The sequence below is a fragment of the Allobacillus sp. SKP2-8 genome (assembly GCF_007559355.1).
Lineage (GTDB): Bacteria > Bacillota > Bacilli > Bacillales > Alkalibacillaceae > Allobacillus > Allobacillus halotolerans.
Genome location: NZ_VMHF01000006.1, coordinates 13,954 through 70,076, shown reverse-complemented (window position 1 = coordinate 70,076; position 56,123 = coordinate 13,954). Strand labels below are relative to the sequence as shown.

Below are 56,123 nucleotides of genomic sequence, written 5' to 3'. Positions count from 1 at the left end.
TTATGATTACATCGAAAAGATCAGTCACTTTGACCGTGAACGGGTTCCCGAGCGTGTCGTACATGGCAGAGGTGCCGGTGCGCATGGCTATTTCGAAGCATATGGAAAAATTGGTGATGAACCTGCATCCAAGTACACGAGAGCGAAACTTTTCCAAGAAAAAGGTAAACGAACCCCTGTGTTTGTCCGTTTTTCAACCGTCATCCATGGTACACATTCACCGGAAACATTACGGGACCCACGCGGCTTTGCAGTGAAATTTTACACAGAAGACGGAAATTGGGACTTAGTTGGAAATAACATAAAAATCTTTTTCGTCCGTGACGCAATGAAATTTCCAGATATGATTCATGCATTCAAGCCGGACCCTGTGACAAATATTCAAGACCCTGAACGGTTCTTTGATTTCTGCGCGAGTTCACCGGAAACTTTTCACATGGTCACATTCATTCACTCTCCATGGGGGATTCCAGCAAATTACCGTCAAATGCAAGGTTCTGGTGTGAATACTTACAAATTGGTGAATGATGATGGCAAAGCTGTTTTGGTGAAATTTCATTGGGAGCCAAATCAAGGAATTAAGAATCTGACACAAAAAGAAGCAGAAGAAATTCAAGGACAAAACTTCAACCATGCGACGCAAGATCTGTACGAAGCCATTGAAGAAGGAAACTATCCAGAATGGGAGCTATATGTTCAAATTATGGAGGACGGAGAGCATCCGGAACTTGATTTTGATCCGCTAGACGATACAAAACTTTGGCCAGAGGACCAATTTCCATGGCTTCCTGTCGGAAAGTTGGTGCTCGACAAGAATCCTGATGATTATTTTGCGGAAGTTGAGCAATCTGCATTCGGTACGGGTGTATTGGTTGATGGCATTGATTTCTCTGATGATAAAATGCTGCAAGGGCGTACCTTCTCTTATTCCGATACACAACGACACCGTGTTGGAGCAAATTATTTACAATTGCCAATTAACCGTGCAAGGACAGAAGTGAATACCAACCAAGAAGGCGGCAACATGCGTTATGAGGTCGATCGTGAGCCGAGTAAGAATCCTGCCATAAACTATGAACCATCCATTTTGGGTGGCTATGAAGAAGCTGAACCATATGGCAAGGATCATGAACCATATGTCGAAGGAAACTTAACACGCGAGTCCATTGATCGGACAAGTAACACCAAACAAGCTGGTGAGACGTTCAGACAGTTTGAAGAATGGGAAAAAGCAGAGTTGATTTCCAATCTTGTCAATGATTTATCTGTATGCGATCAACGAATCCAAGATCGTTGGATGGAGCTCGCAGAAGAAGCCGACGAAGAATATGGACTCCGATTACGTGAAGGTCTTGAAAAAGCGAAGAATGGGATGGATGATTCAAGTAGAGGCCCTATAGGAAACACATCGGCATCTGAAGCTACTGAAAAAGCAGAGCGAGAAGGACATGAAGCAGATCCTTATTAAAATAGCAAGATCTCCAGTTTTTTATTGAACTGGAGATCTTTTTTATTAATCATCCCGAATTTAACATGGTGAAATGCGCGATATACTTGAGCTAGCGACTTCCCCTGCTTTGAACCAACGGACGATATTTATGTATTTAAAGCATTGTCAAACAGCCACCAGCTTCCTGCACTGCCAAACTATTCTATTAAAGTCTGCCGGAGAGAACTTGGCAGGCCTATTGCATGCTTTGAGAGAGCTTATGACTGTCCAAGGCGCCAAGCTGACTGTTCAATAGAGTGATCGTTCAAACTACACGCGTGAATGTTCAAAGCAGGGAGCTGACTGTTCAAAATACGTGCCTGATCGTTCAAACCAATCGACTAACCGTTCAAATGACGTGCCTGATCGTTCAAAGCAGGGAGCTGACCGTTCAAAATACGCGCGTGACCGTTCAAAGCAGGGGGCTAACCGTTCAAACCACGCGCGTGACCGTTCAAATCAATAAGCCAACCGTTCAAACTATGTACGTAATCATTCAAATCAAGACGCTGTCTCTGAAAAACGGTGAATAAAAGTACAAATAAATAAAAAAGATGCACGCCCGTAAGCGTACATCTTGTATAGTCATTATTGAGCAACAACGTTAGCTGCTTGTGGTCCGCGATCGCCTTCAACGATTTCGAACTCTACTGTTTGACCTTCTTCTAAAGTTTTGAAACCTTCAGCTTGGATTGCTGAGAAGTGTACGAATACATCGTCGCCATCTTCGCGCTCGATGAAGCCAAAACCTTTTTCTGAGTTAAACCATTTTACTGTACCTGTCATATGAATGACCTCCTTTAAAATACTACAAAACAATTGGATCTTGTTACTTTGACTTCCTAAAGAGAGGCCACCCAAGTAAACAATGAATCGAATCATTTCGTACATTTACTACTATAACTCGCCTCCAGTAAAAAAGCAAGTGAAAAGAAATATATTACATTTTAATTTCAATTCCTGTTAAAGCTTGTATATTGTTGGAACCGTGTGCTAAAATTCAGGTCGTACCTAATTTAATTCACTCAAAGGAAGGGTTATTTTATATGAAAAAATTATTTCTCATCAGCGTATTGTTACTTTTATCCATTGTAGCGGTTGCATGCGGTGGTGACGATGGGGATAACGAGAATGGTGAAAACGCCAACGAATCCGAAAATGAGAATACTGAACAAACAGAAAATGCTGAAGGCGAAAACAATGAAGGTCAGCAAGAAGTCGAAGAAGTAAAAGCAGATGAATTTCCTGACGTTGTTGCAAAAGTAAACGGAGAAGAAATCACAAATGAACAACTTGCACTAAACGTAAATGCTATTCAGCAACAGTATCAAATGTATGGCATGAACATTGACGAAAATAAAGAAGGCATTCAACAGACTGCTTTAGATCAGTTAATCAATACAGAAGTCATCGAGCAATCTGCAAAAGAAAACGGTATTGAAGCATCTGAAGATGAAGTTAAATCAAATTATGATGAGCTAGTGACTCAACTGAAAGAACAGTATGAAACAGATGATGTTCAAGAAGTTTTTGAAGAAAATGACGTTACAGAAGAAGAGATCAAAAATGACATTAAAAGAAACATTGTGATCAATAAATTCATGGAAGAAAATATTGAAGATGCCGATGTCACAGAAGAAGAACTACAAGAAGCGTATGAAAATTACGAATCACAAGCTAAAGAAATGGAACAAGAAGTACAAGACTTTGAAACAATGAAACCTCAATTAGAACAACAACTACAGTCACAGAAAGCTCAAGAGCAGCAACAAAAGTACATTGACGAGCTACGTGAAAAACAAGAGATTGAAATATTGATCTAACGTAATCAAAAGCATGGAGTGCCTCGCACTTCATGCTTTTATCGTTTACATATAAAAAATCTGCACGCTATTTTGATTAGCAGTGCAGATTTTTTTATGGATTATAATTCATTTTCAGCCAACACAAGTTCCATCGGTTCAACAAACCATTCATTCCTTTCCTGGATCATCGGGATATATAAACCTCCCTCGTTGACTAACCGGTCAATTCCTTCGTTGTAAATATATTCGTGCTCCACTAAGTGGGCTTGATCATTAAGCTCATTCAACACATCCGGATGGAATACGCCACCTTCATTCATCATCCGATCAATTCCTTCATCATACTGATATTGTCTATCCAAAAACATATGAACCCCCTCCTATTATTTTGAAGAGTAAAATGTCTTTACAAAGTTTGTCGGATATAGAGCGGAATACCTTCCCTCTCTAGTTCTATTATATCATGGAACTCCTTAATATTTATCAGCGTTTATTAATATTATGTGAATATTTGCACTTGGAAAACAGTTCCATTTTACGTTTCTTGATTTACATCAAGGAAATGAGCGTCAAACGTTGATACGATCATATTGAGGGTAGAAATGAGGAGGGTATCCGATGATATGGACAATGTATCAAACAGTGCTTTGGTTGCATATTGTCATAGCAATCTTATGGGTCGGAGGGGTTATGTTTGTCGGGTGGGCAGTCTATCCCGCTTCCAATAAATTAGATCGGGCCCAACAACGTACGTTTTTAACTGCTTTGATGAAACATACGCATTGGTTATTTGTCATTGAAGGGATCGGTGTCATTTTCACAGGTATTCTACTCGGTACCATCCTCGGGCCAAATTGACCAATGGAGTGATTTATATACAACAATGTATGGGCGTAAGTTCATTGCTGCCTTCTTTTTAGCTGTTTTCGTATTACTTTGGGGTTCTTTGATTGGGTTCCGAAAAACAATGAATGTATTAGAAGATAATACGATATGGAATTTAGCCAAAAAAGATATGTGCACTCCATTGAACCGCGCTTTTCGATTTACTGCACTAGTCGCAGGTGTTGAAGTCATCGGCTTTCTAGGAATCATCGCATTGATGCTTCAAATCTAGTAATGTGGGTTATATAAACGATAAGGCATGTTAGAGAGGATGATGCAGATGAGTTTAGCGATTAAGCATCCGGCCGAGCTATACCATTACCGACATTCTTGGTTTCATCTTTTTCGGCCACTAACGTTTACCGGAACGATTGCTCCTGCATCTGCAGGAGCTGTTTTGTCGATACAACATCATACTTTTCAAATAGAAATTTTCATACTGTTTCTTTTTGCCATATTACTCGTTCAAGGTTCGATTAACATGCTGAATGACTATTATGATTTCAAGCGAGGGCAGGATCAGGAGAAATGGATTCAGCCTATTGAAGACTCCGGAATCGTCCACGGACCGAGTCATGCTTCTTTACCGAAAGTCGCAGCATTGATGCTGGCAATCGCCTCATTGATTGGACTGTGGCTTGCAATACTGACAACTTTTTGGATCGTTTTAGTAGGAGTTGCAGGAATGATTGCTGGGTGGCTATATTCTGGTGGTCCCCGCCCATTGTCTTCAATGGCACTTGGTGAAGTGACGGCATTTATTTTTATGGGCCCAGCCCCTCTGTTCGTCTCTTTATGGATTCAAGGCGAGCACCCTGGTTTTCACGCTTTTTTAATCGCTCTGCCTTTCGCCTGGATGATTTCCACGATGATCCTGACAAATAATATTCGTGATATTCAAAAAGACACCAATCACCGTATGACAATCCCAATTTTACTTGGAAAAAGAAATGCGGTTAAGTTACTTACGGTTATCCTCATGTTTGGCTATCTAACCATGTTTTTATTAGTCTTGGGGGATTACCTACCATGGACGGTTGTTCTCTCCATTTTAGCGATACCATTAGCAATCAGACTTGTGACATCTTACCGAAAGGATGCCACAAGAGCTGAAGAGTTAGCTGGTATGAAACATGCCGCCGTCCATCATTGGGCATTTAGTCTATTGTTTATCACTGGATTCTTAATTGGAATTACATTGCTATAACATTCTTCCTCTTTGACTCATCGACATGACGTTGATGAGTTTTATTTTTGATAAATATTTATATCAACAACAACCCATCCATATCGATGATTTCAATATTCGTTCTTGAAAGTTGCTTAATCAATCCACGGTCCTCTAAATCTGCCAGGCGTCGACTAATTGTTTCCGGTGAGGTTCCTAAGTAAGATGCTAGGTCATGACGGCTCATTGGCAGTTTGATGGTTTCACTTCCACTTTTATTCGCTAAATCGGCTAGGTATAATGCGATTCTGGTTTCGACTCTTTCGGTTGCGAAGTTTGTTGTTTGCGATCCTGATTCTTCCAGTCGTTTAGAGAACTCTGTCAACATTTTTAGCGATATGGTTGGATACTTCATTAAAAAATTTTGTAGATCTTCCTTTTTGATCATACAGATATTCGTTTTTTCCATCGCCTCAGCATAGTCATGGTGCGTCGATTCGTTGAATAATGCATATTCCCCTGTAAAGTCACCTGGGTATAGCACTGTTAAAATTTGTTCTTTCCCAGACTCTGCCAACCGATAGATCTTTACCTTCCCTTGGTGAATGATATACAACGTATCCGACCAGTCCCCAGCCCCGAAGATTGTCTCTCCTTTCTTGAAAGAAACGTGTCGAACTACATTCATTATTTCATTCATCTGCTCATGTCCAAGATGGTTGAAGATCGGCACTTGAGAAACACAGGCTTTTCGCGACCCGCCCGGATGGCACGTATGTCCTGTGCCTTGTTCTTGTGTATGTTCCTCTGTCATTTTCATCCCCCATTCTTTAGTGGATCTGTTGCTTCTATCATCGGTGATAATCTCAATAGCGTCAATCCATTTACTCTGTTGTGACGGCTTACTGGATTCTGGTACGACCCAGGAGCGATTCGAACGCCCAATCTACAGCTTAGAAGGCTATTGGTCTACTCTATTGAATTACTGATATGCGTCCAATTCGGTAAAATATGAACCCCTTGTATATCGATATGAACCCTACTTGAAATTATTTGATACCACTCACTGAATATATGTGCCCATGAATGACTTTTTTGAGCCAAACTCAGAAAAATATGTGCCAAAGAATTTACGATAAAGAAAAAAACCAATGCTACGGCATTGGTTTCCGAATAAAAGGGAGTGTTTAGATGATTAAGCATGTGCAGGTAATGGTTTAATCTTTTTCTCTGATGGTTCACGGTTGAATCGAATCAACCGCATACCATTCAAGATGACGACCAGGATGCTTGCCTCGTGGACGAACATGCCTGATGCTAAGTGAATGCTTCCAACTAGCACACCGAGTAGTAATACGAATACTGTTCCGACAGCAAACCCCATGTTTTGTTTCATGTTCCGAACCGTCACTTTTGCTAATGCGTAAGCGTGAGAGAATTGCTTCAATTTATCCGCCATCAAGACGACATCAGCTGTTTCCATGGAGACGTCTGTTCCACCTTCGCCCATCGCCAATCCAATATCCGCTTTCGCAATAGATGGCGCATCATTGATTCCATCACCGATCATCGCGACTTTATGCCCTTCGTTCTGTAGCTTTTCTACGAATTTCACTTTATCTACTGGCAATTGTTCCGCATGATACCCATCCAAGCCAAGTTGATCTGCCACTCGCTTCGCTGTGTGCGCATTATCACCTGTAAGCATGATCATTTGCTTGATTCCGTGTTCACGAAGTTCTTTCAAAGCGTCAACGGCATCTTCACGGATTTGGTCAGCAATCGAAATGATGGCTACTAATTGGCCGTTTTTTGCTGCAAAAATGGCTGTGTTGCCTTTCTTTTCTTGTTCGATTGCATAGTTATTGACTTCATCTGTTAGTTTGATGTCGTCCATCTCCATTAACGCTCGGTTTCCAATGCTGAATTGATGGCCAGCAACGCGGTTTCTAAGTCCGTTTCCTTTTACGACATCAACATATTCATAATCATTTTGTAATGATAACCCTTTTTCTTTTGCATGCTTGACAATCGTTTTTCCTAAATGATGCTCTGAAGCCATTTCTGCTTGCGCAATCATTTGTAGCAAGTCGTCAGGATTTTCATCGCCGATCACATGAAAATCAGTCACTTCTGGTTTTCCTCTTGTTAGCGTTCCTGTTTTATCAAAGACAATGGTGTCGATTTTCGATAATCGGTCCATGACATCGCCGCCTTTGATCAAGACGCCACGCTTTGCTCCATTTCCGATGCCGGCCACGTTTGACACGGGCGCACCAATGACTAACGCACCTGGACAAGCAATGACCAAGAAGATGATCGCAAGGTGAAGATCTTTGGTGATCAAATAAACGAGAACCGATAAGACAACGACTGATGGTGTATAAATATTTGCGAATTTATCTAAAAACCGTTGTGTTTTTGATTTGGATTCTTGTGCTTCTTCCACTAGCTCAATAATTTTTGCGAACGTAGTGTCTTCTCCAACTTTTTCAGCCACCATTTCGATATAGCCTGAATCAATGATTGATCCGCTGAAAACGTCATCATCATTTGTTTTTCCTACTGGAACAGACTCACCTGTAATGGCCGCTTCATTAATCGTTGCTTCACCGGTTAAAATTTTTCCATCGACTGGAATTTTTCCGCCCGAGCGAACGACGACTCTCTCTCCTTCTTCAACTTCATCTACCGATACGGATACCCAATCTCCATTTCGAAAAACAGAAGCTTCATCCGGTGCCAATTCCGTCAATTCTCTTAATGATGCTCTTGTTTTGTTGAGTGTACGCGCTTCAAGATATGCTCCAAATAAGAATAGAAATGTGACCGCTGCCGATTCAACATATTCTCCTATAAATAACGCAGCTGTTACTGCAATGGTCACCAATAACTCGATGCTAAAAGCTTTCATTCGCAATGCTTGGAACGCTTTAATGGCAATCGGAACACCCGCAACAATTGTCGCGACGATCAATGCCCCTTGTTTGATTGCTACAATCTCCATCCAATGAGCGATGAAAGCAATAATCAATAATGCTCCTGCCGTAAACGTCAGTTGATTTGTCTGCCTTTGTATCCAACGAATCATTCTGAACACTCCCTCTCTTTTTTACCTGACTTTTGTATCAATTTGTTGTATCCAATGTTCTACCGTGTCCGAATCAATCTTTTCTTCATCATACCGGCATAAAACCTTGCCAAGTTGATGAAATACCTTTCCAAATTCAATACCTTCTTTTTCAAGAATCATTGATTCCATCTCACTTGCACATCCTGGGCAAGTGAGTGGATCAATGGTGAGGAGTATCTTTTTCAATGTGTTCCCCTCCAATCAAGAAGCTGACAATACTGGGTAACCAAGCTTCGTGACCGTATCTTCAAGTTGATCCTTATTCACTTTTGCTTCATCGTATTGGACCTTGACTTTACTTGAGTTAAAGAGAACCTTCACTTCATCCACACCATCCATTTTTCCTAAGTTACTTTCAATCTTTTTGATGCAAGATGGACATGTTAACGTTTCTAATTGAAATTTAGTTGTTTTCATCTTCATCTCTCCTTTGTTTTTTGGTTCATCTTAAGTATAGAAGGGATTGTGGTTCTATTCCTTGACCTATATCAAGATATACAGATTTTTGTGGAAATCTTTCTGCATAGTGGTCAGTCGTTTCATAAAACCTGCACAAAAGACTATTAGACGGCTGGTGATATGCTCCCTTTTTCCGTAAATATGTGCCTGAAGATGAGATTATGAGCCCAAAAGACTCCGTTATGCGACCAACTGGCTAACTTATAAGCCCAAACATCGTAAATATGCACCCAGATTCAAAATATATGGTCCCTAATGGTTAAAATGAACACAAAAAAACACCCAATCACGTCGATCAGGTGTTTAACCGATTATGTAGGTTATTCTTCCGTGTCCTCGATTGACATGGACACACAGCCATCTTCATCATAACTCATCGTCTCTAAAACGAGTTCATTCCCTTTTGGCAGCACAACTTCCTTTTCGCAGTATTGGACGATGTCACCAAAGTACTTTTCTTTTCCGTATATGTAATAGACATCGGGATCATCGACGAAGCTGACAAAAACATGCGCTTTATAATAATCTTGGTGTGTATCGTAAGGCGGTCGAACTATTTTTGCATCTGAAATTTCTTCTTCTGAAAGACCAACCGATTCTAAATGATCGATTGTAGCCGCTTCCAGTCGTTCATCGAAAATAGGCATACCATTATTGACATAATAAATATAGAAAAAAGGCGATACAACCAGCAACAAAAGCGCCGTATAAATAAACGTAAACACGACATATTTCCAGCGAATTTTATGTATGTACTTTTTCATCACCGTTCCCCTCCCCCCTTTTATTTTACAGAAAATTAATAAGAATACAATAAGAAAAAGGGGGATTTAGTCCTATAAGAACGAAAAATGTTTATGAAGAATTCCTTCTTTTTTCAAAAGCCCTACTCATTCTCGGCGAGCCATTTGATTCGTCTTTCAATTTCATCTCGAACACTGCGGAATTCATGCAGAATCTCTTCTTCTGTCCCTTCCGCTTTTGCTGGGTCTGGCAAGTCCCAATGTGTTGTTTGAACTCCTGCTGGGATTGTCGGACAACGATCTTTCGCGTCACCGCAGAGTGTAATGACAAGGTCTGAACGGTTTAAAATTTCTGTGTCGATTAGTGAAGAAGATTGATTGGAGATATCGATGCCTTTTTCTTGCATCATCTCAATCGCTCGTGGATTCAAGCCATGTACTTCAACCCCTGCACTATAAACATCCCAGGTTTCTCCAAGCATTTCTTTTCCAAATCCTTCAGCCATTTGACTGCGACAAGAATTTCCTGTGCAAAGAAAATAAACTACTTTTTTATTCATTTTAAGACTCACTCCTTAAAATAAGATCAATGTGAAATACAAGCCGAATAACGTAATCACCAACACAGGAACTGTTAAGATGATTCCGACTTTAAAATAATATCCCCATGAAATACGAATTCCTTTTTTCGATAGCACGTGTAACCAAAGTAAGGTGGCAAGCGACCCAATCGGCGTAATCTTTGGTCCTAAGTCACTGCCGATTACGTTCGCATAAATCAAAGCCTCCTTCGTAATGCCGGTTGCACTTGTATCGGCAATCGCCAATGCATCGATCATCACAGTCGGCATATTATTCATCACAGATGACAAAATAGCAGCGATGAAGCCCATGGACATCGTCGCAGCAAGCAATCCGCCTTCTACCGTATAATTAATGATTTCTGCCAATAAGTCGGTCAACCCGACATTTCGTAAGCCGAAGACGACGACATACATGCCGATCGAGAAAAACACAATATCCCATGGTGCGCCCTTGATGACTTCTTTTGCGGAAACGGCTGGACTTCTTCTACCAATGACGAAAAAGATAATCGCTGTGACTCCAGCTACGACAGACACCGGTACCGCGATGAATTCACTGGCAAAATATCCGATCAATAAGACACCTAAAACAATCCATGATAGCCTGAACATCGTATGGTCCTTAATGGCTTCACTCGGTTTTCGTAACGCAGTCACATCATAGTTGTCCGGAATCGATTTACGGAAAAATAAAAACAGCACAACCATGCTTGCGACAAGCGAAAATAGGTTTGGTAAAATCATTCGAGCCATGTATTCAATAAAGCCAATCGAAAAGAAATCGGCTGAAACGATATTGACAAGGTTACTGACGACAAATGGCAAGGAGGTCGTGTCAGCGATAAACCCACTTGCCATGATGAACGGCAGAATCATCGCTTCTTTAAAGTTCAAGGCACGGACCATCGACAGGACAATCGGTGTCAGAATCAAAGCAGCACCATCATTGGCGAATAACGCAGCTACACCCGCTCCAAGTAATGTTACGTAAAAAAACATTTTTACGCCATTTCCTTTAGCCAACCGCGCCATATGTAAAGCAGCCCATTCAAAAAATCCTATTTCATCCAAAATCAATGAAATGAGAATGATGGCGACGAAAGCAAGTGTCGCATTCCAGACAAGCTCCGTTACGGTAATGACGTCATTGAACGTAACGACGCCAAACAATAAGGCAATGATCGCGCCCACACAAGCAGACCAACCAATACCTAGATTTTTTGGCTGCCAAATAACAAAAAGTAATGTAAGTAGAAAAATTGCAATGGCGATTGTTGTTTCCACGATGTCATACTCCTTTTATTAGCTAGATTTCTTCCCAAGTAAACGTTACTTCGCCTTCTATATTGACTCCATTAAAAAAGAACAACAATTCACCTGTTTCAGTTGCCTCATATGAAATGGTTTCATTTTCTTCAATGGTTAAATCTCCCATTTCATGAACGTCAGGTGAGAGACGGAGTCCGTGTTGAGCATCATTCTCTAAATTCCAATCAATCTCAATTTCATATTCCTGTTCTGCCTCAACTGGAATCCATACAGGCTCTTCCCCATTGAAATTATCGAATTCAGCGTGATATGAATTTGCCTCATACGCACTTGAAAACCCTGATTTGATTGCTGGGTTTGTGAAGACAATAAACAAGATCGCGATCAATGATGGAATGCCAATCATCAAGATTTTTTTCACATTCATGCGAAACACTTTTAAAAACAGATAAAATACGATAAATCCTATCACAGTATAAATACTTGAATAAATCACCACAAAGAAATACCATGAAAAGGAATCAAACAACACCGTAACAAATAATACAGCCCAAATGATGATTCCAGCTAATGTATAGGCTGAAACATAAGACCAAGTCGATGTTTCATTGATTTTTTTGAAAATCCAGTCAATCAAAAAAGAGATACCTATTAAATAAAACGTGAAAATCATCCAATGCAATGGGTTGGACACATAATCATTCGCAGCTTGTAAACTCATATCAGAAAACAATAAATTCGCGATATATGTAAATAGGAAAGCTGCTAAAGCAATCGAGAGCCTAGATAAGATCTTAAATATCATTTTCTTTCCTCCAATCTTCTCTATCTTACAATAAGAGAAGGTGTAAGAAAATATTCAAAGCATACTTCTTACTTTTTGATGTTTTTCGTACTATAATTTTGATGTAACTATAGGAGATTTATTATGACAAAACGAGCTGAAAACTTTGCGATCACCGGATGGGTCATCGCTTTGGTCGCGACACTAGGATCGCTTTATTTTTCGGAAGTTCAGCAGTATCCACCTTGTGAGCTATGCTGGGTTCAACGTATCTTTATGTATCCCCTCGTCCTTATTTTATTGGTTGGAACTTTACTGAAGGACACGAAAGTATTCATTTATTCAATCGTTTTTTCTAGTATCGGTCTAATCATTTCGATTTATCACTATGGGATACAAAAGTTGGAGTTCTTACAGTCTACTGCTCCGAGCTGTGGACAAGTTTCTTGTACTGGAACCTACATTGATTGGTTAGGCTTTATTTCCATACCATTTCTCGCCGGCACTGCATTTTTACTGATTTTAGTAATCAGCATCTTAGGATTCAAACAATCAAAAGGAGTGTAACTATGAAAAAAATTCTTATATTTGGCGGTCTAGTAATCGTTTTATTCATAGGCATCGTTTTACTAACCAATATGGCAACATCTGAAAAAGTCGAAGGGAATCCTTATGGAAAAGATTCCTTACATCCAGAAACGGTTAAATTATTGGATAATGAACATTATCAAAACGTTATTACTCCAGACGAATTAGAAGAAGACTTATCTTCTGGCGAAACGATGACTGTCTATTTCTTCAGTCCGACTTGTGAACATTGTCGAGAAGCGACACCAAGATTATCCCCATTAGCAAAAGACAAAGGCGTTGATTTAAAGAAATTCAACCTTTTAGAATTTGAAGATGGTTGGAGTGAGTACAACATCGAGGCAACACCAACATTAGTTTACTACGAAAATGGTGAAGAAGTGCACCGAATCATGGGTGCAGCACCAACAGATAAATACGAAGAATTTTTAGAGGAATATTCGTTGAGTAATGACTAAAATCTCATTTCAATTTTGATTGAGTAAACATTTGCACTGACTTCGGTCGGTGCTTTTTTTGTGTTGTTGAAGTAGTTCGAGTTAATTTTGAAGCTGTACGGTTTATCGTTAAAAACTTGAGGGTTTGCGGGTTAACACTGAAGGTTGGCAGATTAACACTGAAGAAGCTTCAATCAACACTGAAGGTTGGCGAATTAATGCTGAAGAACGGCAGATTAACATTGAAGAACGACAAATCAACACTGAAGCACGCTGGATTAACACTGAAGGTTAGCGGATTAACGCTGAAGAAGCTTCAATCAACACTGAAGGTTGGAGCATTAACACTGAAGAAGTGCTGAATATATACAAAACGCCAAATAAAAAAGCTGTTCGATATCAGTAATTCATAACCGACATCGAACAGCTTTCCTTCATTCAGCTTCTTTCATTTCTGTTTGTGTCTCTGGAAGTGGATCTACCTCGTGTTTATAATTATATCCCTTTGAAATAGCCATCAATGTTACCGCCAACACAACAATAAAGATTACCAATCCGATCGCCATTGTGTAGATTAGTGTCAATGGTTACCCCCCTTACTGATCCAATCGCTTCAACACGGTTTTGTTCGCCAATGAGTGATGCTACTTTTTGATTCATATACTTTTCCGATTCTAGCTTTATACCAATTGTTCAATTCGCTTAAATTCCAGCTCGTTGAATTTTTCCATAACCCGCTCCCGGTTAGGTTGAAACACTGCATTTGACAAGTCACAAAACGCTTCCGTTTCACAGTTGATTTCAGCCAGTTGACGAGATAAATGTACCATTTCCATATCGGTTTCGAATTTCGTTCGTTGTGCTTTTGTCAATGAATCTAAGTTTTCCAAAATAGCTTCCAACGATCCGTGTTTTTGCAACAATTTAAGGGCTGTCTTTTCGCCAATCCCTCGAACACCAGGATAATTGTCACTGGAATCTCCCATCATTGCTTTCAATTCAATCATCTGTAGTGGTTGTATCCCGTGTTCTTCTACGAAACGTTCTGCATGATAAATATCGTAGTTTCCGACTCCTTTTTTCATTAGAACCACTTTCACTTGTTCATCCAGCAATTGCAGGATATCTCTGTCTCCGGTCAAAATCAAGACCTCTGAATCTTCTTGATATGCTCTTGCCAATGTTCCAATACAATCATCCGCTTCATACCCTTTGATCCCTACGTTTGGAATATCCATTGCTTCCGTCACTTCCTTGACGAGATCAAACTGGGGAACCAACTCTTCCGGCGGTGCTGAACGGTTTGCTTTATAGCCGTCAAATAAATCATTCCGGAAAGTGTGTGAACCCATATCCCAACAGCAAACGACGTGTGTCGGCTGAAAGTGATTCGTTGCGGTGAGTAAATGCCTTGTAAATCCGTGGACAGCATTCGTCGGGATGCCTTTTGAATTCACCATGAAATAGCCTGACATGGCTGTCGCATAAAACGCACGGAATAAAAGTGCCATGCCGTCAACGAGTAATACTTTTTTCTCCATTATTAAGTCCTTCCCCTTCTATTTTTGCTCTACTTCTCGGAACTTTTTAATAAATTCTATCGGTTCATCCTTTACATTCAACGTCATGACGCCTTTCGATGTATGCAAGTAAAAAAATCCATATTCTTCCGATAACATGCGATACGATAGATCAAATACTTGATGGATTTTATATTCTTGTTCCTCGGTCACAATTTTATCCTCATATAAAGAGACGTAACAAACGTCTTCGATATGCTTTTGTTCGAGATTAATGGGATCCATCTCTCTTCTGAATTTTACATATTGATGCCTTTCTAATTCCATACCGTCTCTCCTTCAATCGTTCGGTGTGTCGCCATTATATCATGCGCGGAAGGAAAAATCGCTGTTACCGTTTTCCATTAAACCATTACCAATGATGACAAAGATGGTTCATTATAGTAATATAACGCAAAGTGAATATGTTAGAATAATCACAATGGTTAAAAATTATGAACAGCTTACCTAGATGGAGTTGAGCATCTTGAAGAAAATCTTATCACATCTGAAACCTTATCGTTTACATATGATTGTCGCTTGGTCCCTCATGTTGATTGAATTGGCAGTCGAATTGATGCTCCCATTTTTTCTCGGAAAAATGATTGATGAAGGTATTGTGACTCAAAATATGGATACGGTCATTAAATGGGGCGTTTTAATGCTCGTGCTTGCAGCGTTTTCATTTATTGCCGGAATGCTGAATTCTTTCTATTCAGCTTATGTCACTTTTCATTACGGTTACGATATCCGGCAACGGCTTTTTGAAAAAGTTCAATCGTTTTCCTTCAAAAATCTACACCATTTTCCGACATCCGGTTTGATTACACGCTTCACCAATGATGTCAGGATGGTACAAAACGGGATTTTCATGGGACTTCGGATTATGCTACGGGCACCCCTTTTAGTCATTGGCGGTGTTCTCATGGCGTTTCTCGTCAATTGGCAAATCTCTTTAGTTTTTTTGGTTTCCGTTCCTATACTTGTTTTATTAATTTTGTGGGTCATCAAAAAAGCGAGTCCTCTTTTCACAAAAGTGCAAGTTCGGTTGGACCGTGTCAATCGGGTCATGCAAGAGAATTTGTCTGGCATCCGCTTGATCAAAGCATTTTTACGGAAGAACTTTGAGGAGACTCGATTTAAAGAAGTGAATACAGAGCTTATGAATCGAACAAAATCAGCTTTGCGTCTCATTGAATCGTCCATGCCTGTTCTTTTATTTGGCATGAATATGAGTTTGCTAGTCATTTTGTGGTATGGGTCAACTGAAGTTCAGGCAGGACAAGCGCAAGTCGGTGAAGTCGTCGCCATCATCAATTATGCACTACGGGTATCGATGGCCATTACGATGTTCGGGTTTTTGACAATGGCTTTATCACGGATGAAAGCATCTGCCGAACGGCTTCAAGTCGTCATGGATGAAGAAGTCGATTTACTCGAAAAATCCAATGCAGAAAAGGATCTGAAAGTAACTGCTGGGAAGGTTGAATTTTCACAAGTTGATTTTTATTATCCAGAAACAACGAATAAAGTACTGGACCATGTATCGTTTACCACCCAACCGGAGGAGCGTATCGCGATTATCGGTGCAACAGGTTCAGGTAAATCGACGCTATTTCAGTTAATTCCTAGGCTTTATGATACAACGGGTGGTCAAGTGAAGATTGATGATGTCGATGTTCAGGATTATCCTTTAGACACACTACGAATGGCGATTGGCTTCGTTCCGCAGGCGCCTTTATTGTTCACCGGTAGTATTGAAGAAAATATTCGCTGGGGAAAAAATGATGCAACGAAAGAAGAAATCATCCAAGCCGCTAAAGACGCTCAAATCCATGAGACAATTATGGAACAACCTTTAGGTTACGAGACCAAAATCGGCCAAAAAGGTGTCAATCTGTCCGGAGGTCAAAAGCAACGTGTCTCTATTGCCCGAGCTTTGATTCGCAGTCCAAAAGTTCTTTTGCTAGATGATAGTACAAGCTCGTTAGATTTAAAAACAGAATCTAAACTTCTTCAGGCGATCCAAACTTATGGGTGTACAACATTCATTGTGACGCAAAAAATCGACACGGCAAAAAGCTGTGATCGCATCATTTTAATGGATGAGGGACGTATTTTAGCAGAAGGTTCACATGATGAACTCGTTGATACATCTGAACTTTACCAAAACATTGTCGCATCACAAGTTGGAGATGAGGATTTATATGCTTAAACAGCTACTGGAACCATTTCGACAGCAAAAAATAGATTTATCAGAAGCAGAACGCGTCACCGATGAACGAGCAAAGCCAAAAGTACGCAATTGGAAAAAGACGGTGCGTCAAATCTTCTCTTACTTATTGGCGGAAAAATGGATGCTTCTGCTTGTTACCGTCATGGTTGCTCTAAGTTCCGGCTTTGCCATTCTCGGTCCGTATATGATTGGGACGACAGTCGATGAGTACATTGCTGTCCAAGAGATGTCAGGGATTAACCGTATGCTTTTTTGGTTATTTCTCGTCTATCTAGGCTACTCTATCGCGATGTTTTGCCAGCATTTTTTCATGATTGGCATCGCCCAAAACACGGTATACACCATCCGCTCGGAGTTGTTTGAGAAGCTACACACATTGCCGATTCCTTTCTTTGACAGAAGGCAGCAAGGCGAAATCATGAGCCGGTTAACCAATGATATCGATAATGTCAGTAACACATTAAACACGTCCATTATTCAAATTTTATCCAGTGTCCTCACGCTGGTCGGAACAGTCAGTGTCATGGTCTATCTCAGTCCATTACTGGCACTGATCACCATGTCCATCATTCCAATTATGGTATTTGGCATGAAGTGGATCACAAGTAGGACTGGCCCGTTGTATAAAATCCAACAGCAACGGCTTGGACATTTGAACGGCTATGTGGAAGAAACGATATCGGGCCAACGGATTATTAAAACATTCTCCCAAGAGGAACGAGTGACTGACGAATTTGAACAAAAAAATGATGACGTGCGGAACTCAGGCTATTGGGCAGGTACGATCTCTGGATTCATTCCGAAGCTAATGAACATGTTAAATGTGCTTAGTTTCGCTTTGATTGCTTTTATCGGTGGTGTGTTTGTATTGAACGACATGATTACCGTCGGAACCATCGTGATATTTACTGAATTGGCACGTCAGTTCACACGACCGTTAAACGAGCTGTCCAATCAGTTCAACCAACTATTGGCTGCCGTAGCTGGAGCCGAACGAGTTTTTAATATTATGGATGAAGACGGCGAAGAACTTGATGAAGTAGACGCTGATTCAATCGACGTACCTAAGGGTGAGATTGAATTTAAAAACGTTACTTTTTCTTATAACCCTGATGAACCAATTCTAAAAGGAATCAGTTTTACTGCAGACCCTGGCAGCACAACTGCTTTTGTCGGACATACAGGGGCCGGCAAAACAACAATCATTAACCTCATTGCTCGATTTTACAATTATGACGATGGGGAAATATTGCTAGATGGAAAAGATATAAAAAGTATTAAACGAAATAGCTTACGGAAACATATGGCGTTCGTTTTACAAGATGCTTTTTTATTTGAAGGCTCCATTCGCGAAAATATTCGTTATGGAAAGTTGAATGCAACCGATGATGAAGTTGTCGAGGCAGCTAAAAATGCCAATGCGCATGACTTTATCTCGAAACTTCCGGAGCAATACGATACGCCAATTGATGCGGATGGCATGAGTATCAGTCAAGGACAGAAGCAACTAATTACCATTGCTCGCGCGCTTTTGGCAGATCCGAAAATACTTGTACTGGATGAAGCAACAAGCAGTATTGATACGGTAACAGAAATTAAAATTCAAGAAGCGTTAAAACGTTTGATGGAAGGTCGGACCAGTTTTGTTATTGCTCATCGCTTGAACACCATTAAATCAGCCGATCAAATCATTATGCTCGAACACGGAGAAATTATCGAGAAAGGAAGTCATGACGAACTAATATCACAAGGCGGCCGGTATGCTGACCTTTATGAAACTCGGCTAGAGGAACCAGGATAATAATTTTCAAATCAAATAAACATACTAAAATTAGTGGGTAAGATCATCGACGGATGACCTTACCCACTATTTCTGTTTATACGATATAGTGAGGCCGGAACAATTTTCATAGCGCTGGTTAAAGCACTTTGTTCCACCCTCGTTTTTATCATAAGTAATACTCATCCGTCGTTTCATCAATGGACTCGATGCGCTCTAGCCATTCTTCATTCATAAACTCTTTCATCTCATCTATTGGAACTTCAACCTCTGGCATGCCTGCCACACCTGCTGTAACTTCGTATTTATCAAATTTAACGACCAAGTTATGATCGCGAATAAAAACATTCGAGAAGTCATATTGATCTTGATTTAACCATTCCTGTAACTGGTCTTCCATAATATAATTCGAATAATAGTCAGATGCTCTCAAATTCTTTTCAACTAACTCAAAAAACTTGTCTTGTGCTTCAAATGGCTGATCAAATAAATCAATCGGATCCACAAAATCCTCGGTTAACAGGTCGACCAAATAAACGGAAGATTTTTGATCGAAATTGGCTCCGCCTGTATAGGTTTCTTCAGCCATAACGACAGAAAAGAATTCTTTCCCACTTTTATAAAGATCGGTCGTTACAAAATAGGCTCCTTGGTGTGATGGAGATACATTACCACTGTGTTCAAGTAATGCAATAAAATGTTCTATACGCTGTTCGGCTTCCTCTTCAAAGAACTGATCGATTGCTTTTACTCCAAACAAAGGTATTTCCACCTGTAGTTCATACGTTTTAGCTTTTTCGTTCAATTGTTTGATCTTTATTCCTTCAAAATCTGTATCGACAATTTCATCTTCAATGTTGTTTTTACTCATCACTGGTACTGCCTCTTCATACTCGGTCGATTCCGTTTTGTCCCAACCAAATAAATAGCCGATAGACATACTAATGATTAACGCGATCACAAAATAAGGTATTGTTTTATCTTTCATGGTGTCTTCATCCTCATCTGTTCATTTATCCTTAGTTAGCCCAACAGATACGAGGATTATACACTTTTAAAAACGGGTGAATTTACGAACTATGTACCCAAATAATGAAAGGCAGTGGCTCGTGTGCCACTGCCTTGGTTTTTTATTTATTAGCCATCATTTTTAACGTCAGAATCTAAGTCATCACCATCTGCGTCTCCTGATCCTGTGTCAGGTTCAGCACCTTCAGACTCCATGTCGGATTCTGTGCCAGCACCTGTGTCGGAATCGGTACCTTCAGATCCCATATCGGAATCTCCTTCAGTTCCTGTTGAACCAGTGTCTGTGGAACCTGTATCTGTTTCACTAGAACCTGAATCTTCTTCTGTTGGTGTTCCAGTGTCTTCATTCGTTGCTGGGTCCTCTTCACCAGAGTCTCCACCGCAAGCTGCTAAAGTAAGAATTAGCGCAAAAAATGAAGTCATAAATAGTTTCTTCATGAAGTAACACTCCTTAAAATGATTTTTTCTTGGTGTTGCGTCGTGCTAATACATTAATAACCGTTCTGAACAATACATAAACGCATGTTAATGAATTGTAATGTATTCCTTGTTTAACTCGAACGAAAGTCCTTTTGAACGATTGTATATTAAATATTTTCCCCTTAAATCTAGGTAGATATTCACCGTTTGTTTTACGATGATTTTTCAACCATGAGAAACATCTTAAACATCCAACGATTATGTAATATATTTTTTTAAAAAAAGTCGTTTGAAATGGTTGTTCTTGGACTGTTAGCGAAAAATATTGGTATGATAAAAAGACAAACATTAAAAGAGGTTTTTCTATGTCGGATCGTTTTCAGAAAGCTCAATTTGCATCGATTATCGGGATGGTCGCCAATGTAATCCTAGCCATCATCAAAGGGATCGGTGGAGTTCTTGGCGATAGTCGTGCATTAATCGCCGATGCTCTCCACTCTGCTTCTGATGTCATCAGTTCAATCGCCGTATTGGTCGGTGTCCGTGCCGCACAAAAACCACCTGATTCAGAACATCCCTATGGACATGGTAAGGCTGAAAACATTGCTACCTTGATCGTATCGATGTTGTTGATTGTTGTTGGGTTTGAAATTTTAATGGATGCCGTCTCTGCCATTTGGTCTAATGCTAAACAATCAACACACCCACTGGCATTATATATTGTTGTCTTTTCCATCATCGTTAAAGAAGCTTTATTTCAATATAAAAACCGTTTAGGGAAAAAAATCAAAAGCCAAGCAATCATCGCAGATGCTTGGCATCATCGGTCAGATGCGATTTCTTCAGTCGTTGCTCTCGTTGGTATTGGATTAGCAATGATTGGTGACCGCTATCAAATTTCTTATTTAACTTATTTCGATCCAATAGCCGGAGCAATCATTGCTGGAATTATTATGTGGATGGGTTTTAGTTTAGGAAAAGAGGCCGTTAGAATTTCACTCGAAATTGTTCTAGACGAAGAAGAAACGGAAAAATTTAATCAAACAGTGAAACAAGTCAATGGCGTTAAGAGAATTGATTCTTTGCATGCGAGGTCACACGGTTCTTATGTTATAATTGATACTAAAATCAGCGTTGATCCCACAATCACAGTCGATGAAGGTCATGCGATTTCGGCAAGAGTGAAAGAAATATTAATGAATCATTTTGAAGAAGTGCATGATGTCCATGTTCACGTCAATCCGTATTATGATTGAACAACAAATTGAATAATAACTTTTTAGGAGAGGAGAATGAACGATGAAGAAAGCATACTCCACCAAAGAAGCACCAGAAGCAATTGGACCTTATTCTCAAGCAGTTGAAGTAGGTGATCTCGTCTTTATCTCAGGACAAATACCACTTGATCCAAAATCGATGGAGATTGTCAGTGAAGATGTTGCAGATCAGACACACCAAGTCATGAAAAACTTAGAAGCTATCCTGAAAGAGGCTAACTTACAGTTTAAAGATGTCGCGAAAATGACTATTTTATTAAATTCCATGGATGATTTTGCGACAGTGAATGAAATTTATGCGAGTTATTTAGAAGAGCCTTATCCAGCTCGTGCTGCCTTTGAAGTCAGCCGCCTTCCGAAAGATGTAAAAGTAGAAATTGAGGCAATCGCAAGTAAATAAGCACAAAAAGACACCATAGATTTCTTTTCTATGGTGTCTTTTTTCTCAAACACCCTCAAACAATTGATAATATCCAACAAAAACAAACCACTCTCGATAGCTTACGACAAACGCCACAACACCTAACACATCAATTCTAAACAGTTATCTATACATAATTAGTTAAGTGAAACCCAATGAATAAATATTATTTATTTATAATCATTATTATTTACAAACCAATTTAAATATATTATGATAAGTATACAATTCAATGAAGGAGGATTTTAATCAATGGATCAGAATAAAAAACGACTGACAACTTCTAGTGGTGCTCCTGTAGGGGACAACCAAAACTCTGTCACTGCTGGTAATCGTGGACCCGTACTATTGCAAGACGTGCATTTACTGGAAAAACTTGCACACTTTGACCGCGAGCGTATTCCGGAGCGTGTCGTTCACGCAAAAGGTGCAGGAGCTTACGGCTATTTTGAAGTGACAAACGATGAAATATCAAAATACACAAAAGCTGACTTTTTAAATGAGAAAGGGAAACGTACACCGATGTTTATCCGCTTCTCAACCGTTGCCGGTGAACTAGGATCGGCTGATACTGTCCGTGACCCTCGTGGTTTTGCGGTGAAATTTTACACACAAGAAGGGAACTATGACTTGGTCGGTAACAATACACCGATTTTCTTTGTTCGTGATGCCATCAAATTCCCTGATTTCATTCATACACAAAAACGAAATCCACAAACGAACTTGAAGGATAAAAATGCGGTTTGGGATTTTTGGTCTCAATCACCAGAATCCATGCACCAGATCACTTATCTTCACGGGGACCGCGGTATTCCGGCAACATACCGTCATATGAATGGTTATGGAAGCCATACGTACAAATGGGTGAACGAAGAAGGAGAAGCGTTCTGGGTTAAATATCACTTTATCAGTGACCAAGGCGTGAAAGGCTTAGACGTGGATTTGGCAGACGAACTTGCAGGTACAAATCCTGATTATCATACAGAAGATTTATTCAATGCCATCGAAGCTGGTGACTACCCTTCTTGGACTTTATATGTGCAGATCATTCCGTTTGAAGACTATAAAACGTACAAGTGGGATCTTTTCGATGTGACAAAAACAGTTAGTCAAAAAGATTATCCGAGAATCGAAGTAGGAAAAATGGTATTGAACCGCAATCCGCAAAACTACTTTGCAGAAGTTGAACAAGCTGCTCTATCTCCAGCACATTTCGTACCTGGAATTGAAGCATCCCCTGATAAAATGCTTCAAGGACGTTTGTTCTCCTATTCCGATACACAGCGTTACCGTTTAGGCGTCAATCATGAACAGCTCACTGTTAACCGCCCAATTGTTGAAACACACAATTACCAGCGCGGCGGAACCATGCAATATGGTCATCAGGTAAGTTCTGTCAATTATGAACCAAATAGCTATGACTATGAGCCAAAAGAAGATTCATCTGTAGTCATGGATCCATTCGAAGTTGAAGGCCATGCGGACAGTGTTGCGTATGATTCCGATGATCATTACACGCAAGCAGGTGATCTTTACCGTCTAATGAGCCAAGATGAGCAAGATCGTCTAGTTAAAAACTTCGTCGATCATATGAAACCTGTAACAAGGGATGACATTAAACTCCGTCAAATTGGTCACTTCTACAAAGCAGATCCAGATCTAGGTACACGTGTTGCTGAAGGTTTAGGATTGGAAGTACCAGCTGAAGTTAAAAGTGAAGTAACCGAATAACGCTTAATTTTTTACGATCCACTCTCTCATTTCCAGCTGCACCGTTGCAGCTGGAATTTTTTATTGATTGATTTATTTCTCGCCCAATAAAAAACCAGACTGGGAAGAATTCCAGTCTGGTCATTTTTCATATAAACGATGTTGCATACTTAGTAACCACTATAAGAGTCATTATGAAACTTTCCGCTTGCTTGATATAAATACTTTTCTGGAACGGCTTCTTCAATCACAGGGAATAATTCACGTTCTTCCAAACGAATGTGTTCATCCAATAAGTGACCCAATAAGTTCAGTTGTTCATGATCAGCCTGTTGATTGTTTCGGATTGCTGTAATCAAGCCTCGAATTTCCGCATGTTGATAGAGAACTTTTTTGACCAAATCGACATTGGGTTCACTCTCAAAACGTAAGTACAACGGAATGAGTACTTCCTCTTCATCTCGGAAATGTTCATTCCCGTCCTTTTCCCAAAATTCAACAAGCTCACGTAAGACAATCTTATACGTCTTCTCACCTTTACTTGTTCCTATGTCCTTTAAATCTTTTGAAATTACTAATGCATGATGATGATGATGTGATAATGGAAAGAGTCCTTCGTGTCGTTTCACGTAACATACCTCCTCATTGTTCTATACCCGGAATCCGAATTGTTTATGTTATACTTTTAAATAAGAAGTCAGACAATAACTAGAAATCATCTATTCTCAACTTAGCAAACAACGGAGCAGAAAGGAAGGATTTTCATGAATCAAGCAAAGACTCTACAAGATATCATGTTTGAAGAGATCGAGCTTTGTGTCCGGACGACTCAGAATTTATTGTTGCACATTAAGGATACCGATTGGGATTATCGCCCAGCTGAGAACATGCGGACACTAAGAGAACTTGCAATCCACCTTGTTTCTATTCCAGCCACAGATCTTTATATCTTAAAAGAAGAACCATTAGAGAAGGTTCGAGAGCTTGAAAACAAATATAGTCAATTACAAACTCCAACGGATATGGGTGTGGTGTTTGAAGAAGGTTACCATGCACTTTATGAATATATGACCTCTTTGTCTGAAGAAGAATTTTTCACGAAAAAAACGAAAGCATTTTATATGGAAGATGGCCATACACAAATACAATGGTTAGCTGAGATCCAGTCTCATGTCTTTCACCATCGTGGCCAATTCTACAATTATTTAAAACAATTACAGTATGATGTGACAATGGCTGATCTATACGCCTAATGTTTTTAACAAAAGCAGACACCGATATCGGTATCTGCTTTTTTGTTTTTACCAGTATTTGAACCCGCTAGATCCTGGTGGTGAGTTATTGATAATGTCGATAATCGGTAAGGTGTACGCAATGAAAATCAATGCAAACACGATTCCAATCCAAAGTTTCCAATTTTCAAGCCAGTTTGGCGTCTGTTGTGTCGGATTCAATTCTTCGGCAATTGGGAATTCCTCGTTGCCTTTCGGTGCGAAGAAAGCTAGATTGATCAAAACGATGACAAAGAGTACTAACGAGATGACCAACAATGTTCCACCGACTGCGTGAGCCATTTCATACGCTCCCCATGAAGAGGCGACTTCATGACCATTGTAACTAGTCATTTGCGTACGTCTTGGGTTTCCGAGTAGCCCTGAAATATGCATGGCAGAAGACATGATTCCCATGCCGACAGCCCAAAGAACTGTTTGATAGATTCCAATCTTATTCATCTTCTTCGTTAAGATACGGCCTTTCAAATGTGGAATGATCCAATAACTGATTCCGAAAAATGTTACTGCAACCGTTCCACCGACTGTGATATGAAAGTGCCCTGTGACCCAGATCGTATTATGGACGATTTGGTTTAATTGGTGGGAAGCGTTAATGATTCCACCTGCACCTGCTGGAATGAAAATTAACATCCCCATGAAAGGTGCCAAGAATCGCACATCGCCCCACGGCAACTTTTTAAACCAACCGAACAGCCCTTTTCCACCTTTTTGACGTCCTGCAATCTCGAATGTTGAAAACAATGCGAATGCAGTCATTAATGATGGTAGAATAACAGCAAATGTTAAAATGACTTGGAAAAATTTCCATCCTTCTCCAATTCCTGATTCAAGCAATTGGTGGTGAAATCCTACCGGAATGGAGAACAAAATGAATAATACAAATGAAAACCTTGCCAATTGATCACTGAATACTTTTCCGCCAATAATTTTTGGTACCATAACGTACCAAGCCATATAAGCTGGCAGCAACCAAAAATAGACGAGCGGATGACCAAAATACCAAAATAATGTTCTTGTTAACGCGACGTTAATTGTATCCGTCCAACCGAAAGCCCAAGGTAGGAACTGGAATAGAACAGCTGCGACTACACCGATCGTAGCGATTAACCATAGAACTAATGTTGCTACTGCCATATAGGCAAGTAATGGCGTTTTCTCGCCAGGGTGTTCTTTTTTCCATAAACGATATCTACTGATCACCGCGAATGCGCCAAAATAAGTTCCGATAATAATCAATGCTAAAGCAATATAGAAAAACGGTGAAGCTTGTAATGGTGCATAAAACGTATATAGTACAGTGGCTTTATTTAAAGCAATCATTAATGCAGCCAATACCAATCCACCAGTTAACAACCAGAAACCAATCCAACCGGCTTTCCGTTGTTTGTTGGTGAATTCTCCAGTCGACTTCGCAACACTTGCGTAGAAAAATCCAAAGATAAAATACGTTGTAAACACTAAAGCCATGACCACTCCATGGCCGGTTAATATTTGATAATAGTTGATCCATGATGGCAATGTAATTAATTCACTTCTTACTAAGGTTTGCAGGAGTCCAAGCAACCCGGCAAATAATATCGATCCAAAAGCAACATAAAAATGAGCTAAACTTAATCGTGCGTCCAATCGATTGATTTTCATTTATATCACCTCCAAGTTTGTGCTCATGAAGTGATGACCTGTTCCACAATATTCATTACATAAGATTAGATAAGAGCCTTTTTCATTAAATGTGTAGGTCATTGAGTTTACGTGCCCCGGTGTTACCATCATATTTGCAGTCGTTCCAGCAATTTCAAAGCCATGAACAACATCAAGGGAAGTAGCTTTAATATGAACTGTTGCCCCTTGAGGAATTTCAATATCTCCAGGTGTAAAGCCGTATGATTGCAAAACCATAATCAATTCGTATTCATTTTCGCCAATCTGTTTCAATCCCGGTTCGTTAAATGGAGCAGATTCTGTAACCGTTTCAGGATCGACTAGCGTCATATCACTTGGTGCTCCTTGGTGTTCTCCCCCTTCTGCTTTTGAAAAGGCTTGAACGCCAACAATCGTTAAAAAAGAAATCAAAGTAATAATCCCAACAATCATCCAAATTTTTTCGAACTTATGCATATGCAGCATCGTTCGGTTCCCCCCATTCATCTGTTAGCTTGCTTGGTAAAGTACATAAACAGCTACCCACATAATGACAATGATGGCTCCAACAATTAATGAAGAAATAAAAGCCCCATTCAATTTAGGTTCTTCATCTTGGAACTCATTTTCAATTGCCTGGGTAGATTGAACATCCAAATCCTCGATTACAATGTAATCCTCATTTTTCTTGTACGTCTCATTTTTCACCGAATCTACCTTGCTTTTTGATTTGGCACCCATCATTTCTCTCCTCCCTTTTGTGTGGTTACTTTTATTGTAGAATTTTAAAAAACTCAAATTGTGATTTAAATCACAGTTTTGAGCGATTCCATGGAGGTTTTGTGAAGATAAGATGTCGATTGTGTGAAAACGGTTACATGAAGGTTTTTTTGATGGTTTGAAGCAATCGAGATGGTTAATCAAAGAGGATGTCGATGGATAAACGGTTTCATGGTTTAACAGTGTTGGTCATAAAAAAAGAAACCCAGCAACTGCTGGATTTCTTTCCTTATTTTTTAGATCGAATTAATTCTAACCAATTCAACCGACTAGGTAACTCCCATTTTCGGATGATGGATAAAATACGCATCGTGACAATTGCCGAAAGCAGGATATATATTTCTGTTTGTGTATCTATTACACCAAGCCCTACGATAAATGCACCGAGAACAGCCCACATGGCGTAGATTTCTTGATGCAACACCATTGGTTTCCTGCCAGCCAACAGATCGCGAATAATTCCTCCACCACAACCGGTTAACACACCTGCAACGATAACTGCACTGAGCGGATATCCAGCCGCCAAAGCCAATAATCCTCCTTGCACTGCGAAAGAAGCCAACCCGATCGCATCAAAGAAGGCTCCCCATCGATTCCAGGTCATTAACCAATGAAAAGGAATAAAAAACATAATTGTCATCGTCACGAATGCTACAGTAAACAAAGTCCCCTGTGCCCATATATCTGAAATTGGCAACCCTACGAGTAAGTTACGAAATGCACCGCCACCAAATGCTGTCACATAGCCAAGCAAATAAACACCAAAAATATCATATCGCTCTTCCATGGCAACGATTGCTCCACTGATCGCAAAAGCCATCGTCCCAATAATATTCAAAACTTCCCATGTCATGCTGATCACCTATTTATCTACTATTCATATCAATTTTAAACCAGACGGCAAGCAAAAGAAATGATAATGGTTATTATTAATAGTAATGCGAGCTATTTGTGACTGGATTTCTTAGTATATTGTTATTAGAGAATTGATTGTACCGTTCTTGACTTGTTGTAAGAATTTTGAGAGGAAAATAGGTTGGTTGCTGGCTATTTAGGTAAAAAGACGAGATCAATTTAACCAGAATTTGCTGTTTATTTATAATTTAGGCGATTGGTGACTCTATTCGACCGAATCTCTCTCCCCTCTTATGATTCGGGCGTTTTGGAGCCTCCTATTCGACCGAATCCCTCTCTCCTCTTATGATTCGGGTGATTTGGAGGCTCCTATTCGACCGGTTCTCTTTCTCCTCTTATGATTCGGGCGTTTTGATGCCCCCTATTCGACCGAATCTCTTTCTCCCTTATGATTCGGGCGTTTTGATGCCCCCTATTCGACCGAATCTCTTTCTCCTCTTATGATTCGGGCGTTTTGGAGCCTCCTATTCGACCGAATCTCTTTCTCCCTTGTGATTCGGGTGATTTGGAGGCTCCTATTCGACCGGTTCTCTTTTTCCTCTTATGATTCGGGCGTTTTGATGCCCCCTATTCGACCGAATCTCTTTCTCCCTTATGATTCGGGCGTTTTGGAGCCTCCTATTCGACCGGATCTCTTTCTCCTCTTGTGATTCGGGCTATTTTCCCAACTACGTGAACTAATAGTAATATGTCCAACGTTTTTTTCCACCTCTCTTGAAATTTTTTTGAAGTGCAGAAGAAATTCCTTTTTTCGAGATTAAGCTGTTACACCATTCATGCGTTTGAGAAACTGTGATTTTCATTTCAGGAAACAGCAACACAAAATCATGCACTGTCCGAACAACTGAATCAGCAAATGGTTCGTTCCACCCACAGTCATCACAGTAAACTGTTCTTCCTTCCAACTTAACGATGGATGAGCTGCATTTTCCGCAAAGTATCCCTTTTTTTACTTGTTCATAAGAGTACGCTGGCTTTTTTTGAAATGGTGATTGATCTAAATGTTGTTCTATAAGTTTTTCCGCCAATCGCTTATGTACATGATTAAGCCGTGATGGGATTGTTTGAAGATATTCTAAATGAGAATCAATTTGAGTGGGTAGGATCATTGAGGTATTTGGTGGCGCATTGAAAAGTGTGAAGTTCTTGTTTATAAAAATGACATGTGACTGAATCGGCCAGTTAAATCCTAGTTTTCGGATGAGCTGAGTTAATAGAGAAGTCGACCTTGCGATTTGATGCAGAGGGTTTTGAATTTCTTGTTGGGGAAATTTAAAGAATTTTTCTTGCTCGTAAATGAATTCACCGTGAAAGTTCTTCACCTCATAAACGAAAATTTTTTCTTGAGTAATCAGTAACGTATCGATTTGAAACACAGTCCCATTAAACGTCAATAATAAATCGTTCACCTGTAGATGTTTATTACTCAAACTTTCAAGCATGGAATCAAATAATCTTTCTCCTTCAAAACCTTTTTTAAGTTTAACTAAATCACTTTGCTTTTTCGGTGATAATGCTGTACGGTGAGCTAAAACTTCAAGCTGCAGAAGTTCCAAAGGTTTTGATCTTTCTTTATAGATCATTACTTATACACCCGTTTCTTTTTTTAAAATCATTATAGCTAAACGGAAGCCAGTTATGAAATTAGCGTAACTTCATCTTCTTTTAAAAAATAGTAAATTCAGCATCAGACCATGCTAAATTCCATTAAATAAGTAAAAGTAATTAAAAATCATAAAAAAAGCGAGCGTATCTCGCCCGCTTTTTAATCCAATATTCGATTGTTTTCATCTACATTTGCGACTTCATTTGTTTTCCGTTGGTTCGTGGATGATTCAAAACCTGTACCGTTACAGACCGTACACGTGTATTGCCATTTTTCATCATCCATTAACAAGCCGTCTCCGTCGCAAGCTCTGCATCTAAATTCATGTGCACTCATTCCTTGCCCTTCCTTCTACTGAGTATATCGGAAGTCACTTAGGCCATTTTACTTTGACGTTTCTTGACCCAGTTGATGACTCCTCCTTCTAGTAGAATGTCCATATGGCGTTCGGTTAATGCATGAGACACAGGAATCGTTAAGTCTTTTCCTTTCACTTTCACATCGAAATCTTTCTGTTTACGAATGGTTTCGCGAACATTTTCAAATTGAAGGATGTCTCCTTCTTCAAGTTTTTCGTAGTCTTCTTCATTTTTGAAGGTGATTGGTAAGATACCAAAGTTAATCAAGTTCTGTAAATGAATGCGTGCAAAGTCTTTCACCAATGCAACTTGAAGTCCTAAGAACCTTGGAGCCAGTGCAGCGTGTTCACGGCTGGAACCTTGACCATAGTTAAATCCGCCAACAACCGCATGGCCACCTTGATCTTTAATTTCCATCGCGCGGTCATAATACGATTCATCAACAATCTCGAATGAGAACGTTGCGATTTGTTGTAGGTTACTGCGATATGGCAACACTCTTGAGCCACCCGCTAAAATTTCATCCGTTGAGATATTGTCACCCATTTTCAACAAAATCGGCACTTCGAATTCGTCTTTGATTGGTTCGATCTCTGGGATTGAGCTGATATTCGGTCCTTTTTCAAGCTCTGCATGATCTTCTTTACTCTCAACAGGTGCTTCAAGTAGACTTTGTTCTTGTTTCAAGTTTTTATTTTCTGGTTCCTCGATATGCGGATAATCCATATCCAATGTTCTTGGATCGGTTATCTTGCCCGTTAATGCTGAGGCTGCTGCCGTTTCTGGACTCACAAGAAAAACACTGTCCTCTTTTGTACCTGAACGTCCAGGGAAGTTACGCGGTGTCGTGCGTAAGCTGTTTCTTCCTGTCGCTGGTGCCTGCCCCATTCCAATACAACCGTTACAACCGGCTTGGTGCAGACGTCCACCAGCTGAAAGTAGGCTTGCAATATGTCCGTTATCGACAAGGTTTGTCAGCATTTGTCTGGAAGATGGGTTGATGTCAAAAGAAAGTCCTTCGGCGACTGACTTTCCTTTTACAATCTCTGCAGCCATCGCAAAATCACGATAGCCTGGGTTTGCAGAAGAACCGATATAAGATTGATAAATTGGTTCGCCCTCTACTTCGGTTACCGGAACAACATTACCTGGACTTGATGGTAAAGCAATGAGTGGCTCAAGTTCTGATAAATTAATTTCTTCATCAATGTCATAAGTAGCATCTTCATCGGCCACTAGTTCTTGCCATTCATCTTCCCGGCCTTGCGTTTTCATAAAACGTTTTACCTCTTTATCGGAAGGAAATACAGTGGTCGTCGCACCGAGTTCAGCACCCATATTCGCGATGACGTGACGATCCATGGCAGAAAGGTTTTCTACGCCTGGACCATAATACTCAATCACCTTGCCGACGCCCCCTTTTACATCATGGCGACGAAGCATCTCTAAAATGACGTCCTTAGCACTGACCCAGTCCGGCAGTTCTCCTGTTAAGCGAACACCCCACACTTGAGGCATATTGATGTAATACGGTTCACCGGCGATGGCCATTGCCACATCAATTCCACCGGCGCCCATCGCTAACATTCCCATACAACCATTCGCACACGTGTGGCTGTCAGACCCAAGCATTGTTCTACCTGGACGACTTAATCGCTGCATGTGTACCGGGTGACTCACCCCGTTACCTGGACGACTGTAATATAGACCGAATCGGTTTGCCGCACTTCTTAAAAATAAATGGTCGTCAGGATTTCGGTAGTCATCTTGGATTAAGTTATGATCGACGTACTGCGCAGAGGCTTCCGTTTTTGCTTTATCAAGACCCATCGCCTCCAATTCAAGCATTACCATCGTTCCCGTTGCGTCCTGTGTTAACGTTTGGTCAATCTTTAGACCAATTTCTTTTCCGGGAACCATCTCACCTGAAGTCAAATGGTCTTGAATCAACTTTTGTGTAACATTTAGTCCCAATGCCATACTCCTTTCCATTCAATAGGTTATTATTCCTACCCATACTATGTCTATGTGTAAGTTTACCCTTTTTGCCTGTTGAATAAACAAGTGAACAATCAACCGTATCCACCTTACTGCTAGAAATTGCTTATTTTTCAGAAATCCATTTACGAACACACGTTCTTATACTATACTGTGAATTAACACGGAGGTGGATTCGATGGAATACGGTATCTTTCTAGTCATTATTGCTTTTAGTTCATTCATCGTCGCTTTATTATCCCTCATTGTGCAAATAATAATTGCGATTACAAAGAAAAAATAAGACCCAGACGAAAAAATTATCAATTCGTCTGGGTAGCTTATTATTGAATTGCCCATTCTACTGCCTTTTTAGCATGTATAGCTGTCGTGTCGATCAACGGCAATTGGAAATCATCCTCTTTGATGAGTAATCCAATTTCCGTACAACCAAGCACGATTGCTTCGGCACCATTACGTTTTAACTCCTGCATTACTTTTATAAAGTAATCCTTAGAGGAATCATGCAGTTCGCCTAGAACCAATTCCTCGAAAATGATACGATTCATTTCGTCAATCTGGGGATCCGACGGTAAAACTGGATCAATATTTCGTTCCTTCAGTCGATCTTTGAAGAAATCAAGCTTTAACGTGTACTTTGTGCCCAATAACCCTACTCGAGAAATTTGCATATTGTCAGACTCAACAGCAACCGCGTCAACAATATGAAGAAATGGCACTGATATTTTCTCTTCAATCTGTTCAGCAACTTTATGCATTGTATTGGTAGCCAGCAACACACCATCCGCGCCAGCTCTTTCTAAATTCAACGCCTCATTTCCCAGGATCTCGCCAGCTTTTTCCCAATCACCCTGTGCTTGTAACTGTTCAATTTCGTGAAAGTCCACACTCGATATCAAACAATTTGCTGAATGCAAACCACCAAAACGTTGATTTACCATCCGATTGATCATCTGGTAATACGTAACGGTCGACTCCCAGCTCATCCCTCCAAGAATGCCGATTTTTTTCATGAAGGACCTCCCTTCTTAATGGATAAATTTCATTTTCAATTGAAATCAAAATCATGTCATAAACAATCATTTCCCAGGAAATACTGTCGTTTAAAGCTTGAGATCTGTCGAATCAACCAACTGAATTCCTGTTTTTCGTAATTCTGACCAACCTTGCTCAGATACCTCTTCGAATCCAGGGATACAGCTCATTCCATCCGTCAACACGTATATTTGTTTCAAAAATTCATTATCCTCACGGTAATGATCAACGATTTGTTTCACTGACTCATAAACACAATGCGACTCAGCTTGTCCCGCAACGATAATTTTATCGAATTCACGTAAATAACTTAATAATGATTCATCTTTTTCACGACCAACTTCTGGTTGGACAATTCCATACATTTCACTGAACCCTTTTCCTTTAACGACTTTTTTAATCGGGTTGCCATGAACGAATGAATGGAAGTGAATAAACTTAGCGAACTGGCTCTCCAACATCACACCCGTTGTTCCCTCGATACAATGGTACGGCCATATGCATAACTGTTTTTGTCCATTTTCCTCTAATGCCTTCACATAAGCTAAACTATCTTCTTTATGTTTAACAGGCTGCCATTTGCCGGATTCTACATCTTCCACGGAAATAATCGTCATAGGCTCTGGATGATTGCCGTCCTCATCGATCCACCATGCCGCATGGAAAATTTGTTGGATGAAATGCGTATCCAGCGAAACTGCAATGTGTGAAATTTTATTAAAATGCTCATACAAAAAACGAAGTGTTCTTTCTAGATCTTTGAACGAATCTGGTACACCAAGTGCCCCACCTTCCAGAAAGTCATTTTGAAGATCGACACCCAAAAAAAGTATTTTTTCATCTGATTTTGATACCTGTTCGATTTCCGCCAGTTTCGCCAATTCATTTAGATCAACTGGATCATTTTCACCAAAACGGTTGATATCAATGATCTCCTCAAAAGTCGTTTTCATTGTTCCATCCCCCTATATAATGATCTCTCTCCATTATACACAAGAAAGATTTTGTTTTAATTTAAATCCTAAAATAAATAACTTTTAAAATATTCAGTATATTGCGTTGACTTATTTACTGATATCCAATATATTGGATATATGAAAACGCATACAAACTTTAAATCCATTAATAAAATTAGTTTATCCCAACACGTCTATCATGCGATTAAAGATGCCATTATCACCTTGGAGCTAGAACCAGGCCAGAAAATTCGGGATGTGGAACTAGCAGATAGCTTTGAGGTTAGCCGAACCCCCATACGGGAGGCACTCAAGCAATTAGAGTTGGAAGGTTTAGTCGAAACCAGACCAGCTTCTCACACTCGAATCAGCGAAATCGACGAGCAGGAGGTGAAAGAGTCATTCGTCGTTGTAGCCAATTTACATGCGCTCGCCACTAAACTAGCTATTCCTAATATGCTTCCAGAAGATTTATTAAAGTTGAAAGAATTGAACCAACAATTGGCCATAAAGATAAAGCAAAAAAACTCCCTGGAAGCGATTCAAGCAGATGATCAATTTCACAACTTATTCATTCGGTTAGCACGTAACAAAAAGATTGATGAATGCATCCAAAGCTTGCTCCCCCAAATTCGACGATTGGAATATCTCAAATTCGATTCTACACAAGCACAATACTCCATCCAAGATCACGAAAAAATCATTTATTATGTTGAAAATGGCAAAACAGAACAAGCTGCTTTAGCAGTTGAAGAGAATTGGTTAAGTTTGTCAAAACAATTGATCTAAGGAGGAATTTTCATGGAAACAATTCAGCGACTGGAAGTACATGATGAGAAAGTTTTAAATTGGGCAAGAGAGTTAATCGAGCAAAGCCCTTCTGCACGAATGGCTGGTCAGGAAGTCGTCAATGCTGTACGAAGAAATGAAATCTGGCGAGGAGATGAATGCCTGAACTTGCTTGCGCCTGAAGCACCGACAAGTCCAATTGTTCGTAAATTGCTGTCTGCAGAAGTCGGTACAAGGGCTGCTGAAGGTCACATTGGCTCTCTACAACGTTGGTTTGCCGGTACTCAATACATTGATGAAATCGAAGCTTTATGTATGGAATTATTGAAAAAAGCGTTTAACTTAACTATGCAGATCATCGATTAATCGCCAGCATGATTGGAAACTTGACGGTTTATGGAACATTAACAGAGCCCGGAGATACGGTAATGACGATGTCACAGCCTGTTGGTGGCCATTCCAGTAACCGCTCGGATGGTCCGGCAGGAATTCGAGGTTTAAAGATTGAAGATATTCCGTTTGACTCCCATGAGTTAACAGTCGACCTTGATGCATTTGCTGAGAAAGCCAAAGCAATTCAACCTAAATTAGTCACACTAGGTGCTTCCATGACTCTCTTTCCATTTCCGATTCGTGAGATGGCTGACATCGTGTCTGAATGGGGCGGAAAAATTTACTTTGATGGTGCTCACCAACTCGGATTGATTGGCGCAGGATACTTCCAAGACCCTTTGAAAGAAGGAGCCGCCGTAATCACAGGTTCTGCTGGTAAAACCTTTTCAGGTCCTCAAAGTGGAATCATCCTATGGGACGATCCTGATTTGACTCAAGGAATTACCGATACAATATTCCCGGCACTTGCTGCTACCCACCAAGTCAATAGAGTTGCTGCTTTAGCTGTTTCTGCTGCGGAATTTATTGAATTTGGCAAGGAATACATGGGGCAAATCATCAAAAACGCTAAAGCCCTCGCTAAAGGACTTAATGATCGAGGGATTAGTGTATTGGGTGAACACAAAGGATACACAGAAACACACCAGGTAATTGCAAAAGTCGGCGAATTCGGTGGTGGATACGAAGTAGCTAACCGATTAGCTGAAGCCAATATCATCGTCAATAAAAACCTCATTCCAACAGATCGACCTGAAGATTGGGATAAACCAAGCGGGCTTCGCATCGGAACAATTGAAGCAACACGACTTGGTATGAAAGAAAAAGATATGGATTATATCGCTGAATTGATCTCCAAGATTGTAAAAAATGAAGACCAACCAACAAATGTTAAGAAAAAAGTGTTGGATTTGAGAAGGGATTTTAATACTTTTCATTACTGTTTTGAGGAATAATTTGAAAACAAGCGGCGTGTTGGCCGCTTGTTTTTTTGGTTTCTAATATAATGCATCAAAAATCCGTCCAGCTGAGTTTATCCCAGCTAAACGGATTCAGACCCAATCTATTATTGATTTCTCTCTGCTTCATTAGAAAATAACAGGTGCATGAATAAAGCTAAACCTACTATGAAGAACAAGGCAAAGCTCACTATTCCTGCCAACCAATTGGATGTATAATACCCAACTGTGATGGTAACGAAGATGGCAAACAGCATTGCTCCTACGGCACAGGCATATAAAGCTGCTCTTTGGTGCGTCATGTTTTTGTCTACTCTTATTTTTCTAGCGAGTAAAGAGTAAGTGAATAGCATTCCTCCGAGTACAGCATAGAAAAACATCGCCGGTGCTGCTGTCGTGTAAATGCCGAATAATGAAATATTCATAGACATCACTATGCCGAGTAGTAAAAAGCCAATTCCTGCTACCATTCCTGCAATCGATAGCTTATTGGTCATGGATGGATGTACGTGTTGCTCTGTTGACGTTCCATCCAATATATTTTTATTTTCGCAGCGATCTGTAAATCCTTGGAGGTTCTTCGTATTGACGATTGCTTCTTCAAAGGCATCTTGGTCGCTCACTCCGGATTGTTCAAATTCACGCATGCTTTCAGAAAGCTTCATGCTTATTTCTTCTTTTTTCTCTTTTACACGTTCGGTTTCATGTGCTTCGGCGTACAATTCGTCTACATAATCGTCTATTTCTCTTCGATGAGTCATTAACAATACCTCCCATGTTGCAAAACACTCACTTATATTTTGTTCTTGGGTTCGGCTTACTGTTTATTTTCCCGATACAGAGATGTTTAAACACGTTAGCGAGCAAGGAGTGAGCTTATAACGACCTTTTACACGAGTAAAATAAGCTTTACGGAAGGTTGTTGTCCGACAGTCACTACCCCATCTTGAGTGGCCAAATATGTCAGAGATTTTACCCATACTAAAAAAGTGGACCGCATCCTTTAGCGACCCACTCCAAAATTCTATATTTTCGTGCTTTCTAAATACAAAATAGCCTGTTCGGTTGATTCGACAAGTTCTTGATTCCCTTTGCTGCTTCTGATGGTAAGGGCATCTTGAAAGGCTTCCATTGCTTCTTCAGACTGGCCCATTTCCATCAAGCATTTGCCTTTGTGCTGAAAGGCAAAATCAATATACGCTGCGTCATTTTCGTATGCGGTGTGGAGCGCTTGCTCGAATAATGTTAAAGCCTTTGCGTGCTTGTTGGCATATTTTAATGACTCACCAAGACGTATGGTCGCAATGATTTCCTTCGTAAGATCTTTGTTTTCTTTCGCAATTTCCAAGCTCACATTTAAGTATCCGATCGAGCGGTTTAATTTTCCGATCACTCGATAAAGATTCCCCATCGTTCCAGCTAAGAAAAAACGTTCATTGGAATCATCTTCATTGATGAATAAATGTTCCGCTTCATCGATTAATGCTTGGATCTTTTTCTTATCTCGTGCTTTTTCTCGTAAATAGTCATTTTCATCAAAATAGACTAAGCGTGGCACCCATTTTAATTTTTCTCTAAAACGAGCATTTTTCATATGTATCTAGGTTCCCCTTTTCTTTCTAATACGATGATACTAGTATAACGAAAAAAATGTAAACGTCCATAGATTCACAATCTATAGACGTTAGGCTAATTCTATTTCGTTGTTTTCACTAATAGATCGTTTAATTTAAACAAATCCACATTACCTCCGGATAAGACATTCACGACTGTTTTGCCTTTGATGTCTACATCACTGTTTAATGCTGCGGTCAGGGAAACAGCTGCGGACGGCTCAATCACTTGTTTCATTCGTTCATAAACGAAGCTCATTGCAAATCGAACATCGTCCTCTTTTACAACGATGAGATCGTCAATATATTTTTGTAAAATCGGAAACGTTAAATCGCCAGGTTGATCCGTTCGTAGACCATCGGCAATCGTGTTCGCTGGGTTTCCGGCTGTCATAATCTTACCTTCTTGCAATGAGACAGCTGTGTCATTCGCGAGTTCTGGTTCGACGCCATAAACCTTAATGTTTGGGTTGATTTCTTTAATTGCCGTCAAGATTCCTGCAACTAAACCGCCACCGCCGACTGGAACAAAAACGATATCTACATCTTGTACCTGCTCAGTAATTTCTAAGCCGACTGTTCCTTGGCCCGCGATAATATCTGGATGATCGTAAGGTGGAATAAATACACCATCATTTTCTTTTGCGACTTCCTTTGCTTTCGGAATTCGATCTGCTGATGTTGTTCCAGCAAATTCAACCTTCCCATTATAATTTCGAATGGCATTCACTTTGCTCTCTGTAGCGTCTGTTGGAACGACAATGGTGGCAGGAATGCCTAACTGATTCGAAATATAGGCAACGGCCTGCCCGTGGTTACCAGAAGAGGCAGCGGTAATGTATTTTGCGCCTTCTTTCTCAGCATTGATCACCCGGTTCGTTGCTCCACGAATTTTAAATGAGCCTGTTTTTTGCAAATGCTCCGATTTGAAAAGCATATTCGCTCCTGTCATTTCTGATAACTGAGAGGATCGAAGAATACGCGTTTTGTGAATCGTCTCAGCGATTTGTTCCCTCGCTCTTAAAACATCCTCTAATGAGACCATAAAATTTCCTCCTTTTGATTTAATGTACTCATGACCGTTCTTTGAATATCTTGTTCGTCATTTTCCCGATAAACAAGTCGGTTAACCGATTTTTCTATCAACTATAGATAAAAGTCTTCTATAATTCACCCTGAATTAGTCTTTGTCATTCCATATTTGCAATCGGAATATCCGTTTCGAGTTTTCCTGTAAGTGTTGATTGTTGAAAATCATTTCCCTTCAACCATTGTTGAAAATCAAAAACTTCAGGTTGCTGGTTTCCGCCGAGTGATATCCATGCTTTCAACGCTCGCGGTTGATATAGTGACGTATGAATCGTTCCCGACCAGCTTTTATAATTGTCCGAGAAAATCCCTTTGCCCTTCGCATTAAATGTTTCAAATGCTTTCTCAGGTGAAAGCATTGATGGTTTAAGCTCTTTGATTTTTTCGAGCCGTGTTTGGGACTCTTTGATATGATGTCGATTCTCTTTTTCTTGCGTGAGAAAGTGATTGGTACATTCACTTGCTTGCCGTACGGTTACATCTCTTGGACTGGCTTCAATAATATAATGCTCACCAGTTTGATCGAGTAAAATATAACTAAAGGCATTTCGATGCGGCAATTCTTTGATGAGCTGAACGGCTTGATCGACATTTTCACACAGCTCCAAAATCATTCGCGAGATCATATAGCATACGAAACCATCCTTTGTTTTTTTACGATGCGTAAAGTTGTATCCGATCGCTAGGCCGTACTCATTCATGCCATCCATTCGTCCCGTCACTCTTGAGCTTGGTCCAATCACCGCCAGACCTCCATCGGTCGGTTGATAAACCATATACCGTCCATCGTAAGTTACCGGTTGAAAATCATAATTTCTGACTAAAAATTCATCTTGGACAAATACTGAACAGCCGCTTCTTTCTGGTTCCATCCGATATCCACCAAAGTCTCGCAAAATATTCTCAAGTGGTTGTTTAGATCCGTCAGAAATGCCCTCAAATTCATCCCAAATTTTTGGAGCAAATTGCAGAAAAGCTGATTTCGCTTCCTGAACGTCTATGTTGAATCGTGGTCGTTTTAATTTCCAATATTTATGGCGCGTCTTTAAGATAGGCGAGTCGCTTAATTCTTCGCCTTGTCGATAACCCAGTTCATAATGAGTCCCTCGAAATTGTCGTAGATCGCTTTGAATCGTTATCATAAATAATCACCTACCGAAAGTATATCATGAATGCCTGAAGTAATTCTTTATAAATTAAATTTTCTGAAACTGTTTAAATACAAAAAGGTTGGGGATAACTCACTATGTAAGCAATAAAATCCATGGAGGTCATAAACGTGTCTCATCAAGAAAATCAACAATTAATTCAAACACTTCATGAATGTGTTGCAGCATGTAATCACTGCTTTGATGCATGTCTTCAGGAAGATAATGTGAAGATGATGGCTGAATGTATCAAGCTCGACCGCGAATGTGCGGAGATCTGTGCATTTTTCGAACAAGCCCTTTCTCAAAACACAAAGTATAAAAAAGAACTCGCGCAACTTTGCGCACAGGTTTGTGAAGATTGTGCAACAGAATGTGAAAAACACGAGCATGATCACTGTAAAGAATGTGCAGAGGCTTGCCGCAAGTGTGCGGAAGCTTGTAAACAAGTTGCATAATAGAGTTACATTGAGCCTTAAACGTAATTATTATTTCATATCCCTAGTCGCAAAAGTGGCTAGGGATATTTTGATGAGATCCTTTAAATATGTTTGCGAAGACTGATTTTATCGTTGCCGTCTGGTCTTAAGTAGCGATATGGATTCTCTAGGACCGAATTCATTTGCTCGGCGTTCGATCAGGCGTCGAGACGAGTTCTCTTCGACCAAACTCTTTCCTCTTACATGTAATCGGTCGTGGAGTTCTTCATTCAGTAACTACTTGATTTAAATTCAGATGATGAAAAAATTATTGATGTTACACTTTTCTCCTCTCTCATTTCACAAAAAATGTTATATTAATGAGAATAATTTTCATTTACCTCTTGATTTCTTAAAACTTTCATTATAATATTTACCTTAGCGACAATGATAATCATTATCAATTGCATGTACCAGTTTTAAAGAGGACGGCGCATTTTCTTTATTGGCAAACCCTAGGGGAATTACGAAATGAAAGTATGATTAGCAATGAAAATTAGATATTTAGTTATCGCTTTAGTTGTATTCTCAGTAAGCTCTATTTTTATCGGAGTTTCAAGCATTAGCTTAACTGATATTTTCCATTTAAATGAATTTCAGCAACAGATTTTGTTGCACAGCCGACTTCCTCGTTTAATCAGTATCATCATCGCGGGAGCAAGCATGGCCATTTGTGGATTGATTATGCAGCAGTTAAGCCGAAACAAATTTGTTTCTCCAACGACGGCTGGAACGATGGATTCAGCAAGATTAGGTATTCTCGTATCCATGCTTGCATTCTCAGCGGCAAACCCACTCTTCCGGGTAGGAAGCGCTTTTTTCTTCGCTTTGCTCGGTACGTTTTTGTTTATGAAATTACTCGATAAGATCAAATTCAAAGACGCGATATTCATTCCATTGATTGGAATCATGTTCGGAAATATCATCGGTTCAATCACGATGTTTTTTGCTTATAAAAACGATATGATTCAAACGATTACTGCCTGGTTGCAAGGTGACTTTTCGATAATCTTATCTGGAAGCTATGAGCTGTTATACATAAGTATTCCAGCACTATTCATCGCTTACTTTTTTGCGAATAAGTTCACGATTGCCGGGATGGGTGAAGATTTTTCCATTAACCTTGGAATGAATCATAAACGAGTGGTTAATGTCGGGTTAATCATTGTTGCCGTATCGACTTCTGTCGTTGTGTTGACAGTTGGGGTCATTCCATTTTTAGGATTGATCATTCCGAATATCGTCTCCATTTATCAGGGAGATAACTTACGTAGCAATCTACCACATACCGCTTTACTCGGCGCTGTGTTCGTATTGTTTTGTGACATTTTAGGGAGAGTGTTGATTTATCCTTACGAGATTCCAATCGGATTAACGGTCGGTGTGATTGGAAGCGGCATGTTCATTTATCTTTTATTACGGAGAAAAAATTATGCGTAATTCAACCAAACTAATCATTTTATCCATTTTGGCAGTCGTGCTCATTTTAGCCTTCCTTTTCACCGACCTGGGAAGTAACTGGGATTATATTTTGCCAAAACGTACGATGAAAATTATTTCGATAATCTTGACAGGCAGTGCCATTGCCTTTTCGACCGTTATCTTTCAAACAATTACGAACAACCGGATTCTGACACCAAGCATTATTGGGTTGGACTCACTTTATTTATTGATTCAAACATTTATCATCTTTTTATTTGGTTCAACGAGCATGACCTTAATGAATCAACATGTGAATTTCTTTATTTCTATTGTGTTAATGATTTTATTCTCTTTGGCTCTCTATCACTTTTTATTTAAACGAGAAGGAAATATTTACTTCCTTTTATTAATCGGATTGATTTTCGGGACATTTTTCTCAAGTTTATCTGACTTCATGCAAGTGTTGATTGATCCGAATGAATTTCAAATTGTTCAAGATGCAATGTTTGCGAGCTTTAATAACGTCAATACCGAACTATTTTATGTAGCTCTTTTGATCATGGGACTAGCGACATTATACTTTTTGAAATTCGAAAAATACTTAGATGTTCTTTCGCTTGGAAAAGATACAGCCATTAACTTAGGTGTCGACTATGACAGGGTCGTTCAACGACTTTTTATCATCATTGCAATCTTGATCTCCGTTGCTACTGTTCTCGTTGGCCCAATTACTTTTTTAGGCTTATTAGTCGCAAACGTAGCATATGAGTTCTTGAAAACGTATCGACATCGCATACTGATTCTTGGTGCCATTCTGATCAGCATCATCGCTTTAGTGGCTGGCCAGCTGATCGTTGAACGAATTTTCACCTTCTCAACGACGATTAGCGTCATTATTAACTTCATCGGTGGAGTGTACTTCATCTACCTTCTATTAAAGGAGAGTCGAGCATGATTAAAGTAAAAAACTTATCCAAAAAATATAATGATAAAACCGTTGTGAACAATGTTTCCGTCAATATTAAAAAAGGAAAAATTACATCTTTCATTGGTCCGAATGGTGCAGGGAAAAGTACGTTACTCTCAGCCGTAAGCCGACTGATCAAACATGATGTCGGTGAAGTCATGATCGATAAGAAAGAGATCAACAGCTGGAAAAGTAACGAGCTATCCAAAAAGGTTGCGATTCTAAAGCAAGCCAACAACTTGAATGTTCGCCTGACGATTCGAGAACTCGTATCTTTTGGTCGCTTTCCCTACTCCCAAGGTAATTTGACTCAAGAGGACTGGGATAAAGTCGATGAAGCGTTGTCGTTTATGGAGCTTCACGAAATCGAAAATCAATTTTTGGATGAGCTCAGTGGTGGTCAACGCCAACGTGCATTCATCGCCATGGTCATCGCTCAGGACACCGAATATATTTTGCTCGATGAACCATTAAACAACTTGGATATGAAGCATTCTGTACAAATCATGAAAGTATTAAGACGACTTGTTGATGAATTAGGGAAAACAGTTATTCTCGTTATTCATGATATCAACTTTGCATCATTTTATTCAGACTATGTAGTTGCTTTGAAAAATGGTGAGATCATCCGCCAAGGACCAACGAATGAAATCATTGAACAAGGAACATTAAAAGAAATATATGATATGGACATTCCGATTAAACAAATCGATAAATGTAGAGTTTGTGTTTATTTTGCTTAATTAAATTAACAAAAATCAAAGGATGGTTACAGATGAAAAAGTTTCTGTTTATTGTATTGATTGGATTAATGACTTTCGCCTTAGCTGCATGCGGTTCGGACGATGCACAAGGTGATACTGACGATGAGAAAGAGACCATTACAATTGACCACAAACTGGAAGACGGCGTAGAAGTTGAAAAGAATCCAGAAAAGGTCGTTGTTTTTGATTTCGGTATGCTTGACTCCATGAAAGCATTGGATCTTCCTGTTGCGGGAGTACCGAAAGATTCTTTACCAACTTATTTAGAGGAATATGACGCTGAAGACTATGAACATGTCGGTGGCTTAAAGGAACCTGATTTTGAAGCCATTCACGCTATGGATCCTGATTTGATTATTATTTCAACTCGTCAACGAGATGCTTATGAAGATTTCAGTGAAATTGCGCCAACCATTTATGTGGAATTAGACACAGATAACTATATGGAATCATTTGAACATAATGTTGGTTTACTTGGAAAAATCTTTGACAAAGAAGACAAGGTGCAAAAAGAAGTCGACAAAGTGAATGAACAACTTACAGAGCTACAAGATAAAGCTGAGAACACTGAGGAAGATGCACTTGTCGTTTTATCAAACGGTGGTAAAGTCAGTGCATTTGGACCTGGTTCACGCTTCGGCATGGTGCATGAAGTATTCGGTGTAAAACCAGCTGACGAGAATGTTGAAGTTGCTCAGCATGGACAGAACGTTTCATTTGAATACATTGTCGACCTAGATCCAGACTACTTATTTGTCATCGACCGGGATGCTGTTGTCAATGACCAACCAATGGCTCAAGAAACAATCGAAAACAAATTAATGGAAAATACGACAGCTTATCAAGAAGACCAAATTGTCTACCTTGATCCAAACTACTGGTATTTATCTGGTGGAGGAATTATTTCAGTATCTGAAATGATTGGTGCTGTCAGCGAAGCGATTGAATAAGACACGACAAAAAAAGGCTTCAATCATCAGTTATTGATGGTTGAAGCCTTTTTTGGCTTTGCTTATTACCACCACATTCTCTTTAGTGACGAGCGAATCATCTTTGCAGTTAAAAAAATCAGTCTCTAACAATGCTTTCCTGCTAGCATCGTTAGAGACTGACCCCTTACTACTGAACATGCCGATTGATGTTTAGCTAAACTGCCTATTCACCCTGCGACTTTCCTTGTAATTTATTATAGTATTGCACACTCGTCATCGCGCCTTCACTCACCATTTCGGCATCTTCTACATCCGACGGCTTGCCCCAACTCTTCACATCGGTTTTGTTAATCATATTTAGCCCTTTATTTAACTGCTTTTTTAACTTCTCACGGTTTTCGCTTTTTGACAGATATGTCGCTCCAGCAGCAACACCTGCCACACCTAGTACTTTTGATAATTTTCCCATTGATATCACTTTCCCCTCATAGAAATATTGAACCAATGAACATGAAATATTGACAAAATTCTTATATTTATTATCTCATATTGGTATACATAAATAAACTTAAACCAACTTATACGGGTTTTTAACAATGAAATTGACAAATGGTCATAAAAAATCCCGATGTAATAGACACCGGGAAATATTTACACATCAATCGTCTACGTCGTAACTTAGGTTAATCTCTTCTTCATTATCGTACTTGACTTCAAGCTCGAATTCCTGAATGTCATTTTCGTTGATATCTATCTGTCCAAGTACATTTTTCTTTATTTCAGCAAAGCTTTGATCGGAGGAAATCTCTACATTTTCCAATAGTTTCTCAATTTCTTCATGAGCACCTTCTGTTTCTTCACCGTTCGCTTTTTCGATAACAGCTTCACCGCTTCGTTCATAGTCATATTCCAATTCATCATTATTGTTTTTGGTCACTGAGAGATTAAAACCAAGAATTTCACCATTTCCTGGGCCTTTTGCTGTTCGATGTTCAACGCTATATTGAGGTCCTTGCTTATAGTTCGTTTCCAATTTATAATCCGCTAAATTGGTTATATCAATGTTGATATGACTTAATGTTGCTTCAACCATATCATCTATCGGCTGATTCGGATCAATATGTGCAAATCCACGTAATTCTTCCAAGTCAGCTTTTGCGTCTTCTCCAGTAATCTCTTGTGTATTTCCATTTCCTACTTCGATCTCATACTCATTATCCTGTGAATCATAAGAGTAGTCATACTTTTCTTCGTTAATTAAATCAATCTGCAACTCATATCCGACAATGTCACTCTCAGAAAGTTGTTTTGAGTCACTTGTATCTGTTTCATTGCCATTTCCTTGATCCGTAGTTGTGTCTTCTTTTTCAGCCTCGTTGCCATTCTCCGTATTTTCCACTTGAGATTCAGAACTTTCTCCTGAGGAATCATTAGCATTCTGTTCCTCACCAGAATTACATGCGACTAAAAAGCTTGTAATAAGAAACGTCATTAGAGCAAAATATACTTTTTTCATAGTTGTTCAGCCCCTTTCTTTCTGTCTTTATTTTCCCGCTTCATACCTGGGTTAATCTTAAAAACAAAAAGAAAAGGTTTTTTGCTAAGTAAAGATGATGTGGAGAGAATTTAGTTTACAGTATAATTGTCATTTAGATTTTAATAACAAATATCATATAATTAAGATGAGAGTTTGTGAAGATACATACTTAAACGATTGGGGCAAAATTGATTAAGAAGAAAGATTAGGAGTAGATGATCAATGTTATTATTCTTACTTTTTTATATTTTGGTTATCCCAATCTGCGTTCTATTGCATGAAATAGGACATGGCATTGGTGTTGTCACCACTTCAAAGTCTAATGCACATGTTTATTTAGGAAATAGAAATAAGGAGAATAAAGAAAATTTCAGAATCGGTAGGCTTCATTTTCATATAAATTGGTCGTATGTAGGTTTCGTCGCTTGGGAAGGGAGATTAAAGAAACATCAGAAGGCTGTTGCTTTGGCTGGTGGTCCAATAATGTCTTTGGCACTTGTGTTTTTATTCGGGTTGATAGCAGTTTTGGTACCACTTGATGATTTGCGTTCATTTTTTTGGGGAGCAACAATATTTAACCTTATTCAGTTTATTGCAACGGTTATACCAATAACATACCCTCGCTGGATGGGCGCATATAACGGACATCCGTCTGACGGTTTGCAACTGCTACAATTGGTAAAAAGGAAATATTAGTCAAATCACCATACTAAACAAGCAGATGCTTAAAGGAAACAATATAGAAAAAATTAAAACGCTTGGATTATTTCCAAGCGTTTCCGTGTATTATTTAGGGTGTTACTATTCGTTTTTTATGAAATTTAATGTGATATTGTACTTTTTCTACATGTTTTCTGAACTACTTAAGGTTTTTGCAGCCTCTTCTTTTGACATTCTATTGATCAACCTTCAATTGACGCCAAAACATCGAAGAAACTAAAAGACCTCCAACACTAATAAAACGAAAAATAGACAAACTGTAAATACGACACCACTTATATATTTTCTTGAGGGGTCTATTCCTTTTTTCTTAAAAAATATTCCCATAATAATCGTGTATATAACCCCTGCTAGTAACGAGGTTGAAAGTGTTTTTAAAATCATTTGTAAACTCCTCCTCATGATAAGTCTTAGTCATTCATTCTTCATCGAGTTTTGCGAGAAATGCCTTAATGGATTCCTTTAATTCATCTGCAAGAGGTAAATTCGGTTGGTTATATGTCTTCAGATTTTCGCTTCGTTCCATTGGCGCAGGCTTCAATACATGGTTCATGCCTTCAATGATTTTTAATTGTGCATCTTGAGCCTTAGAATGGAGCATCTCAGCAGCTTCGACAGGCACTTGAAGGTCCGTCGACCCATTGATGATTAACATTGGAATACTCAACTGGCTAATTTCAGTCACCGGATTATAGTTCATCCAAGAGATTAAAAATGGTTGAACACTTTTGCGAAAAGTGCTCTCCAGTGGTTGACTGATATCATCTACTTGATGGCCATCACGAAGCTGCTCAATGATTTGTTCAGCTTCTGTTAGCAGATCGCCATCAAGTTGAGCGGAAAGCTGCTCTTGTAGTACTTGATTGATTGGCCTTCCTGCACCAGCTAAGGAGATAAAGGCATCGATTTCTACTTGTTGGGCGGCTGTCATTCCGACTAACGAACCTTGGCTATGACCGATGACAATGAGACGCTCAAAGCGGTCGTCTGCTCGTAATTCTTCCAACCAAAAAACCGCGTCATCAATGAAGTCATCAAATGAAAGGGTCTCTTCATTAATGACCGCATCTTGATTTAATCCAGCACCGCGTTTATCGTAACGTAAGCTTGCAACATTCTCTTCACGCAACGATTCCGCAACCATTTTTAAGCTGTTGTTCGTCCCCGCAGCTGAATTTCCATTTCGATCGGTTGGACCTGAGCCTGGAATGATTAATGCGACTGTATCTGTCTCTTTTTCAGGAAGCAATAATTCACCTGATAATTTTCCATGATTTGTTTCAACGGAAACGATGTCGCTTGCAGTGTCTTCAGTCGATGATTCATTTTCGGGCGAGCGTTCTAAATAAAACGGAAAAGTTGCACCTTGCTGATGAAATTCACCTTCAATAAGTTCAGAAGTAACTTTACTGGATTTGAATCGAATCACTTGTCCAGGAATTTCCATATCAAAGGAAAGTTCTTCGTCTTGAAAGCTCATGTTGGATAAACTGAACCCTTGGATATTTTGGGGTGGAATAGTAATTGTTCCGGTTAACTCTTCGTCATGATCGAATGTGATCTCAATCGGGAGTGGAGCGTTTGGCGTTTCAATTGCACCGTACCAATCCCCATTAATTTCCGGCAATTCTTTCGAGGATTCATTGTTCGAGCATCCAACACATAAAATCAGCAATAGAGCGACTAACGTATATTTGTTCATTTATGTACACCTCTCACTAGTTATACGATTTAAGGAATCAATCCGTTTCAATCTTCAAAGAATATTCGCTTCAACATGGTTGAAATCTTTTCATCCATGTTATAATAATAGCAAGATATGTATTGAAAAGACATAGGGGGAACAGTTTTGGGTAGAAGAATATTAATGTTTATATTGACGAACATACTCGTATTGACGACCATTGTTATTATCTGGTCGATTATTACGTCCTTTTTTGATATCGGTGGCATCACCAACGCTCAAGGTGAAATCAGTTATGTCACATTAGGGATCTTCAGCTTGGTGGTCGGTTTTACCGGCTCCTTCATTTCACTTGCCATGTCACGATTTATGGCGAAAAAAATGATGGGTGTACAAGTCCTTGATCCGAGCGATGATTTATCAACTGAGGAACGTCAACTCGTCGAAAGAGTTCACCGCTTAGCTCGTGCTGCTGGCTTAATGCATATGCCAGAAGTCGGGATTTACCAATCACGTGAAGTAAACGCTTTTGCAACAGGGCCAACGAAAAAACGCTCATTAGTTGCTGTATCCAGCGGACTTTTACAGTCAATGGATGAAGACGCCGTTGAAGGTGTTTTAGCTCATGAGATGGCTCACGTAAGTAATGGCGATATGGTTACCATGACGCTTTTACAAGGTGTCGTAAACACATTTGTCGTGTTCTTATCTCGTGTTGCAGCGATAATTGTTTCGAGATTCGTCCGTGAAGAAATGGCTTACGTCGTACGTTTTGCGGCAATCATTATTTTCCAAATCCTTTTCTCCATACTCGGAAGTATCGTTGTCATGGCCTTCTCGCGTTATAGAGAGTACCATGCAGACCGAGGTGGCGCAGATTTAGCAGGGAAAGATAAGATGATTCATGCACTTGAATCGTTGAAAAATCAAGTAGCTGCTGATGACCGTCATGATGATGCAGCGATTCAAACGTTGAAAATCAATGGAAAAGGTGGATTTGCTTCACTCTTTTCTTCTCACCCAGATTTGGATGAACGTATTGCTCGTCTACGTGCAAAATAAGCAACATCCCGCCACACGTTTGGCGGGATTTTTTATTGATTTCACTTACCAAATGAGTACGGCGACAATCGTCATCACAATTAAACCGACCATGACCGGTAAAAAGTTTTTCCTCACCAATTCCATAACCGAAATTCCACTAAAACCGGCGATTGCGACAAGGGATGACCAGGCGACAATTGTTCCGCCTCCCGTCCAAATCGAACCAAGCTGACCGATGGCTGCCAAGGTTTCTGGATCAATGCCATTTGTATTTAGCGCACCAGATAAGGCACCGGTCAAAGGCAAACCTGAAAATCCTGAACCATCAAGACCTGTAATAATTCCGATGATTAAAATTCCGAAGGCGGTTAAAAAAGCACTTTCTGGTATGGCATTTTGGCCTGCCTCCACTAACTCAAATAGTAGCGCTGGAGCCGTCGCATCCTCTCCCAATGAAAGAATACTTCCGGAAAATTCATTACTTCCGAGGAAAAAGAAGCCAGCAATTGGGATAACTGGACCCATTGCTTTGAAAGCAAACACGAAACCGTTTGTGATATGCTCACTGATATGATCAAACGCTTTCCCTTTCCCATAGGCTACAGAAGCGGCCGCTAACAATAACACGGCAACTCCACCGATAAAGGCAGCACCATCGCCTCCATCCAGTTCACTCGCTCCCCCGCTATTCACTTTTGTATAAACCATAAAGAGCATGACGAGTAACATTGAAATCGGAACCGCATAGGCAAAAAACTTTCTCCATACGGGAAGGTTTTTTGTTTGTAATTTTCGTGTCGTGATTTCTTCCTCTGATTGACCAGGTAGCTTCTTCATTTCCTTTTCGTTGAGCGGATTCTCTGGTTGTTTGATTTTTTTATAAATCATTAGATAAGCTATACCAATCGCAATCACACCTGCGATCAGTGAGAGAACTAACGCTTTATCAGCAATAATCGCCGTCTCCAAATTACCAGCAGTTGCACTGATGGTCGGAGCAATTTGAATAACATAATCGGATGACAAGGCCATTCCCTGTCCGGCAATCGCAATCGCCATAGCTCCTCCTATAACCGGCAATCCAGCCCTGACTGCTGCAGGTAACAACAATGCGCAAATCAGTGGAACTGCAGGCGTCGGCCAAAAGAACAATGAAATGACATATGTCACAACGACCAAGACAAAGAAAGCCAGGTGACCATTCACCATAATTTTTTGAATCGGCTTAATCATTTCCTGGTCAGCACCGAGATCTTTCAATGCATATAATAAGGCTACCATAAACGTAATAATCAAAAATATATTGAATAGTTCAGTCGCTGCCGTAAGATTGGCATTGAAAACAGACGTAAAACCAGTCACCAAATTTCCTGTCATCATCCACGCAACAATAAACGTACCTATTAATGTAGGCAATACAACGCCACGTCTCATCACCATTGTGACAATGACAACGAGCGTTACGAAAGCATACATCCCATGAGCTAAGGTTAATTCCATGATGACGCCCCCTTTTTGAGCATCATATGCACTTACCTAGGCGTGGGTGACTGATGATAAGTGCGAGCTGACTGATGATAGGCGGGCGATGACTGTCGATAAAATGCTCCTAACTGTTGATAAGCGCTCGATGACTGTCGATAAACCGCTCCTAACTGTTGATAAGCACGCGCTGACTGTCGATAAAACGCTCCTAACTGTTGATAAGCGCTCGATGACTGTCGATAAACCGCTCCTAACTGTTGATAAGCACGCGCTGACTGTCGATAAAACGTTCCTAACTGTTGATAAGCACGCGCTAACTGCTGATAAACCGCTCCTAACTGTTGATAAGCACGCGCTGACTGTCGATAAAATGCTTCTAACTGTTGATAAGCGCTCGATGACTGTCGATAAACTGCTACTAACTGTTGATAAGCGCTCGCTGACTGTCGATAAACCGCTCCTAACTGTTGATAAGCACGCGCTGACTGTCGATAAAATGCTCCTAACTGTTGATAAGCACGCGCTAACTGCTGATAAACCGCTCCTAACTGACGATAAACACACACGAACTGTTGATAACTTTACATAGATTCAAAATTCATTTTTTGATATGCTAAATGCAGATAAAATTTATGGAGTGAATCCAATGTCATTACCTACTTGCCAAAATTGCAATAACCAATGGACGTGGAAGATGACCTTTCTCCAACTTCTACGATTCAAACGAGAATTGACTTGCCCTTATTGCGGAAAAGCGCAATATCAATCAAAAGACTCTCTATGGAAAATGAACTTCACAGGTATAGGCCCTTATATTTTGCTGCCTATCCTATTTGGTTTGTCGATTCCGTTACCGGTCATCATTAGCTACAGCGTAATTATCATTCTCCTATTTTTTCTCATTTCACCGTATCTCATGGGCTTATCAAATGAAGAAGAACCCATATTCTAAAATTAAATGGCTAGTTACTACGCTTTTTTACTCCGCAATAAATAAAAAAGCGAACCGCCCTAAGCGATTCGCTTCTTCTCAAATATTTATAAATACATAATTCCAAAATAGATCACTAAAAGAATAATTGCAATCAGAACAATCAAAGCAATCCATGGACCTACATTCCCTGGTTTTCTCTTGATTTTCACGATCGAATACCAGGTAGATAAAACTAGAGTGACAAGTATAAATACAAAGGCAATCAGCATAAGTGAAAACATCGGTTACGTCTCCTTAATGCGGTTGTTTGATTCGCTCAATAAAGGCCCAAGCATCACGAAATTCTTCTTCCGTGAAATTTTGTTTACTTTTAACAGTCAATACTTTTTCTTCTACTTCGATTTTTGGAAGGTTATCAAAGTAAAGCATCGTGGAAACAAGCTCCAAAAAACGAGAAGAGTTTGCATTCATTTCATCGATGAGGGCAGAAATGTTTGGTAGTTTCGGTTTCGTTTGATCCAAAAAAGAAATACCTTCATCCGTCAGTTGATATCTATATTGATGATACCCTTTTTCTTTTTCCTTATTCTCTCGGATAAATCCTAGATTCGACAATTCTTCTATACGTGTAGACAATTCCTCGGAGTAAGGACCATAAAAATGAAAAGAATACCGTTCTGAAAAATCAATTCCGTTTTTCTTTAAAATATAGATCATTTTTTGCAGGCGTTTCCGTCCGACAACTTCCTTTGCTTGCTCAAAAAATGCTAACAGTTTGGCGTGATCCTCTAACATTCTACTCGACTCCTATCCTCTTAAAATTTCCAAGATTCGTTTCTTAGCTTGTGATTCTTCGGGAAGTTGTTCAATTAAATCTTTTGGAAAATACAACTTATGATCTGTTCTCTTCTTACCCGAAATTGCCTCTACAATATCAGATAGTCTCGATAACTCTTTCAATTCTCCGTTCGGGAACAGTAAATGAATCGGTAGGCGTTCTTCTTCCTCACCCGGTCGGTAAAAATCATAAGGCAAGTCAGATGAGGAATCGACTTCCAAGTAGTACGCTGGGTCGATGCCCGCCTCTGTAAAGGCTTCCTTTAATTCAATTAATTCCAGATATCTATTTCCTGGATCGAACTCAATATACTTGAACAAATCTCGATTGACGAAACGTCGACAGAGATTCGCTAAAATTTCATCTTCTTCTTCCTGCCAGATCTGAAAGTAATAATAAACGATGTTTTCATCTAACTTCAAATAATCCTCAACTGATATCTCTTTGTTAAAGAAACTTTCAAAGTGGCGTGGTTTCAATGCAAATTGATATTTATTGCTGTGATAAAGGTGCATTGCGCGGTGCAAGATTTTTGTCAAAATCACTTCTGCACTTCGCGTCACAGGGTGGAAATACACTTGCCAATACATTTGATAGCGGCTCATAATATAATCCTCCACCGCATGCATGCCACTTTCCTTAATCACTAACTGATCCTCGAGTGGTCGCATGACACGCAAAATCCGCTCCATATCAAAATAACCGTAACTAACGCCCGTGAAATACGCATCACGTTGTAAGTAATCCATTCGGTCGGCATCGATTTGACTCGAAATTAAACTGACGACAAGCTTGTTCGCATACGTTTTATTGATCACATCTGCGACATCTTGAGGAAAGCTTTCATCCACCCTACGTAAGACTGCATTCACCTCGGTATTTCCGAGGATAATCGCACGGGTGAATTCCTCATGATCTAGATTAAATACTTTTTCGAATGAATGGGAAAAAGGACCGTGGCCCAAATCATGAAGTAATGCAGCACATAAGCAAACTAACCGCTCGCTCGGATCCCATTCTGGCTGATCACGAAAGTTTTCAAGAATTCGGCGGACGATTTCATAGACGCCCAATGAATGGTTAAAACGACTATGTTCCGCTCCATGAAACGTCAAATTAGTTGTACCAAGCTGCTTAACACGCCTTAACCGTTGAAATTCCGCGGTACCTACTAAATCCCATATAACTTTATCCCTGACATGAATATAACGATGGACAGGATCTTTAAATACTTTTTCTTCCGTTAGTTGCTCATCACGATATGGCATTTTTACCGACCTTTCTCTTCTATTCGACCAATCATTCTCTATATTATAGCGTTTTTTTAACAGGAAAAAAACACCTTGACAACGTACCGCACAATTATTTCACGGTCCAAGTCTTTGCAGGTATGCTTTTACACACTTTTTATTTTTCAGAAAAAAATGTACGATAATAGAAGAAATGAAGTCATGAATGTTGAAGGAGGAGCTACATATGCACGAAGTAAAACGATTGAACACTGACCATGCAACAGATTTAGTGACACTTGGACAGCAAGCATATACAGCCAATGCTACAGATTCAAAAGAAAAACTAGATGAGATTATTGAAAAAACGAAAAAGAATTTAGCTCGTGACGACCGCAAATACTATGGGGTTATGCAAGCCGATAAACTGATCGGTTCCATGCAGTTGTTCGACTATGAAATGAACGTATTTGGTCATTTTTTGAAAACAGGCGGATTGAGCTCTGTCGCCGTCGACCTTTTGCATAAAAAAGAACGCATCGCTAAATCAATGGTTGAGTATTATTTAAAGCATTACGATGAAGCTGGATACACATTTGGTGTACTCTACGCATTTCGACCAGATTTTTATCATCAAATGGGCTTCGGTTATGGTACGAAAATGGATCAATATCGAATTGCGCCCCATGCATTCCCGAATTTTGGCTATAAAGGCGATCTTGTCTATTTACAGGAAAAAGATTTAGATCTGCTCGTTGATTGTTATAATCGGTTTGCTGCACAACATCATGGCGCCATGAAAAAAGTAGCAGAACAATACGAATGGATGATTCAAAAGCCTAATTTCAAATATGTAGGGATTGAAAAGAATGGTCAGTTGACTGGCTATGTCGTCTTCTCCTTCATGAAGCGTGAAGATGCAAATAACACGCTATCCAATAACATCATGGTTCACGAATTTGTTTACACGGATGATGACGCCTTACGACAATTATCTACCTTTTTGCATTCACAAAAAGACCAAGTCCATCGAATATTTTTCCAGACACAAGATGAAGCATTTCACCATTTACTGACGGATCCACGAGACGGCTCTGATAACAAAATTCCTTTCGTATACCATCAGACAAATGTTTCGGGCGTCGGATTGATGTACCGGGTCATTAATGTAAAGCATCTTTTCATGAATTTAAGTGACCACCGATTTGGACAATCGAACTTGACGGTGACATTTGATATTCAGGATTCTTTTTATCAAGCGAATGAACAAGAAGTCACTGTAAAATTTAATGCAGGAAAACCTACTGTTATCCAAGGTGCCAAACCCGATGTAAACGTGACAATCGACATTGCGGATTTCTCCAGTCTCGTCATGGGCGTAGTTGATTTTGATAGACTTCATTTGTATGGAAAAATTTCGCTAGATGATTCGTCTTATGTTGAAAAGCTGACCGATCTTTTCCATACGAAAGAAAAACCAATCTGCTTGACGAATTTTTAAGTGAATCCCCCACCCTCACTTTCGATGAGTGGGGGATTTTTATGCTTGTCCGATGTTGTAGCTGAGTGGCTATCGACAGTCCCAACACTATCTTCAGCAGTCACAGTGCTAACTTCAGCAGTCCCAACACTATCTTCAGCAGTCTCAGCGCTATCTTCAGCAGTCTCAGCGTTATCTTCAGCAGTCCCAACACTATCTTCAGCAGTCTCAGCACTATCTTCAGCAGTCACAGCACTAT

General features: G+C 39.7%; 66 protein-coding genes and 1 tRNA gene (1 of these 67 running past the window's edge). 29 read left to right on the top strand and 38 right to left on the bottom strand.

Annotated features, from left to right (window positions below):
* Both FPQ10_RS07165 and FPQ10_RS07160 read left to right on the top strand, forming a co-directional pair.
* Nucleotides 1-1,468, top strand: partial view of a catalase gene (locus FPQ10_RS07165; RefSeq protein WP_144162478.1) — the 3' portion only. The gene continues 131 nt to the left of window position 1, outside the view; the window shows 1,468 of its 1,599 coding nt (coding positions 132-1,599); its start codon lies beyond the left edge, outside the window; it ends in the stop codon at nt 1,466-1,468.
* Nucleotides 1,469-1,746: 278 nt separating this feature from the next.
* A complete protein-coding gene (locus FPQ10_RS07160; protein ID WP_144162475.1) occupies nt 1,747-2,022 on the top strand; it encodes a hypothetical protein in 276 nt (91 codons plus the stop codon).
* A 55-nt stretch (nt 2,023-2,077) separates the two neighbouring features.
* Here the strand turns inward: FPQ10_RS07160 and FPQ10_RS07155 are convergent, their stop codons facing one another.
* Complete coding sequence (locus tag FPQ10_RS07155) at nt 2,078-2,275, bottom strand: cold-shock protein (protein WP_144089218.1); 198 nt, start codon at nt 2,273-2,275, stop codon at nt 2,078-2,080.
* A gap of 260 nt (nt 2,276-2,535) precedes the next feature.
* Here FPQ10_RS07155 and FPQ10_RS07150 point away from each other — a divergent pair, with 260 nt between their 5' ends.
* Entirely contained in the window at nt 2,536-3,312 is a 777-nt protein-coding gene (locus FPQ10_RS07150; protein WP_144162472.1) for a SurA N-terminal domain-containing protein, read from the top strand.
* A 101-nt stretch (nt 3,313-3,413) separates the two neighbouring features.
* Here the strand turns inward: FPQ10_RS07150 and FPQ10_RS07145 are convergent, their stop codons facing one another.
* Complete coding sequence (locus tag FPQ10_RS07145) at nt 3,414-3,662, bottom strand: hypothetical protein (RefSeq protein ID WP_144162469.1); 249 nt, start codon at nt 3,660-3,662, stop codon at nt 3,414-3,416.
* A 250-nt stretch (nt 3,663-3,912) separates the two neighbouring features.
* On the opposite strand from FPQ10_RS07145, the gene FPQ10_RS07140 reads away from it, so the two are divergent.
* From FPQ10_RS07140 to menA, 3 genes are read left to right on the top strand one after another with little or no spacing between them, the layout of a single operon-like run.
* Nucleotides 3,913-4,152 carry a hypothetical protein gene (locus FPQ10_RS07140; RefSeq protein WP_144162466.1) on the top strand — a complete coding sequence of 80 codons (240 nt, stop codon included), beginning with the start codon at nt 3,913-3,915 and terminating at the stop codon, nt 4,150-4,152.
* Nucleotides 4,103-4,411, top strand: coding sequence for a hypothetical protein (locus tag FPQ10_RS07135; RefSeq protein ID WP_186278597.1), 309 nt, complete (start codon nt 4,103-4,105; stop codon nt 4,409-4,411). Before FPQ10_RS07140 ends, FPQ10_RS07135 begins: the two co-directional genes overlap by 50 nt.
* Before the next feature lie 48 nt (nt 4,412-4,459).
* Nucleotides 4,460-5,386: a 1,4-dihydroxy-2-naphthoate octaprenyltransferase gene (menA, locus tag FPQ10_RS07130; RefSeq protein WP_186278596.1), complete on the top strand. Its 927-nt coding sequence runs from the start codon at nt 4,460-4,462 to the stop codon at nt 5,384-5,386.
* Nucleotides 5,387-5,444: 58 nt separating this feature from the next.
* On the opposite strand, the gene FPQ10_RS07125 is transcribed toward menA, so the two are convergent.
* The 9 genes from FPQ10_RS07125 to FPQ10_RS07090 all read right to left on the bottom strand — a co-directional run bounded on the left by FPQ10_RS07125 (nt 5,445) and on the right by FPQ10_RS07090 (nt 12,340).
* Nucleotides 5,445-6,161: a Crp/Fnr family transcriptional regulator gene (locus tag FPQ10_RS07125; protein WP_216687730.1), complete on the bottom strand. Its 717-nt coding sequence runs from the start codon at nt 6,159-6,161 to the stop codon at nt 5,445-5,447.
* A 99-nt stretch (nt 6,162-6,260) separates the two neighbouring features.
* Nucleotides 6,261-6,341, bottom strand: a tRNA-Arg gene (locus tag FPQ10_RS13060).
* Between the two features lie 201 nt (nt 6,342-6,542).
* Nucleotides 6,543-8,438 (bottom strand): heavy metal translocating P-type ATPase, encoded by a 1,896-nt coding sequence (locus FPQ10_RS07120; protein WP_144162454.1) that lies wholly within the window; start codon nt 8,436-8,438, stop codon nt 6,543-6,545.
* A 21-nt stretch (nt 8,439-8,459) separates the two neighbouring features.
* Nucleotides 8,460-8,666, bottom strand: coding sequence for a heavy-metal-associated domain-containing protein (locus FPQ10_RS07115; protein ID WP_144162451.1), 207 nt, complete (start codon nt 8,664-8,666; stop codon nt 8,460-8,462).
* A 15-nt stretch (nt 8,667-8,681) separates the two neighbouring features.
* Nucleotides 8,682-8,897: a heavy-metal-associated domain-containing protein gene (locus FPQ10_RS07110; RefSeq protein WP_144162448.1), complete on the bottom strand. Its 216-nt coding sequence runs from the start codon at nt 8,895-8,897 to the stop codon at nt 8,682-8,684.
* Between the two features lie 362 nt (nt 8,898-9,259).
* A complete protein-coding gene (locus FPQ10_RS07105; protein ID WP_144162445.1) occupies nt 9,260-9,703 on the bottom strand; it encodes a hypothetical protein in 444 nt (147 codons plus the stop codon).
* A 122-nt stretch (nt 9,704-9,825) separates the two neighbouring features.
* On the bottom strand, nt 9,826-10,242 hold the full coding sequence (arsC, locus tag FPQ10_RS07100; protein ID WP_144162442.1) for an arsenate reductase (thioredoxin): 417 nt from the start codon (nt 10,240-10,242) through the stop codon (nt 9,826-9,828).
* Nucleotides 10,243-10,257: 15 nt separating this feature from the next.
* Nucleotides 10,258-11,550 (bottom strand): arsenic transporter, encoded by a 1,293-nt coding sequence (locus tag FPQ10_RS07095; protein WP_370512031.1) that lies wholly within the window; start codon nt 11,548-11,550, stop codon nt 10,258-10,260.
* A 22-nt stretch (nt 11,551-11,572) separates the two neighbouring features.
* Nucleotides 11,573-12,340, bottom strand: coding sequence for a hypothetical protein (locus FPQ10_RS07090; RefSeq protein ID WP_144162436.1), 768 nt, complete (start codon nt 12,338-12,340; stop codon nt 11,573-11,575).
* Between the two features lie 123 nt (nt 12,341-12,463).
* On the opposite strand from FPQ10_RS07090, the gene FPQ10_RS07085 reads away from it, so the two are divergent.
* The 3 genes from FPQ10_RS07085 (at nt 12,464) to FPQ10_RS13055 (ending at nt 13,639) form a co-directional block, all read left to right on the top strand.
* Nucleotides 12,464-12,886, top strand: coding sequence for a disulfide oxidoreductase (locus FPQ10_RS07085; protein WP_144162433.1), 423 nt, complete (start codon nt 12,464-12,466; stop codon nt 12,884-12,886).
* 2 nt (nt 12,887-12,888) lie between these two features.
* The gene (locus FPQ10_RS07080) at nt 12,889-13,365 is read left to right on the top strand and encodes a thioredoxin family protein (protein ID WP_144162430.1); all 477 of its coding nucleotides are present in this window, start codon (nt 12,889-12,891) and stop codon (nt 13,363-13,365) included.
* Nucleotides 13,366-13,489: 124 nt separating this feature from the next.
* Nucleotides 13,490-13,639 carry a hypothetical protein gene (locus FPQ10_RS13055; RefSeq protein ID WP_186278595.1) on the top strand — a complete coding sequence of 50 codons (150 nt, stop codon included), beginning with the start codon at nt 13,490-13,492 and terminating at the stop codon, nt 13,637-13,639.
* Between the two features lie 139 nt (nt 13,640-13,778).
* On the opposite strand, the gene ytzI is transcribed toward FPQ10_RS13055, so the two are convergent.
* The 3 genes from ytzI to FPQ10_RS07065 form a co-directional block, all read right to left on the bottom strand.
* Nucleotides 13,779-13,928, bottom strand: a complete 150-nt coding sequence (gene ytzI, locus FPQ10_RS07075; RefSeq protein WP_144162427.1) for a YtzI protein — start codon at nt 13,926-13,928, stop codon at nt 13,779-13,781.
* Between the two features lie 96 nt (nt 13,929-14,024).
* Nucleotides 14,025-14,885, bottom strand: a complete 861-nt coding sequence (locus FPQ10_RS07070; protein ID WP_144162424.1) for a 5'-3' exonuclease — start codon at nt 14,883-14,885, stop codon at nt 14,025-14,027.
* Nucleotides 14,886-14,903: 18 nt separating this feature from the next.
* Entirely contained in the window at nt 14,904-15,191 is a 288-nt protein-coding gene (locus FPQ10_RS07065) for a hypothetical protein (protein ID WP_144162421.1), read from the bottom strand.
* 199 nt (nt 15,192-15,390) lie between these two features.
* Here FPQ10_RS07065 and FPQ10_RS07060 point away from each other — a divergent pair, with 199 nt between their 5' ends.
* Together FPQ10_RS07060 and FPQ10_RS07055 are read left to right on the top strand one after the other, a co-directional pair.
* Nucleotides 15,391-17,118, top strand: a complete 1,728-nt coding sequence (locus FPQ10_RS07060; protein ID WP_144162418.1) for an ABC transporter ATP-binding protein — start codon at nt 15,391-15,393, stop codon at nt 17,116-17,118.
* Nucleotides 17,111-18,940 (top strand): ABC transporter ATP-binding protein, encoded by a 1,830-nt coding sequence (locus FPQ10_RS07055; protein ID WP_144162415.1) that lies wholly within the window; start codon nt 17,111-17,113, stop codon nt 18,938-18,940. Before FPQ10_RS07060 ends, FPQ10_RS07055 begins: the two co-directional genes overlap by 8 nt.
* A 148-nt stretch (nt 18,941-19,088) precedes the next feature.
* On the opposite strand, the gene FPQ10_RS07050 is transcribed toward FPQ10_RS07055, so the two are convergent.
* Together FPQ10_RS07050 and FPQ10_RS07045 are read right to left on the bottom strand one after the other, a co-directional pair.
* Nucleotides 19,089-19,907 (bottom strand): RsiV family protein, encoded by an 819-nt coding sequence (locus FPQ10_RS07050; RefSeq protein ID WP_144162412.1) that lies wholly within the window; start codon nt 19,905-19,907, stop codon nt 19,089-19,091.
* 149 nt (nt 19,908-20,056) lie between these two features.
* A complete protein-coding gene (locus FPQ10_RS07045) occupies nt 20,057-20,386 on the bottom strand; it encodes a hypothetical protein (RefSeq protein ID WP_144162409.1) in 330 nt (109 codons plus the stop codon).
* Between the two features lie 347 nt (nt 20,387-20,733).
* Between FPQ10_RS07045 and FPQ10_RS07040 the strand changes: the two genes are divergently transcribed.
* The 3 genes from FPQ10_RS07040 (at nt 20,734) to FPQ10_RS07030 (ending at nt 23,797) form a co-directional block, all read left to right on the top strand.
* Nucleotides 20,734-21,624: a cation diffusion facilitator family transporter gene (locus tag FPQ10_RS07040; protein ID WP_144162406.1), complete on the top strand. Its 891-nt coding sequence runs from the start codon at nt 20,734-20,736 to the stop codon at nt 21,622-21,624.
* A gap of 43 nt (nt 21,625-21,667) precedes the next feature.
* Entirely contained in the window at nt 21,668-22,045 is a 378-nt protein-coding gene (locus FPQ10_RS07035) for a RidA family protein (protein WP_144162403.1), read from the top strand.
* 273 nt (nt 22,046-22,318) lie between these two features.
* Nucleotides 22,319-23,797, top strand: a complete 1,479-nt coding sequence (locus tag FPQ10_RS07030) for a catalase (RefSeq protein ID WP_144162400.1) — start codon at nt 22,319-22,321, stop codon at nt 23,795-23,797.
* A gap of 149 nt (nt 23,798-23,946) precedes the next feature.
* Here the strand turns inward: FPQ10_RS07030 and FPQ10_RS07025 are convergent, their stop codons facing one another.
* Nucleotides 23,947-24,405, bottom strand: a complete 459-nt coding sequence (locus FPQ10_RS07025; protein WP_144162397.1) for a hemerythrin domain-containing protein — start codon at nt 24,403-24,405, stop codon at nt 23,947-23,949.
* Between the two features lie 135 nt (nt 24,406-24,540).
* Between FPQ10_RS07025 and FPQ10_RS07020 the strand changes: the two genes are divergently transcribed.
* Complete coding sequence (locus FPQ10_RS07020) at nt 24,541-25,029, top strand: DinB family protein (RefSeq protein ID WP_144162394.1); 489 nt, start codon at nt 24,541-24,543, stop codon at nt 25,027-25,029.
* A gap of 48 nt (nt 25,030-25,077) precedes the next feature.
* On the opposite strand, the gene FPQ10_RS07015 is transcribed toward FPQ10_RS07020, so the two are convergent.
* The 7 genes from FPQ10_RS07015 to FPQ10_RS06990 form a co-directional block, all read right to left on the bottom strand.
* Complete coding sequence (locus FPQ10_RS07015) at nt 25,078-26,712, bottom strand: b(o/a)3-type cytochrome-c oxidase subunit 1 (protein ID WP_144162391.1); 1,635 nt, start codon at nt 26,710-26,712, stop codon at nt 25,078-25,080.
* Nucleotides 26,713-27,198, bottom strand: coding sequence for a cytochrome c oxidase subunit II (locus FPQ10_RS07010; RefSeq protein ID WP_370512030.1), 486 nt, complete (start codon nt 27,196-27,198; stop codon nt 26,713-26,715).
* 24 nt (nt 27,199-27,222) lie between these two features.
* Nucleotides 27,223-27,453, bottom strand: coding sequence for a hypothetical protein (locus tag FPQ10_RS13305; protein WP_144162388.1), 231 nt, complete (start codon nt 27,451-27,453; stop codon nt 27,223-27,225).
* Nucleotides 27,454-27,721: 268 nt separating this feature from the next.
* On the bottom strand, nt 27,722-28,345 hold the full coding sequence (locus FPQ10_RS07000; RefSeq protein ID WP_144162383.1) for a trimeric intracellular cation channel family protein: 624 nt from the start codon (nt 28,343-28,345) through the stop codon (nt 27,722-27,724).
* Nucleotides 28,346-29,084: 739 nt separating this feature from the next.
* On the bottom strand, nt 29,085-29,990 hold the full coding sequence (locus FPQ10_RS06995; RefSeq protein ID WP_144162380.1) for a nuclease-related domain-containing protein: 906 nt from the start codon (nt 29,988-29,990) through the stop codon (nt 29,085-29,087).
* A gap of 182 nt (nt 29,991-30,172) precedes the next feature.
* Nucleotides 30,173-30,349, bottom strand: coding sequence for a hypothetical protein (locus FPQ10_RS13050; protein WP_186278594.1), 177 nt, complete (start codon nt 30,347-30,349; stop codon nt 30,173-30,175).
* A 38-nt stretch (nt 30,350-30,387) separates the two neighbouring features.
* Entirely contained in the window at nt 30,388-32,346 is a 1,959-nt protein-coding gene (locus FPQ10_RS06990; protein WP_144162377.1) for an aconitate hydratase, read from the bottom strand.
* 202 nt (nt 32,347-32,548) lie between these two features.
* Between FPQ10_RS06990 and FPQ10_RS13195 the strand changes: the two genes are divergently transcribed.
* On the top strand, nt 32,549-32,653 hold the full coding sequence (locus tag FPQ10_RS13195; protein ID WP_222103059.1) for a putative holin-like toxin: 105 nt from the start codon (nt 32,549-32,551) through the stop codon (nt 32,651-32,653).
* Nucleotides 32,654-32,693: 40 nt separating this feature from the next.
* Here FPQ10_RS13195 and FPQ10_RS06985 read toward each other — a convergent pair whose 3' ends face one another.
* Together FPQ10_RS06985 and FPQ10_RS06980 are read right to left on the bottom strand one after the other, a co-directional pair.
* Entirely contained in the window at nt 32,694-33,383 is a 690-nt protein-coding gene (locus tag FPQ10_RS06985; RefSeq protein ID WP_144162375.1) for an aspartate/glutamate racemase family protein, read from the bottom strand.
* A 90-nt stretch (nt 33,384-33,473) separates the two neighbouring features.
* Complete coding sequence (locus tag FPQ10_RS06980) at nt 33,474-34,358, bottom strand: cysteine hydrolase family protein (protein ID WP_144162372.1); 885 nt, start codon at nt 34,356-34,358, stop codon at nt 33,474-33,476.
* A 141-nt stretch (nt 34,359-34,499) separates the two neighbouring features.
* Here FPQ10_RS06980 and FPQ10_RS06975 point away from each other — a divergent pair, with 141 nt between their 5' ends.
* From FPQ10_RS06975 to FPQ10_RS06970, 3 genes are all read left to right on the top strand, one after another.
* Nucleotides 34,500-35,150: a GntR family transcriptional regulator gene (locus FPQ10_RS06975; protein WP_144162369.1), complete on the top strand. Its 651-nt coding sequence runs from the start codon at nt 34,500-34,502 to the stop codon at nt 35,148-35,150.
* Between the two features lie 12 nt (nt 35,151-35,162).
* Nucleotides 35,163-35,516 (top strand): hypothetical protein, encoded by a 354-nt coding sequence (locus tag FPQ10_RS13300; protein ID WP_255439771.1) that lies wholly within the window; start codon nt 35,163-35,165, stop codon nt 35,514-35,516.
* 62 nt (nt 35,517-35,578) lie between these two features.
* Nucleotides 35,579-36,496, top strand: a complete 918-nt coding sequence (locus FPQ10_RS06970) for an aminotransferase class I/II-fold pyridoxal phosphate-dependent enzyme (protein ID WP_255439768.1) — start codon at nt 35,579-35,581, stop codon at nt 36,494-36,496.
* A 110-nt stretch (nt 36,497-36,606) separates the two neighbouring features.
* Here the strand turns inward: FPQ10_RS06970 and FPQ10_RS06965 are convergent, their stop codons facing one another.
* The 4 genes from FPQ10_RS06965 to FPQ10_RS06950 form a co-directional block, all read right to left on the bottom strand.
* Nucleotides 36,607-37,260 carry a hypothetical protein gene (locus FPQ10_RS06965; RefSeq protein ID WP_144162366.1) on the bottom strand — a complete coding sequence of 218 codons (654 nt, stop codon included), beginning with the start codon at nt 37,258-37,260 and terminating at the stop codon, nt 36,607-36,609.
* Nucleotides 37,261-37,523: 263 nt separating this feature from the next.
* The gene (locus FPQ10_RS06960; protein ID WP_144162363.1) at nt 37,524-38,093 is read right to left on the bottom strand and encodes a tetratricopeptide repeat protein; all 570 of its coding nucleotides are present in this window, start codon (nt 38,091-38,093) and stop codon (nt 37,524-37,526) included.
* 101 nt (nt 38,094-38,194) lie between these two features.
* Nucleotides 38,195-39,157 carry a threonine/serine dehydratase family protein gene (locus FPQ10_RS06955; protein ID WP_144162360.1) on the bottom strand — a complete coding sequence of 321 codons (963 nt, stop codon included), beginning with the start codon at nt 39,155-39,157 and terminating at the stop codon, nt 38,195-38,197.
* A gap of 145 nt (nt 39,158-39,302) precedes the next feature.
* On the bottom strand, nt 39,303-40,343 hold the full coding sequence (locus FPQ10_RS06950; protein WP_144162357.1) for a C45 family autoproteolytic acyltransferase/hydrolase: 1,041 nt from the start codon (nt 40,341-40,343) through the stop codon (nt 39,303-39,305).
* 137 nt (nt 40,344-40,480) lie between these two features.
* Between FPQ10_RS06950 and FPQ10_RS06945 the strand changes: the two genes are divergently transcribed.
* From FPQ10_RS06945 to FPQ10_RS06925, 5 genes are all read left to right on the top strand, one after another.
* Nucleotides 40,481-40,807 (top strand): four-helix bundle copper-binding protein, encoded by a 327-nt coding sequence (locus FPQ10_RS06945; RefSeq protein WP_144162354.1) that lies wholly within the window; start codon nt 40,481-40,483, stop codon nt 40,805-40,807.
* A 510-nt stretch (nt 40,808-41,317) separates the two neighbouring features.
* Nucleotides 41,318-42,268, top strand: coding sequence for an ABC transporter permease (locus FPQ10_RS06940; RefSeq protein ID WP_144162351.1), 951 nt, complete (start codon nt 41,318-41,320; stop codon nt 42,266-42,268).
* Nucleotides 42,261-43,205: an iron chelate uptake ABC transporter family permease subunit gene (locus tag FPQ10_RS06935; protein WP_144162348.1), complete on the top strand. Its 945-nt coding sequence runs from the start codon at nt 42,261-42,263 to the stop codon at nt 43,203-43,205. The genes FPQ10_RS06940 and FPQ10_RS06935 overlap by 8 nt, the downstream gene beginning before the upstream one ends.
* On the top strand, nt 43,202-43,960 hold the full coding sequence (locus FPQ10_RS06930) for an iron ABC transporter ATP-binding protein (protein WP_144162345.1): 759 nt from the start codon (nt 43,202-43,204) through the stop codon (nt 43,958-43,960). The genes FPQ10_RS06935 and FPQ10_RS06930 overlap by 4 nt, the downstream gene beginning before the upstream one ends.
* Nucleotides 43,961-43,992: 32 nt before the next feature.
* On the top strand, nt 43,993-44,931 hold the full coding sequence (locus FPQ10_RS06925; protein WP_144162342.1) for a siderophore ABC transporter substrate-binding protein: 939 nt from the start codon (nt 43,993-43,995) through the stop codon (nt 44,929-44,931).
* 205 nt (nt 44,932-45,136) lie between these two features.
* Here the strand turns inward: FPQ10_RS06925 and FPQ10_RS06920 are convergent, their stop codons facing one another.
* Together FPQ10_RS06920 and FPQ10_RS06915 are read right to left on the bottom strand one after the other, a co-directional pair.
* On the bottom strand, nt 45,137-45,382 hold the full coding sequence (locus FPQ10_RS06920; RefSeq protein ID WP_144162339.1) for a hypothetical protein: 246 nt from the start codon (nt 45,380-45,382) through the stop codon (nt 45,137-45,139).
* 189 nt (nt 45,383-45,571) lie between these two features.
* Nucleotides 45,572-46,429, bottom strand: a complete 858-nt coding sequence (locus tag FPQ10_RS06915) for a YusW family protein (RefSeq protein ID WP_144162336.1) — start codon at nt 46,427-46,429, stop codon at nt 45,572-45,574.
* 243 nt (nt 46,430-46,672) lie between these two features.
* Between FPQ10_RS06915 and FPQ10_RS06910 the strand changes: the two genes are divergently transcribed.
* On the top strand, nt 46,673-47,146 hold the full coding sequence (locus tag FPQ10_RS06910) for a hypothetical protein (RefSeq protein WP_144162334.1): 474 nt from the start codon (nt 46,673-46,675) through the stop codon (nt 47,144-47,146).
* A gap of 442 nt (nt 47,147-47,588) precedes the next feature.
* On the opposite strand, the gene FPQ10_RS06905 is transcribed toward FPQ10_RS06910, so the two are convergent.
* Entirely contained in the window at nt 47,589-48,872 is a 1,284-nt protein-coding gene (locus FPQ10_RS06905; protein WP_144162331.1) for an alpha/beta hydrolase, read from the bottom strand.
* 147 nt (nt 48,873-49,019) lie between these two features.
* Here FPQ10_RS06905 and htpX point away from each other — a divergent pair, with 147 nt between their 5' ends.
* Nucleotides 49,020-49,916: a protease HtpX gene (gene htpX / locus FPQ10_RS06900; RefSeq protein ID WP_144162328.1), complete on the top strand. Its 897-nt coding sequence runs from the start codon at nt 49,020-49,022 to the stop codon at nt 49,914-49,916.
* Nucleotides 49,917-49,961: 45 nt separating this feature from the next.
* Here the strand turns inward: htpX and FPQ10_RS06895 are convergent, their stop codons facing one another.
* On the bottom strand, nt 49,962-51,398 hold the full coding sequence (locus FPQ10_RS06895; RefSeq protein WP_144162325.1) for a hypothetical protein: 1,437 nt from the start codon (nt 51,396-51,398) through the stop codon (nt 49,962-49,964).
* 88 nt (nt 51,399-51,486) lie between these two features.
* On the opposite strand from FPQ10_RS06895, the gene FPQ10_RS06890 reads away from it, so the two are divergent.
* Both FPQ10_RS06890 and FPQ10_RS13505 read left to right on the top strand, forming a co-directional pair.
* A complete protein-coding gene (locus FPQ10_RS06890; protein WP_144162322.1) occupies nt 51,487-51,972 on the top strand; it encodes a hypothetical protein in 486 nt (161 codons plus the stop codon).
* Between the two features lie 21 nt (nt 51,973-51,993).
* Nucleotides 51,994-52,335, top strand: coding sequence for a TIGR04104 family putative zinc finger protein (locus tag FPQ10_RS13505; protein ID WP_144162319.1), 342 nt, complete (start codon nt 51,994-51,996; stop codon nt 52,333-52,335).
* An 86-nt stretch (nt 52,336-52,421) separates the two neighbouring features.
* Here the strand turns inward: FPQ10_RS13505 and FPQ10_RS13045 are convergent, their stop codons facing one another.
* Genes FPQ10_RS13045 through FPQ10_RS06875 form a run of 3 tightly spaced genes read right to left on the bottom strand, consistent with a single transcriptional unit; the run spans nt 52,422 to nt 54,423 of the window.
* On the bottom strand, nt 52,422-52,598 hold the full coding sequence (locus tag FPQ10_RS13045; RefSeq protein ID WP_186278592.1) for a hypothetical protein: 177 nt from the start codon (nt 52,596-52,598) through the stop codon (nt 52,422-52,424).
* Nucleotides 52,599-52,611: 13 nt separating this feature from the next.
* On the bottom strand, nt 52,612-53,112 hold the full coding sequence (locus FPQ10_RS06880) for a YwgA family protein (RefSeq protein WP_144162316.1): 501 nt from the start codon (nt 53,110-53,112) through the stop codon (nt 52,612-52,614).
* Nucleotides 53,113-53,124: 12 nt separating this feature from the next.
* Nucleotides 53,125-54,423: an HD domain-containing protein gene (locus tag FPQ10_RS06875; protein WP_144162313.1), complete on the bottom strand. Its 1,299-nt coding sequence runs from the start codon at nt 54,421-54,423 to the stop codon at nt 53,125-53,127.
* Between the two features lie 208 nt (nt 54,424-54,631).
* Between FPQ10_RS06875 and FPQ10_RS06870 the strand changes: the two genes are divergently transcribed.
* Entirely contained in the window at nt 54,632-55,885 is a 1,254-nt protein-coding gene (locus FPQ10_RS06870; protein ID WP_186278591.1) for a GNAT family N-acetyltransferase, read from the top strand.
* Here the strand turns inward: FPQ10_RS06870 and FPQ10_RS06865 are convergent.
* A partial coding sequence (locus FPQ10_RS06865) for a hypothetical protein (protein WP_222103058.1) occupies nt 55,882-56,123 on the bottom strand: 242 nt, incomplete at its 5' end. The two genes, FPQ10_RS06870 and FPQ10_RS06865, sit on opposite strands and share 4 nt — an antisense overlap.

Coding starts and splice junctions, on each gene's coding strand:
- FPQ10_RS07155 (WP_144089218.1), bottom strand. CDS start 2,275: ATGACAGGTACAGTAAAATGGTTTAACTCAGAAAAAGGTTTTGGCTTC.
- FPQ10_RS07150 (WP_144162472.1), top strand. CDS start 2,536: ATGAAAAAATTATTTCTCATCAGCGTATTGTTACTTTTATCCATTGTA.
- FPQ10_RS07145 (WP_144162469.1), bottom strand. CDS start 3,662: ATGTTTTTGGATAGACAATATCAGTATGATGAAGGAATTGATCGGATG.
- FPQ10_RS07140 (WP_144162466.1), top strand. CDS start 3,913: ATGATATGGACAATGTATCAAACAGTGCTTTGGTTGCATATTGTCATA.
- menA (WP_186278596.1), top strand. CDS start 4,460: ATGAGTTTAGCGATTAAGCATCCGGCCGAGCTATACCATTACCGACAT.
- FPQ10_RS07125 (WP_216687730.1), bottom strand. CDS start 6,161: ATGACAGAGGAACATACACAAGAACAAGGCACAGGACATACGTGCCAT.
- FPQ10_RS07120 (WP_144162454.1), bottom strand. CDS start 8,438: ATGATTCGTTGGATACAAAGGCAGACAAATCAACTGACGTTTACGGCA.
- FPQ10_RS07110 (WP_144162448.1), bottom strand. CDS start 8,897: ATGAAAACAACTAAATTTCAATTAGAAACGTTAACATGTCCATCTTGC.
- FPQ10_RS07105 (WP_144162445.1), bottom strand. CDS start 9,703: ATGAAAAAGTACATACATAAAATTCGCTGGAAATATGTCGTGTTTACG.
- arsC (WP_144162442.1), bottom strand. CDS start 10,242: ATGAATAAAAAAGTAGTTTATTTTCTTTGCACAGGAAATTCTTGTCGC.
- FPQ10_RS07090 (WP_144162436.1), bottom strand. CDS start 12,340: ATGATATTTAAGATCTTATCTAGGCTCTCGATTGCTTTAGCAGCTTTC.
- FPQ10_RS07085 (WP_144162433.1), top strand. CDS start 12,464: ATGACAAAACGAGCTGAAAACTTTGCGATCACCGGATGGGTCATCGCT.
- FPQ10_RS07080 (WP_144162430.1), top strand. CDS start 12,889: ATGAAAAAAATTCTTATATTTGGCGGTCTAGTAATCGTTTTATTCATA.
- FPQ10_RS07070 (WP_144162424.1), bottom strand. CDS start 14,885: ATGGAGAAAAAAGTATTACTCGTTGACGGCATGGCACTTTTATTCCGT.
- FPQ10_RS07065 (WP_144162421.1), bottom strand. CDS start 15,191: ATGGAATTAGAAAGGCATCAATATGTAAAATTCAGAAGAGAGATGGAT.
- FPQ10_RS07055 (WP_144162415.1), top strand. CDS start 17,111: ATGCTTAAACAGCTACTGGAACCATTTCGACAGCAAAAAATAGATTTA.
- FPQ10_RS07050 (WP_144162412.1), bottom strand. CDS start 19,907: ATGAAAGATAAAACAATACCTTATTTTGTGATCGCGTTAATCATTAGT.
- FPQ10_RS07045 (WP_144162409.1), bottom strand. CDS start 20,386: ATGAAGAAACTATTTATGACTTCATTTTTTGCGCTAATTCTTACTTTA.
- FPQ10_RS07040 (WP_144162406.1), top strand. CDS start 20,734: ATGTCGGATCGTTTTCAGAAAGCTCAATTTGCATCGATTATCGGGATG.
- FPQ10_RS07035 (WP_144162403.1), top strand. CDS start 21,668: ATGAAGAAAGCATACTCCACCAAAGAAGCACCAGAAGCAATTGGACCT.
- FPQ10_RS07030 (WP_144162400.1), top strand. CDS start 22,319: ATGGATCAGAATAAAAAACGACTGACAACTTCTAGTGGTGCTCCTGTA.
- FPQ10_RS07020 (WP_144162394.1), top strand. CDS start 24,541: ATGAATCAAGCAAAGACTCTACAAGATATCATGTTTGAAGAGATCGAG.
- FPQ10_RS07015 (WP_144162391.1), bottom strand. CDS start 26,712: ATGAAAATCAATCGATTGGACGCACGATTAAGTTTAGCTCATTTTTAT.
- FPQ10_RS07010 (WP_370512030.1), bottom strand. CDS start 27,198: ATGCTGCATATGCATAAGTTCGAAAAAATTTGGATGATTGTTGGGATT.
- FPQ10_RS13305 (WP_144162388.1), bottom strand. CDS start 27,453: ATGGGTGCCAAATCAAAAAGCAAGGTAGATTCGGTGAAAAATGAGACG.
- FPQ10_RS07000 (WP_144162383.1), bottom strand. CDS start 28,345: ATGACATGGGAAGTTTTGAATATTATTGGGACGATGGCTTTTGCGATC.
- FPQ10_RS06995 (WP_144162380.1), bottom strand. CDS start 29,990: ATGATCTATAAAGAAAGATCAAAACCTTTGGAACTTCTGCAGCTTGAA.
- FPQ10_RS13050 (WP_186278594.1), bottom strand. CDS start 30,349: ATGAGTGCACATGAATTTAGATGCAGAGCTTGCGACGGAGACGGCTTG.
- FPQ10_RS13195 (WP_222103059.1), top strand. CDS start 32,549: ATGGAATACGGTATCTTTCTAGTCATTATTGCTTTTAGTTCATTCATC.
- FPQ10_RS06985 (WP_144162375.1), bottom strand. CDS start 33,383: ATGAAAAAAATCGGCATTCTTGGAGGGATGAGCTGGGAGTCGACCGTT.
- FPQ10_RS06980 (WP_144162372.1), bottom strand. CDS start 34,358: ATGAAAACGACTTTTGAGGAGATCATTGATATCAACCGTTTTGGTGAA.
- FPQ10_RS06975 (WP_144162369.1), top strand. CDS start 34,500: ATGAAAACGCATACAAACTTTAAATCCATTAATAAAATTAGTTTATCC.
- FPQ10_RS13300 (WP_255439771.1), top strand. CDS start 35,163: ATGGAAACAATTCAGCGACTGGAAGTACATGATGAGAAAGTTTTAAAT.
- FPQ10_RS06970 (WP_255439768.1), top strand. CDS start 35,579: ATGACGATGTCACAGCCTGTTGGTGGCCATTCCAGTAACCGCTCGGAT.
- FPQ10_RS06965 (WP_144162366.1), bottom strand. CDS start 37,260: ATGACTCATCGAAGAGAAATAGACGATTATGTAGACGAATTGTACGCC.
- FPQ10_RS06960 (WP_144162363.1), bottom strand. CDS start 38,093: ATGAAAAATGCTCGTTTTAGAGAAAAATTAAAATGGGTGCCACGCTTA.
- FPQ10_RS06955 (WP_144162360.1), bottom strand. CDS start 39,157: ATGGTCTCATTAGAGGATGTTTTAAGAGCGAGGGAACAAATCGCTGAG.
- FPQ10_RS06950 (WP_144162357.1), bottom strand. CDS start 40,343: ATGATAACGATTCAAAGCGATCTACGACAATTTCGAGGGACTCATTAT.
- FPQ10_RS06940 (WP_144162351.1), top strand. CDS start 41,318: ATGAAAATTAGATATTTAGTTATCGCTTTAGTTGTATTCTCAGTAAGC.
- FPQ10_RS06935 (WP_144162348.1), top strand. CDS start 42,261: ATGCGTAATTCAACCAAACTAATCATTTTATCCATTTTGGCAGTCGTG.
- FPQ10_RS06930 (WP_144162345.1), top strand. CDS start 43,202: ATGATTAAAGTAAAAAACTTATCCAAAAAATATAATGATAAAACCGTT.
- FPQ10_RS06925 (WP_144162342.1), top strand. CDS start 43,993: ATGAAAAAGTTTCTGTTTATTGTATTGATTGGATTAATGACTTTCGCC.
- FPQ10_RS06920 (WP_144162339.1), bottom strand. CDS start 45,382: ATGGGAAAATTATCAAAAGTACTAGGTGTGGCAGGTGTTGCTGCTGGA.
- FPQ10_RS06915 (WP_144162336.1), bottom strand. CDS start 46,429: ATGAAAAAAGTATATTTTGCTCTAATGACGTTTCTTATTACAAGCTTT.
- FPQ10_RS06910 (WP_144162334.1), top strand. CDS start 46,673: ATGTTATTATTCTTACTTTTTTATATTTTGGTTATCCCAATCTGCGTT.
- FPQ10_RS06905 (WP_144162331.1), bottom strand. CDS start 48,872: ATGAACAAATATACGTTAGTCGCTCTATTGCTGATTTTATGTGTTGGA.
- FPQ10_RS06895 (WP_144162325.1), bottom strand. CDS start 51,398: ATGGAATTAACCTTAGCTCATGGGATGTATGCTTTCGTAACGCTCGTT.
- FPQ10_RS06890 (WP_144162322.1), top strand. CDS start 51,487: ATGACTGTCGATAAAATGCTCCTAACTGTTGATAAGCGCTCGATGACT.
- FPQ10_RS13505 (WP_144162319.1), top strand. CDS start 51,994: ATGCTAAATGCAGATAAAATTTATGGAGTGAATCCAATGTCATTACCT.
- FPQ10_RS13045 (WP_186278592.1), bottom strand. CDS start 52,598: ATGTTTTCACTTATGCTGATTGCCTTTGTATTTATACTTGTCACTCTA.
- FPQ10_RS06880 (WP_144162316.1), bottom strand. CDS start 53,112: ATGTTAGAGGATCACGCCAAACTGTTAGCATTTTTTGAGCAAGCAAAG.
- FPQ10_RS06875 (WP_144162313.1), bottom strand. CDS start 54,423: ATGCCATATCGTGATGAGCAACTAACGGAAGAAAAAGTATTTAAAGAT.
- FPQ10_RS06870 (WP_186278591.1), top strand. CDS start 54,632: ATGCACGAAGTAAAACGATTGAACACTGACCATGCAACAGATTTAGTG.